Here is a 56,731-nt window from a genome sequence, read left to right as displayed (position 1 = left end):
AAGGGCCGCATCGCGATCTTCGCCGCCGGTACCGGCAACCCCTTCTTCACCACCGATTCGGGCGCCGCGCTGCGCGCGATCGAAATCGGCGCCGACCTGTTGCTCAAGGCGACCAAGGTCGACGGCGTGTACGACAAGGACCCGAAGAAGCACGCCGACGCGGTGCGCTTCGACAAGCTCAGCTACGACGAGGTGATCGCCCGCAACCTGCAGGTGATGGACACCGCCGCGTTCGCGCTGTGCCGTGACAGCGACCTGCCGCTGCGCATCTTCGACATGAGCCAGCCCGGGGTGCTGCTGCGCATCCTGCGCGGCGAGACCATCGGCACGCTCGTGCAGGGCCGCAACCCCGGCCTCTGAGCGCACAGACGCAGCCCGGGCGCAATAGTGTTGCGCCGGCGCCGCGTGACAGGATCGGCGCCATGGGCCTCCACCACCACGACCACGACGGGCACCACCATGGCCACGGCGCCACGCGCGCCTTCGCCATCGTCACCCTGATCAACCTGGCCTACACGGTGCTGGAAGCCGGGTACGGCTTCGCGACCAATTCGCTCGCGCTGCTTTCCGACGCCCTGCACAACCTTGGCGACGTTCTTGGCCTCGCCCTCGCCTGGGGCGCCGCGGTGATCGCCAAGCGGCCGCCGACGTCGCGGCACACCTACGGCTGGCGCCGCGCGACGCTGCTCTCCCCGCTCGCCAATGCGCTGCTGCTGGTGGCGTTCTCCGGCGCCCTGGGCTGGGAGGCGATACGCCGCTTCTCCGCACCGCCGGAGATTCCGGCGCTACCGGTGATCGTCGTCGCCGCAATCGGCATCGCGGTGAACCTGGGCGCGGCCTGGTTCGTGCGCGATGGCCACGCCCACGACCTCAACCGGCGCGGTGCATTCCTGCACCTGGTCGCTGACGCGGCGGTGTCGCTCGCCGCGGTGGTCGCCGGCGCCGGCATGTGGTGGCTCGGCTGGGAATGGCTGGATCCGGTCACGGCCCTGCTGATCGGCGCGGTCGTGGCGCTGGGCGCCTTCGGTTTGCTGCGCGAGAGCTTCAACGCGGCGATGGACGCGGTCCCGCGTGGCATCGACCAGGCCGAGGTTCACGGCTTCCTCGCCGGACAGGTCGGCGTGACCGCGGTGCACCACCTGCACATCTGGTCCCTGGGCGCGGGCGAGATCGCGATGACCGCGCACCTGGTGCGGCCGGACGACCACGATCACGACGCCTTCATCGACCGCATCAACCACGAACTGGACCACCGCTTCGGGATCAACCATCCCACCCTGCAGGTCGAACGCGGCGCGGGATGCGAGCACGACCGCCACGATCGCGCCCCGCACGGCCAGGTGCCGCACACCCATTGAACCGGGAACGGCACGGCGGCATTTCGGCTCGCCACCCTCCCGCCGCTATAATCCCGCGCCTATCGAAGGCGCCCCTTTGGCGCCATCACGCATACACGGAGCCGGCGATGCTCAACGAGATCAAGAAGGACGCCCAGACCCGCATGGCCAAGAGCGTCGAGGCGCTGCGCCACGACCTCGTCAAGGTCCGCACGGGCCGCGCGTCGACCGCGCTGGTCGACACCATCAAGGTGAACTATTACGGCTCGGACATGCCGCTGAGCCAGGTCGCCAGCGTTGCCGTCGCGGACGCGCGTTCGCTGACGATCACGCCGTGGGAAAAGCAGATGGTGGGCGCGGTCGAGAAGGCCATCCTCGCGTCCGACCTGGGCCTGACGCCGAATACGGCAGGCACCGTCATCCGGCTCAACCTGCCCGCCCTCACCGAGGAGCGCCGCAAGGAACTGACCAAGGTCGTGCACGGCGAGGGCGAGGACGCCAAGGTCGCCATCCGCAACATCCGCCGCGATGCCAACAGCCAGGTCAAGGAACTGCTGAAGGAAAAGAAGATCACCGAGGACGACGTCACGCGCGCCGAGGCGGACATCCAGAAGATCACCGACAGCGCGATCAAGGACGTGGACGACGTGGTCAAGGCGAAGGAACAGGAACTGCTGGCGGTGTGAGGGCCGTTGCCGGCCCGCCCGGCAACCCCGACCGTCACGTTCCCCGCCCGGCAACAACGAATGCCCCCGGACATCGCGTCAGCGCCAATTCCCCACCACCTTGCCGTGATCATGGACGGCAACGGCCGCTGGGCGCAGCGTCGCCGCCGCCCGCGCATGATCGGCCACCGCGCCGGCGCCCGCGCGGTCGACCGATGCATCGATTTCTGCCTCGACACCGGCATCCAGGCGCTGACCCTGTTCGCGTTCTCCAGCGAGAACTGGGGGCGTCCCGAGGACGAGGTGGGCGCGCTGATGAAGCTGTTCCTGGGCGCGCTCGAACGGGAAGTGGATGAACTGGATCGTCGCGGCGTCCGCATCCGTTTCATCGGTGAACGCGAGCGTTTCAGCGAATCGATCCGTGCGCGAATGAACGCCGCCGAGGCGCAGACGGCGCGCAACACCCGCCTGCAGCTGTCCATCGCGGCCAGCTACGGCGGCCGTTGGGACATCGCCCAGGCCGCGCGCTCGCTTGCGCGCGACGTGGCGGCCGGACGCCTTGATCCCGACGCGATCGACGAAGCGATGCTCGGCGCGCGCGTCGCCCTGGCCGACCTGCCGCCCCCCGACCTGTTCATTCGTACCGGCGGCGACACCCGGGTCAGCAATTTCCTGCTGTGGCAGCTCGCCTACACCGAACTGTGGTTCACCGAGACATTGTGGCCGGACCTCGATGCCGCCACACTGCGCCGCGCCCTGGACGATTACGCTAGCCGCGAGCGCCGCTTCGGCCTCACCGGCGAACAGGTCGCCGGCACGCAGCCACGAGAGAACGACGCATGACGAGAACCCGCCTGCTGGCTGCCCTGATCATGGCTCCGATCGCGATCGCCGCGATCCTGCTGTTGTCGACGCCGTGGATCGTGGCGCTCACGGCCGTGGTCTTCCTGGCCGGCCTGTGGGAGTGGTTCGAACTCGCCGAGATCGAAGACACCCTCGCGCGCACGGTGCTGCTGGTGGCGCACCTCGCGCTGATGGTCGCGATCGTCTGGGCTTCGCGTTCCGCCGCCGGCTACAGCTACGTGCTGTTCCAGCTGGCGAGCGTCGTCGGCGTGGTCTGGTGGCTCCTGGCACTGCTGTGGCTGCGCCATTACGACTTCGCCAGCAACCACGAGACCTGGGCGCGCTTCTTCAAACTCGGCGCGGGCGCCCTGGCCGTCATCCCCGCCTGGTGCGCGCTGGCATGGCTCCACGCAGCCGAGCCCAACGGCCACATCTGGTTGTTTACCGCGCTCGCCGTCGTATGGGCGGCGGACAGTGCGGCCTATTTCGCCGGCCGCCACTTCGGCGGCAAATTGTTCAAGGGCCGCAAGCTCGCGCCGCGCGTGAGCCCGAACAAGACCTTCGAGGGCCTCGCCGGTGGCGTACTGGCCGGCGTGCTGATCGGTGTCTGCGGATCATTGCTGGCCGGGGCCGCGGGCGCGCAGGTGCCGCTGGTCGCGCTGGTAGCGCTCGCCGCCACGCTCGCCTCGGTGATCGGCGACCTTTACGAAAGCCTGCTCAAGCGCCATGCCGGCGTGAAGGATTCGGGCCACCTCATTCCCGGCCACGGCGGCATCCTCGACCGCATCGATGGCGTGCTCGCCGCCCTGCCTGTCTTTGCCATCGGCAAGGCGATGTTCGGCTTCTGACAGCCGGCCGGACCAGCGTCCGGCACGACGAGATGATGTGACCCGATGTCCCAGCTTCCTACCCGCAACATCGCTGTCCTTGGCGCGACCGGATCCATAGGCGCGTCGGCGCTGGATGTGATCGCGCGCCATCCGGGACGCCTGCGCGCGACCGTGCTCGCCGCCGGCAGCAAGGTCGAGGCGTTGCTGTCGCTGTGCCGCACGCATCGGCCCAGGCATGCGGTCATTGCCGACGCGGGGCAGTTCGCAGCGCTGCGCGACGGGCTTCGCGATGCGGGACTGGATACCCAGGCGCATGCGGGCGACGCCGCGCTCGATGCGCTCGCCGCCGGGGACGAATGCGACACCGTGGTTGCGGCGATCGTCGGTGCAGCGGGTTTGACTTCGACCCTGGCCGCGGCGGCGGCAGGCAAGCGCCTGCTGCTGGCGAACAAGGAATCCCTGGTGCTCGCCGGCGAACTGCTGATGCAGGCCGCACGCGACAGCGGCGCGGTGATCGTGCCGATCGACAGCGAACACAACGCGATCTTCCAGTGCCTGCCCGACGCCGATGCGCGAGCGGGACTGCGGCGCATCGTGCTGACCGCCTCCGGGGGACCGTTCCGCGGCCGGCGTCGCGACGAGTTGCTCGCGGTCACGCCCGAGCAGGCCGTAGCCCACCCCAAGTGGTCGATGGGGCCGAAGATCTCCGTCGATTCGGCGACCCTGATGAACAAGGGCCTCGAGGTCATCGAGGCACACCATCTGTTCGGCGTGCCGCGCGAGCGCATCGACGTGCTCGTGCACCCGCAGAGCCTCGTGCATTCGCTGGTCGAGTTCATCGACGGCTCGACCCTTGCCCAGTTGGGGCTGCCCGACATGCGCACCGCCCTGGCCGTCGGCTTCGGCTGGCCGCAGCGTATCGCCTCGGGTGTCGCTGGGCTGGACCTGCTGCAGCACGGACGCCTCGACTTCGAGGCGCCCGACCTCCAGGCCTTTCCATGCCTGCGCCTTGCCTTCCAGGCGCTGCAGGCGGGCGGCACCGCACCGGCGATGCTCAACGCGGCAAACGAAGTGGCGGTTTCAGCCTTTCTTCAGCGGCGGATCGCTTTCCTGTCGATTCCCGCGCTGGTGGAAGCCACCCTGGATGCACTGCCCGCCACGGCCGCAGGCTCACTGGACGAATTGTGCGAGGCCGATGCGGCTGCGCGCCGCCATGCCCTCGCGGCGGTGGGATGATGGCGCGGACGATGGTCCCCGGGGGGCGGCGCGATGAGTGAGGTGTTCGGCTCGATCTGGTGGCTGCTGGTCAGCCTGGGCGTGCTCGTCACCTTCCACGAGTTCGGCCACTACTGGGTGGCGCGCCGCTGCGGAGTGAAGGTCCTGCGCTTTTCCGTCGGTTTCGGCAGGCCGCTGTGGTTGCGCCGCGGCAAGGACGGGACCGAATACGCGATCGGCGCCATCCCGCTCGGGGGCTACGTCAAGATGCTCGGCGAGCATTCGCTCGAAGGCCAAGATCTGGAACGGCCGCTATCGCCCGAGGAGTTGGCGCAGTCGCACGACCGCCAGCCGGTGTGGAAGCGCATGGCGATTTCGTTTGCCGGTCCGGCCGCCAACCTGATCCTGTGCGTCGTGCTGCTGTGGGGCATGTTCGTGATCGGCCGCCCCGACTTCGCACCCGTGATCGGCAAGGCCCAGGGAGTGTCGGCGACGGCCGGATTGCAGGCAGGCGACGAAGTCCTCTCGGTGGCCGGCCGTCCCACGCCGACCTGGAGCGAGGTGAGCATGGGCCTGCTCGCCGCCGCGCTCGACCGCACCGACGTCGTCGTGCGGGTGCGCACGCCCGAAGGGGTGCAAGCGGAACGCACGCTGCCGCTGTCGCGCCTGCCCGCGCGCTTCGATGAAACCCGCGCCATGCAGCAGCTCGGTTTGCGCGGGCGCCACGAAGTGGGGGCGTTGGCGATAGGCGAGGTGAGCCCGGGCAAGCCCGCCTGGGGCGTGCTGGCGGAAGGCGACCGCATCACCGCCATCGATGGCGAGCCCACGCTGTCTTACGAGGACATCGTCAGGCAGGCCCGGCGCCTGGGCGAAGAGAACCGCGAGGCAATGGTCGAAGTCCAGCGGGGCCCCGACCGGCTTGCGCTCCTCCTCAAGCCCACCAGGATGGAGACCGCGCCCGGCAAGCAGGACTGGGGGTTTGGTATCCGGCTGGTGTCCACTGATCCCAAGCGCGACGCCGTGCTGCGGTACGGTCCGGTCGCGGCCATTCCGGCGGCCTTCTCCGAGGCCACGCACCAGGCCCGCGAGCTCCTCGCCACGTTCACGCGCGCCTTCAAGGGCACCGTGTCGGCCCGCAACACCGTGGCCGGCCCGATCACGATCGCGCGCGCCAGCAACTATTTCGCCCAGCAGGGGCCGGCGCACTTCCTCATGCTCCTCGCCCTGCTTTCCCTCAGCCTGGGCATCCTGAACCTGCTACCCATCCCAATCTTGGACGGCGGTCACCTGCTGTATTACCTTATCGAGCTGGTCAAAGGCAGCCCGGTCAGCGAACGGGTGATGGCCGCCGGCAATGTTGTCGGCCTGGCCTTGATCGTCGGGCTGATGGGTCTGGCGTTCTACAACGACATCGTGAACAACCTGGTGCGGTGATGGAAACCGCAACGACTTCGCCGCACCCGGGAACCAGTTCAGGAAGGACTTGTCCGACCACCGATTCGACGACCACCGAAACGTCCGCGGAGCCCGTGCACGGCACCCGCATCCCCAACCGGATTTGATGATGACGCGACTTCCCAATCGCCGCCTGCTTGCCCTTGCCCTCACTGCAGCGATGGCGCCGGCGTTCCCCGCACTGGCACAGTCGACCGATCCATTCGCCCCTGCCACCGACAGCGCCCCGCTCGCGCCGGCCGGGACCTTCACCGTCAGCGACATCCGCGTCGACGGCCTGCAGCGTATTTCCGCTGGCGCCGTCTTCACCTACCTGCCCATCGAACGCGGCGACACGGTTGACTCGAGCAAGGCCGCCGCTGCGATCCGCGCGCTGTACAAGACCGGCTTCTTCGAGGACGTCCGCCTCGACCGGCAGGGCGACATCCTCGTGGTCACCGTGCAGGAACGCCCCGCGATCAACAAGCTGACCATCACCGGTAACAAGGACATCAAGAGCGAAGACCTGCTCAAGGGCCTGAAGGAAAACGGGATGGCCGAAGGCGATACGTTCAATCGCCTCGTGCTCGACAAGATGAGCCAGGAGCTCACCCGCCAATACCAGAACCGGGGCAAGTACAACGTCGAGATCACGCCGACCGTGTCGCGGCTCGACCGCAACCGTGTCGACGTGACCATCGCCATCAAGGAAGGCAAGGCCGCGCGCATCCAGCACATCAACCTGGTCGGCAACGAGAAGTTCAGCGACAAGGACATCGTCGACACCTGGGAGTCCGCGGAGCACAACTGGCTCAGCTGGTACCGCCGCGACGACCAGTACTCGCGCGAGAAGCTGTCCGGCGACCTCGAGAAGCTCAACAACTATTACCTGGACCGCGGCTATGTCGACTTCAACGTCGACTCGACGCAGGTCTCCATCAGCCCCGACCGCCGCGACATGTTCATCAGCGCCGGCGTAAGCGAGGGCGACCAGTACAAGATCTCCTCGGTGCAGCTCACGGGCGACACCGTGTTGCCGAAGGAAGAACTGCAGAAGTTCGTGCTCGTCAAGGAAGGCCAGATCTTCTCCCGCCGCCTGCTCGAACTGACGTCCGATTCGATCGTCGCCACCCTCGGCAACATCGGCTACGCCTTCGCGCAGGTCAATCCGGTCCCCGACATCGATCGCGAGGCGAAGACCGTCGGCATCAGCCTCCAGGTCGTTCCCGGCCCGCGCGTCAACGTGCGCAACATCGTCTTCAGGGGCAACACCCGCACCAGCGACGAGGTGATGCGCCGCGAGATGCGCCAGTTCGAAGGCAGCTGGTATTCGCAGGCCGCGGTCGACCGCTCCAAGATCCGCCTGCAGGGCCTGGGCTACTTCGAGAGCGTGGATGTCGAAAGCAAGCCGGTCGAAGGCAGCAACGACCAGGTGGACGTGGTCGTCAACGTCAAGGAAACCTCGTCAGGCAGCTTCGTGTTCGGCCTGGGCTATTCGCAGCTGAGCGGCCTGAGCACGCAGATCCAGCTGTCGCAGGAAAACTTCCTCGGCACCGGCAACCGCGTTTCCGTGCAGGCGCAGCGCAGCCGCTACCAGTCGCGCTACGACTTCTCGTTCCTCAACCCCTACTTCCTCGATAACGGGCTGTCGCTGGGTTACAACGTGTGGTGGCGCGAGCTGGACTACTCCGACTTCGGTACCGCCCAGTACAACAGCAACAGCGGCGCCGCGCAGGTGGTCCTGGGCTTCCCGATCACCGAGACCGACACGGTCACCGGCCTGTTCGGCATCGACACCAACAAGATCAACACCATCCCGGGCAGCACGCCCGAGCCGATCATCGATTACATCGATGCGCTCAACGCCAAGACCTTCCACGCCTTGCGCGCGGAGATCGGCTGGAGCCGCAACTCGCTGGACAACCTGCTGACGCCGTCGCGCGGCATGCAGCAGCGCATCTGGCTGGAAACCACGATTCCCGGCTCCACCGTCGAGTACTACAAGCTCAACTACAACATTTCCAAGTTCTGGCCGCTGTCGCGCCACCTGGTGCTCAACACGCGCGCCGAACTCGGCTATGGCGACAGCTACGGCGACGCTTCCACCCGCAACATCTGCTTCACCGCGGACCGCTGGGTCGATGCCGACAACGACAAGATCATCGACGACGGCGAGATCATCCTCGGCCCCGCCCCGAGCGAACCCTGCCTGACCTCGTCGCCGGACTATCGCAAGACCGTGACCGCCGATGGCCTGCCCTTCTTCGAGAACTTCTACGCGGGCGGCGTGCGCTCGGTGCGCGGTTTCCGCGACAACACCCTGGGTCCGCGCCAGGCTCCGTTCGCCAACAGCACGTACCTGCAGCCCGTCGGCGGCGCGCTCAAGACCACCGGTTCGCTGGAAATGTTCTTCCCGACCCTGCTGGATACCCCGTCGGCGCGCGCTTCGGCCTTCGTCGACTTCGGCAACGTGTTCAAGGACCTGGATGCCTTCGACGCCGGCGAACTGCGCGCCTCGACCGGCATCGCGCTGATGTGGCGTTCGCCGATGGGCCCGATTTCGATCAGCTACTCCTTCCCGCTGCGCAAGGAAGAAGGCGACGAACTCGAGCGCCTGCAGTTCACCTTCGGCGGCGCGTTCTAAACCAGGCGGCCGGACGTGGCCATGGCTTCGTACAGCGCCGCCGAACTCGCCGAACGCTTCGGGCTCGAGCTGCAGGGTGATGGCGCCGTGCGCGTACACGGCGTCGGCACGCTCGCGGGCGCCCACGACGGGCAACTGGCGTTCCTGGCAAACAGCAAGTACCGCGGCCAGCTCGCCCAGTCGCGTGCCAGCGTGGTCACCATGCGCGCCGAAGACGCCGCCGCCCATTCGGGCACGGCGCTCATCGCCCGCGACCCCTACGCCGCATTCGCCAAGATGTCGGCCCTGTTCGAACCCCTGCCGTCGCGCCCCGCGGGCATCCACGCCTCGGCCGACATCGCCACCGATGCCGAGGTCGACCCGGCCGCGCACGTGGGCGCATTCGTCGCCATCGGCGCCCGCAGCCGCATTGAAGCCGGAGCGGTGATCGGACCGGGCTGTGTCATCGGCGAGGATTGCGTCGTCGGCGCCGGCAGCCACCTCGTCGCACGCGTGACCCTGGTTACGCGCGTTCGCCTGGGACGCCGGGTCACCGTGCACCCGGGCGCCGTGCTCGGCGCGTCCGGCTTCGGTCTCGCCATGGAAGCCGGCAAGTGGTTGAACGTGCCGCAGCTGGGGGGCGTCGTCATCGGCGACGACTGCGAGATCGGCGCCAACACCACGATCGACCGTGGCGCCATCGAGGACACGGTGCTGGAGGAGGACGTCCGCCTCGACAACCAGATCCAGATCGGCCACAACGTCTTCATCGGCGCGCACACCGCGATGGCAGGGTGCGCGGCGGTCGCCGGCAGTGCCCGGATCGGCCGCTATTGCCTGATCGGCGGCGCGGCCGGCGTCCTCGGGCATCTGGAGATCTGTGACAAAGTGATGGTCACGGCCATGAGCCTGGTCACGCATTCCATCCGCGAACCCGGCGAATATTCCTCGGGCACGCCGTTGATGGACAACCGCAGCTGGCGCAAGAACGCCGCGCGCTTCAAGCAGCTCGACGCCCTCGCCCGCCGCATCCCCCGTTCGCAGGAAGACCGCGAGCCGTAATCCCGGTAAGCTTCGCGCCATACGGACGCGCATGTGGCAGTGAAGCCGGATAATTACCGATTCGCTGCACCCTTCCGTGCGCCAGGAAAAGATGATGAACCAGCCCGTGCAACTCCCGGTCGATGTCGCCGGCATCCAGAAGGTGCTGCCACACCGCTACCCGTTCCTCCTGGTCGACCGCGTGGTCGAACTGGAACCGCACAAGCGCGTCCTGGCGTACAAGAACGTCAGCGTCAACGAGCCCTTCTTCAACGGCCATTTCCCCGGCCACCCGGTGATGCCGGGCGTGCTGGTCATCGAGGCGCTGGCCCAGGCCGGCGGCCTGCTCACCCAGCTCTCGGGCCATGACGGCAAGGGCAGCCTGTTCTACCTGGTGAAGGTGGACAACGCGCGCTTCGCCAAGATGGTCGTGCCGGGCGACAAGCTCGAACTCGAAGTCACGCTCAAGCGCGTCATCCGCAACATGGCGCTGTACCTGGGCACCGCGCGCGTCGACGGCCAGGAAGTCGCCAGCGCCGAGATCCTCTGCGCCGAGGTAAAGACCGAGGCATGACCACCGCCACGCCAGAGCCCGTGATCCATTCCACCGCGGTGGTCGAAGCCGGCGCGAAACTCGGCGCCGGCGTGCGCGTCGGTCCGTTCTGCTACATCGGCGATGACGTCGAGATCGGCGACAACACCACGTTCGGTCCGCACTGCAGCGTTCTCGGACCGACGCGCATCGGCCGCGACAACCGCTTCCACGGCCACTGCGCCATCGGCGGCGAACCGCAGGACAAGAAGTACGCCGGCGAGCGCGTCGAACTGGCGATCGGCGACCGCAACGTCTTCCGCGAGTTCTGCACCGTCAATCGCGGCACCGGCGGCGGCGGCAGCAGCACGAGCATCGGCCAGGACAACTGGTTCCTCGCCTATACGCACGTTGCGCACGACTGCCACGTCGGCAACCACTGCGTGTTCTCCAACAATGCGACGCTGGCCGGCCACGTCACCGTGGGCGACCATGTGATCCTCAGCGGCTTCGCCGGCATCCACCAGTTCTGCCGCATCGGCTCGCACGCCTTCATCGGCATGGGCGCGTTCGTCAATGGCGACGTGCCGCCGTTCCTGATGGTCGCGCAGGAGGGTTACGGCAAGCCTCGCGGCATCAACAGCGAAGGCCTGAAGCGCCGCGGTTTCGACAGCGAGCGCATCGCCGCGATCAAGCGCGCGTACCGCGCGCTGTACATGGGCGGCGCCAGCCTGGACGAGGCGCGGGGCAAGCTGGCCGACATGGCGAACGACAGCGCCGACGTGCGCGCGTTCCTGGATTTCATCGAAAGCGGCGAACGGCCGCTGCTGCGCTAAGGCGCCAGGAAAGGACTGCCATGCGCATCGCCCTCGTCGCCGGCGAAGCCTCCGGCGACCAACTCGGCGCCGGCCTGATCGCCGAACTGCACAAGCGCTATCCGAATGCCCGTTTCGCGGGCATCGGCGGCGACGCCATGCGCGCAGCCGGGATGGATACCTGGTTCGATGCTTCGGAACTGGCGGTGATGGGCCTGGCCGAGGTGCTCAGGCACCTGCCCCGGCTGCTGCGCGTACGCCGGGAACTTCGCCAGCGCGTGCTGGCGTGGCGTCCGGACGTGTTCATCGGCATCGACGCGCCCGACTTCAACCTCGGCGTGGAGAAGTGGCTGAAGAAGCGCGGGATCCGCACCGTGCACTACGTCAGCCCGTCGATCTGGGCCTGGCGGCAGAAGCGCGCCGCCAAGCTCGGGCAAAGCGCGGACAACGTGCTGTGCCTGTTCCCGATGGAACCGCCGGTCTACGCCAGGTACCGCGTGAAGGCGCGGTTCGTCGGCCACCCGCTCGCCGACGAGATGCCGCTGGATCCCGACCGTCTGGCAACGCGCGAACAACTCGGCATTGATACCGATCGCCCCGTGCTGGCCCTGCTGCCGGGGTCGCGCGTCGGCGAGATCGAACGGCTGGCACCCAGCTTCCTCTCCGCCGCCACGCGCGTGCTCGAGGAAGTGCCGGACCTGCAGATCGTCATCCCGATCGCCAATTCGCCGGCCAACCTTGCGTTCCGCCGGATGCTCGGCGCGCATCCCGACCTCGAACAGCTGCGGCCCGCGCTGCGGATCCTGGTCGGCAACGCGCGCCGCCTGATGATCGCCAGCGACGTCATCCTGCTTGCGTCCGGAACGGCGACGCTCGAGGCGATGCTGGCGAAACGGCCGATGGTGGTCGCCTACAAGGTGGCGCCGCTGACCTACGCGCTGGTCAAGGGCCTGGGCATGCTCAAGACCAAGTACTTCTCGCTGCCCAACGTGCTGGCCGGCGAACGCGTCGTCCCCGAGCTGATGCAGGGCAACTGCACGCCGGCCAAGCTCGCCGATGCCACCCTCGCGCTGCTGCGCGATGGCGAGGCGATGGCACGGATCGGGCCGCGCTTCCGCGAACTGCACCTGCAGTTGCGGCAGGACGCTTCCGCGCGCGCCGCCGACGCAGTCGCGGAACTGCTTCCCGCAGCGCCGTCCGTGCTTGCGTGAACGCGCCGCGCTGCCGCACTCTGCCGGCCGCGCCCTCGAATCCTTCCTCGAATGCAGTCCGACTCCACGCCAGCCCAAGCGGAACCCGCGGAAGCGCGACCGGCCGCGCTGCCGCTGCGCATCGCGGGCATCGATGAGGCCGGACGCGGACCGCTTGCTGGGCCGGTGGTCGTGGCCGCAGTGGTGTTCACGCCCGGCCGCACGCCGGTCAACGGACTCGACGATTCCAAGCAACTCGATCCGGAGCGGCGCGAAGTCCTCTACGACCGCATCGTGCAGCGCGCGCTGGCGTGGCGGATCGAGTTCGTCGACGTCGAGGAGATCGACCGCATCAACATCCTGCAGGCCACGCTCACCGGCATGCGGCGCGCGCTGGAAGGCGTGGCGCACGCAGCCGATGCGGCGCGGATCGACGGCAACATCGTGCCGCCGGGCCTGTGCCGCCCCGGGGAAGCATGGATCGGCGGCGATGCGCGCGATCGCGCGATCATGGCGGCCTCCATCCTCGCCAAGGTCGCGCGCGACCGCTACATGCGCGCGCTGCACGAGCAGTGGCCGCACTACGGCTTCGCCGAGCACAAGGGCTATTCGACGCCCGCGCACCTGGCCGCACTGAAAGCGCATGGCCCGTGCCCGCACCACCGCCGCAGCTTCATGCCCGTGCGCCTGGCGCAGGCGGACCTGTTCGCCACCGAGCTGGCCTGAGCGTCTCGCGGGCACCGCTTACTGGTTCTGCGATCTCGGCCCGATGATCACGTCCGGGTCGACCTCGCCACCCTTGACCGCGATCCCGTACGAGTAGGTGCCGTAGACGGCGCCGGCGGTGACCTCCAGGACGTGCGAGTCGCCGGCCATCCTCGACTTGCGCGTGACCCGGTCTTCGGTCCAGAGCAGCTTGAGCACGATCTCGAACGGCTCGGCGCATTTCCAGGTGATCTTTCCGCCCGCCGCCACCCGCGCGCTCTCCGGATCGGCCTGCGGCTTGCGCGTCTGCGCATCCACCAGGATGCTGATCTCTGCATCGCCGAGTTCCTTGTTCTCGCCTTTGCCCGAACTCAGCGTCGGCACCATTCCCATCGTTGCGAACGACAACAGGTTCATCGCGTTGTACTCCTTGCTGTGCGCCCGTCCGCTGGGCCGTGGGGGTCAGCGGGCGCGTCCGATCGCCGGCTGCTGAAGCGGAGGAAGGCCCAACAGGGGGCGCAGTACCGGTGAGGCTTCCAGGCGTGGCGTATTGATGCCGCCGTCGCGCGCTAGCTGCAGGCATGCGCGCGCGCCGTCGGTATCGCCCAGCAGCGCGAGCGACTGCGCCGCCCAGAACGCCACCTCGCCCTGCTCGACGTCCAGCGCCCTGGCGCGCTGGATCAGTTCGCGCGCCTCGTGCTCCTGGCCGAGGTTGGCGCGGTACCACGCGAGCACGGCGATGGCGTGGGCGTCGCTGGGCTTGATGTCGACGTACTGCTGCGCCATGCGGGCGGCCTGCTCGTAGCTCGCGCGCGCCTGCGCGGTCTGCGCGGGCAATGCCGACAGTGCGTCGCCGAGGTTGCCCCACAGCCGGTAATCGCTGGCGTTCACCTGCGTGGCGCGGCGGTAGAGCTCGGCGGCCTCGGCGTAGCGGCGCTGTTCGTAGCGCAAGGTGCCCAGGTTGGTCAGCGCGGGGTAGTTCGCCTTGATCGCAAGCGAGCGCGTGAACGCGTCGGCCGCGCGCGCGGCATCGCCGCTGACCATGTACAGGCCGCCCAGGCTGCTCCAGACGTCCTCGTCGTCGGGCGCCAGCGTCGCCGCGGTGGCGAAGCCCTCGATGGCCTTGGGCATGTCACCGCGCAGGTAATACTCGAAGCCGAGCCCCCGATAGATGCTGGGATCGCCCGGGCGCGACTGCCGCGCGCGCTCGAAGTAATCGAGGGCCAGGTCGTTGTGTCCCTGCGCGGACTCGGCGCGAGCCAGGCCGAGATACGCATCCGCGCGCAGTGCCAGCGATTCCAGCGCCTTGCGGTAGTGCTCGATGGCCTGGGCGTTGTCGTTGCGGGCGCGGTACAGGTCGCCCAGCGCGAGGCTCACGTCGCGCAGCTGCGGATCCATCGCCGCCGCGCGCTGGCACGCCGCCTGGGCGCGATCGAAGGCAGCGGCATCGTGCGCGCCCTCGAACGTGATGATTTCCGCCCGGCAGATCCCGGCCTGCGCGCGGGCGAAGCCCGGATCGGCCGCCAGCGCCTCGCGGAAGAATCCGATCGAACGGGAGCCGCCGGTGTTGCCGCTGCCGTCGCGATCGAGCTGCTGCACGCCGTGCAGGTAGGCATCGTAGGCGGCGACGTTGTTCGTCGGCGCCAGGCGCCGCGTCAGCGACTGCAGGTCGCGCGGCAACGCGCCCAGCAGCGACTGCACCACGTCGCGCGCCAGTTCGCTCTGCAGTGCGAACACGCCGGTGAGTTCCCGGTCGTAGCTGCCCGACCAGAGCGTGTAGCCGGTGCGCGTGTCGGTGAGCCGCGCGTTCACCCGGACCTTGCTGCCTTCGCGACGGACATCGGCGTCCAGCACGGTCGCCACGCCGAGGAGCTTGCCCAGCTTGCGGGGATCGGCGCCCTGGGTGCCGCAGGCGCTGGCGGCGCGGCACGCGGCGACCTTGAGGCCCGGCACGTCGGCGAGGGCGTCATGCAGTTCCACGGCCAGGCCTTCGGCGAAATAGCTGTCGTCCTTGTCGGCGCCGAGGTTGGTGAAGGGCAGCACCGCGACCGAGGGAGCCGCCGGCGTCGGCGGCAACGATTGCATGCCGCGGTACCACAGCCAGATGCCCACTGCCGCCGCCAGCACGATCGGCAGCGGCCACCAGCGGCGCAGCAAGGCCGGGCGGGCCGCCGCGGCTGCTGGTCGGGTCGGCGCGGCGATCGCGGGGTGATGGGTGTCACCCGCCGCAGCCACGGCGGCGGCCCCGGTTTCGGCGGGTTCTGCTGCAGGTGCAACCAGCGCGCGCGCGGGCGGAGCCTCCCCTTCCGGCCATGACTTCAGCTCGCCGATGAACCGGTAGCCCAGCCCGTGCTGGGTCTGGATGTACTGCGGCCGGTGCGAGTCGTCCTCGAGCACGTGCCGCAGTTGCGCGATGGCGCGGGTCAGCACGCCCGCCGTCACGTGGCGGTGCCCCCATACCGCGTCCAGCAGGTCTTCGTGGCGCACGAGTTCACCGGCATGGCGCAGCAGGTGCAGGAGGACGGCGAAGGCCTTCGGTTCGAGCGGCTGCGGTTCGCCTTCGCGGGTCAGCGTGTATGCCGCGGCATCGACCAGGAAGGGGCCGAAACGGTAGCCGTCACCCCCGTTTTTCCCCATTCCGGTATGGCCTCCTGCGTCCATCAGGAAAACCTCATGAACGACACGACATCCTCGTGCAAGGCTGCGCGAGAGGTCATTCCCCCGTCATGACCGGGCCGTGCCACGGACGGAAGCTGGCCCCACGCCGGAACGCCGGCGTGCCCACACCCCCACGGAGCCTTTGCCATGAACGCCATGCTCACTGCCACGATTCCGTTGCCTGCCATTCTCGACCGGCCGTCGCCGATCGGACCGGGCCGACGCCATTGCATCGACGACTTCCACCTGACCGCGGCCTCTGTCGACCGCTTCAACGCGCTTCTGGCCCGATTGGGCCGCCGGGCCGCGCCGCTGGATTGCGACCGGCTCGCCACGGCGGCGCGCGAACTGCGCGACGGGGTTGCCGGTTCGGGCGAACCAGCCTGCATCCTGCAACGCATGAAACGCCTCGAAGCGGCCGCCCGCATGCTCGACGACGGCCAGTGGGAGCCCGACGACGACGCCGGCAACGTGGCCTCGCTGATGGTGCATTACGCCAACGGCCGCTACCAGTTGCTGCCCAACTCCCTGCCCACGGTCGGCCACCTGGACGACGCCATCGCCGTCGAGGCCGCCTGGCCGTCGCTGCAGGACGAAGTCGCGGCCTTCCTGGACTACTGCCGCGTACGCTCGCTGGAAGCCTCGCTGCGCGGACGCGAGGTCGGCGGGTTCGGCTTCAACCGCTGCGACTGGATCCAGGCGCGCCAGGCCGAGGCCTACCTGGAAAAACAGCGACGCTGCATCCGTGAAAGCAGCTACCTGCCCCAGATGGGAGCCCGCTTCCTCGTGCACTGATCGTGGGCTGTCAGGGACGACGCCACGAGGCCGCCCAACCGGGCGGTCTCGTCGTTTCCGGCAACGTGGAGTCCCCTGAGTGCGCAGTCAGCAACGCATCGGGCGGCTGAACCGTCCGTCGGCAACGGGCGTGCGCCCGGGGCGCATGGGCGCATCATTTGCTTGCATCCCCCTGACCAGGGGGCCGTGCGAGTACCGGCCCGTCACGGCTCCGCGCAGGGAGGCGCTCCCGATGGAACTGTGGCCGGAAGCGAGGTGCCCCATGCGCTTGCCTCATCCCACTCCCACCGATCGTCCGCTGCCGTTCGAGCACTTCCGCGGCGGGCTCACCGACGCGCTCGGCGCCCCGGCGGGATTTCCCGAAATCGCGCTCTCCGGCCCGGCCGTCGCCCGATTCGACGACCTCGTGCACGAGCTCTATCCCGATGCCGCGCGCGTCGACCAGCCGCGGCTGCAGCAACTGGCGGCCTGGCTGTTGTCGCTTCCCGAAGAGGAGGCGCGCGAGGAGCTCGATGCCCGCCTGCAGCGCACTGACGAACTGCGCGCGCTGCTCGACGACGACGCCTGGGATTGCCATGACGCGACCCGGATGCGCATCAACAAGCTGCTGGCCTACATCGATCGCGAAGACGACCTGATCCCGGACAGCCTGCCGCTGCTCGGTCGCCTGGACGACGTGCTGCTGATCGAACTGGCCTGGCCGGCGTTCGCGGAGGAAGCGAACGAATACAACGACTTCTGCCTGTACCGGCGCACCGAGCACCCCGCCGGCACGCCGGAGGAACAGCGCGACGCCTGGCTGCGCGACCGCCTGGCCGAGATCGAACTGCTGCGCCAGAGCACGCGCATCGAAGACGTGCATTTCGCCAACGGGCGCACTCCGGAAGGCCCGATGCGCGTCACCGGATCGCCGCTCTGACGCGGGAGCCGGCGCGGCGACAGGCCGGCCGCCGCGGTGGCCGGCCCTCGCATCGCAGCGAGGTAAGGCCGGCGTCCAAAGTCAATCTCGTCCGGCCGCGCCCCGGCTGCTAACCTGCGGGACCAGCACGTTCCGGTCCGCATGTCCCGCTTCGTCCATCTCCACCTGCACAGCGAATACTCGCTCGCCGACTCCACCATCCGGATCGGCGAGCTGGTCAAGCGCTGCGCGAAGCTGGGCCAGCCCGCGGTGGCGGTCACCGACCTCGACAACCTGTTCGCGGCGGTGAAGTTCTACAAGGCCGCGGAAGGCGCGGGGATCAAGCCGATCATCGGCGCCGACATCGGCCTGGCCGACGGCAACGAGACGCCGGCGCGCATGACCCTGCTGTGCCGCGACCGCACCGGCTACCTCACCCTGTCGCGCCTGCTGAGCCGGGCGTGGATGGAAGGCCACCGCATCGACGGCGTGGCGCTCCGCCCGGAATGGCTGCGCGAGGACAACGCCGGCCTGTTTGCATTGGCCGGCCGCAAGAGCCTGGCCGGGCAGCTGGTGGCGAGCCATCGCCATGAACTCGCCGAGGCCTCGCTTGCCGACTGGCGCGAGGTGTTCGGCGATCGCCTGCACCTGGAGCTGACCCGTACCGGCCGCGACGGCGAGGACGCGTTCAACGCGTTCGCCCTGCATGCCGCCTCCCGCCGCGGACTTCCGGTGGTGGCCAGCAACGACGTGCGCTTCCTCGACGCCGAAGGCTTCGAGGCGCACGAAGCGCGCGTGTGCATCGCGTCCGGCCGCGTGCTCGACGATCCCAAGCGCCCGCGCGAGTACAGCGCCGAACAGTTCCTGCGCTCGTCGGAGGAGATGGCGAAGCTGTTCGCCGACATCCCCGACGCGATCGACAACGCGGTGGCGCTCGCCACGCGCTGCAACGTCACGATGAAGCTGGGCGAGTACGCCCTGCCCGCGTTCCCGGTGCCGAGCGACCACACGATCGAGTCGTGGCTGCGCAGCTCGGCGCGCGAGGGCCTGGCCGCGCGCCTGGAAAAAAACCCGATCGCCCCGGGCAAGACCCGCGAGATCTACGAAGCGCGCCTGGAAACCGAGCTGGACGTCATCATCAAGATGGGGTTCCCCGGCTACTTCCTGATCGTCGCCGACTTCATCAACTGGGGTAAGGCGCAGGGCATCCCGGTGGGCCCGGGCCGTGGTTCGGGCGCGGGCTCGCTCGTGGCCTGGGCATTGGGCATCACCGACCTGGATCCGTTGCCGTACGACCTGCTGTTCGAGCGCTTCCTCAATCCCGAACGCGTGTCGATGCCCGACTTCGACATCGACTTCTGCATGGACCGCCGCGACGAGGTGATCGACTACGTCGCGCGCAAGTACGGCCGCGACCGCGTCTCCCAGATCATCACCTACGGCACCATGGCGGCGAAGGCCGTGGTGCGCGACTCCGGGCGCGTGCTCGGCCATCCCTACGGCATGGTCGACGGCATCGCCAAGCTGATCCCGAACACCCTGGGCATCTCGCTCGACGACGCACTGGGCGAATCGGAAGCAGCGAAGAAGGACAGCAACCTCGCCTCGGCCGAGCTGATCCAGCGCTATCACGCCGAGGACGACGTCCGCGACCTGCTCGACCTCGCGCGCAGCCTCGAGGACCTGACCCGCAACGCCGGCAAACATGCGGGCGGCGTGGTGATCGCGCCCTCGCCGCTCAGCGACTTCTGCCCGCTGTTCGCCGAACACGACGGCGAGGGCCGCGGCAAGAGCCCGGTGACCCAATTCGACAAGGACGACGTCGAAGCCGTCGGCCTGGTGAAGTTCGACTTCCTCGGCCTGCGCACGCTAACGATCATCGACTGGGCGGTGAAGGCGATCAACGTGCGTCGCGCGCGCGAGGGCATCGAGCCGCTCGACATCACCGCGCTGCCGCTCGACGACAAGCCGACCTACGAGCTGTTCGCACGCGGCGATTCGGTCGCGGTGTTCCAGTTCGAATCGCGCGGCATGCGCGAACTGCTCAAGCGCGCCAGGCCGGATACGTTCGAAGACATCATCGCGCTCGCCGCGCTGTTCCGCCCCGGTCCGCTGGGTTCGGGGATGGACCGCGACTGGGTCGACCGCAAGCACGGCAACGCCGAAGTCACCTACCCGCACGAATCGCTGGAACCGGTGCTGGCACCGACCTATGGCGTCATCGTGTACCAGGAACAGGTGATGCAGATCGCGCAGGTGCTGGCCGGCTACACGCTCGGCGGCGCCGACATGCTGCGCCGCGCGATGGGCAAGAAGAAGCCCGAGGAGATGGCGAAGGAGCGCGCCAAGTTCGAAGCCGGTTGCCTCGAGCGCGGCATTCCGGCGCGACAGGCAAGCCCGATCTTCGACCTGATGGAGAAGTTCGCCGAGTACGGCTTCAACAAGTCGCACTCGGCCGCGTACGCGCTCGTCGCCTACCAGACCGCGTGGCTCAAGGTGCACTACCCGGCCGAATTCATGGCCGCGGTGCTGTCCTCGGACATGGACAACACAGACAAGGTCGTTGGCTTCCTCGACGAGGCGCGGGTCATGGGCCTGACCGTGCTGCCGCCGGACGTGAATGCCTCCGCTTACATGTTCGAGGCCACCACGCCGGACACGATCCGATACGGCATCGGCGCGGTGAAGGGCGTCGGCCGCGGCGCCTGCGAGGCGATCGTCGAGGCGCGCCGCGCCGGCGAGTTCACCGACCTGTTGGACTTCTGCAAGCGCGTCGACAGCAGCAAGCTCAACAAGCGCGCGCTGGAAGCGCTGGTCCAGGCCGGCGCGCTCGATGCGTTGGGGAAGAACCGCGCCAGCCTCGCCCTGCAGCTGCCGGAAGTGCTCAAGGCCACCGAGCAGCTCGCGCGCGAACGCGAGGCCGGCCAGAACTCCCTGTTCGGCGGCAGCGAGACCGCCGCGCCCGCGCTGCACATCCAGTTGAAGGAAACCGACGAGTGGCCGCTGGTGCAGCTGCTCACCGGGGAGCGCGACACGCTCGGCCATTACCTCAGCGGCCATCCGTTCGACCCCTACCGCGAGGAACTGCGCGCGTTGGTCGGCCACGACCTGGGCGACCTGGAGAAGATCTGGGAATCGCGCCCGGAGAGCGCGCGAAGCGGCTGGCGCCCGGAGCTGGAAACCGTCGTCGCCGGCCAGGTGGTCGGCCTGCGCAAAAAGGGCGACAGCCAGATGTTCGTGCAGATCGAGGACGGCCGCGGCCGCCTGGAGTGCGCGTTCTTCGCCGAGACCTACAACGAGTTCGCCCAGCTGATCGCGCGCGACCGCCTGCTGATCGTGCAGGGTGGCCTGCGCGAGGATGCGTTCAGTGGCGGCTTCGCGCTCAAGGCGCAGCGCTGCTGGGATTACTCGCAGTTGTGCGCCAAGCACGCGCAGCGCCTGTCGCTGCGCCTGGACCTGCGCGTCCCCGGCACCTGGGCGCGGGTCGATTCGCTGCTGGCCAGGCACCGCCCGGGCGCGACGCCGCTGCGCCTGGACCTGCTGCGCGAAGGCGCCGCCGGCATGCTCGACCTCAACGGCGGCCACGCGATCCGCGTCGACGCCGACCTGCCCGGGGCGCTGCGTTCGCAGCCGGGCGTGCGGACGGTGAAGCTGGCCTTCTCGCGGCCCTGGTAGGGCCGGCGGTCACAATTCGGGCGTCGGCATCGCCGGCGAACGCGCCAACAAACACCCCCGTACGGCCCCTTTCCCTCACCTCGGCTACACTTCCGCCCCTCACCGGCCCCGGCCAGCGCATGAACCCGAACTACCTCGACTTCGAACAACCCATCGCCGACCTGGAAGCCCGCATCCAGGAAGTGCTGCATGCCAGCCATGGCCCGGCGGTCAATGTCGATGCCGAAGTGCACGCGCTGCGCGAGAAGCTGCGCCTGCGCACCGCCCATATCTTCCGCGACCTGACCCCATGGCAGGTCTCGCAGCTCTCGCGTCATCCGTCGCGTCCGTACACGCTGGATTACCTGCGCATCATCTGCGACGAGTTCCAGGAACTCGCCGGCGACCGCGCCTTCGCCAACGACAACGCCATCGTCGGCGGCCTGGCCCGGATCGACGGCCGCAGCGTGGTCGTGATCGGCCACGAAAAGGGCCGCGACACCAAGGCCAAGGTCCGCCGCAACTTCGGCATGCCCAAGCCCGAGGGCTACCGCAAGGCCCTGCGCCTGATGAAGCTGGCCGAGCGCTTCTCCCTGCCGGTCCTCACCTTCATCGACACCGCCGGCGCATGGCCGGGCATCGATGCCGAGGAACGCGGCCAGTCCGAGGCGATCGCCCGCAACCTGCTGGAAATGTCCGAACTGAAGGTGCCGATCATCTGCACCGTGATCGGCGAAGGCGGTTCCGGCGGCGCGCTCGCCATCGGCGTCGGCGACCGCACGCTGATGCTCGAATACAGCACGTATTCGGTGATCACCCCGGAAGGCTGCGCCTCGATCCTGTGGAAGACCGCGGAGAAGGCCAAGGACGCGGCCGAACAGCTGGGCATGACCGCCAAGCGCCTGAAGGAACTCGGCCTGATCGACAAGATCGTGCGCGAGCCGATCGGCGGCGCGCACCGCAACCCGACCCAGATGGCCAAGCGCCTGAAGGCCGTGCTGATGAACGAACTGGACGCGCTGGAGCAGGTCCCGGTGCCGGAACTGCTCGATCGCCGCTACAAGCGCCTGCGCAGCTACGGTGCGTACGAAGCCGCCTGATCCGCTCGCGCAGCGCAATGCAGGAAAGCCGCCGGCTCGTCACCGGCGGCTTTTTTCTTGTCACTTCCTCACCACCTCGGCGGGCGGCGCATCGCCGGCGCGCACCGCCAGCGGCCGCACGTCGTTGACCAGGTGCATCAGGAACAGGCCGCGCTGCTCCTGCATCATCATGTGCGCCGAATCCTCGAACCAGAACATCTTCTTCAGTGGCGCGCGCAGGCCCTCGAACCAGCGCGCCGCCACTTCGGACGACGTCGTGTAGTCGTGGCGGCCATTGAAGATGAAGACCGGGCAGCCCAATCGCGTATTGCCGGTGAAGTCGACTCGCTCCATCGCCGGCAACAGGTAGCCCAGCGAGTACAGTCCGCCCTGGTCGATCGCCTTGAGTTCCTCGTCGCGGTAATCCGGCGAGAGCTTGCGCGCATCGTCGAATGGCTTGAACTCGGTGCGTCCCCAGGCTAGGCCGCCGTAGTACATGGTCCATTTGCGCTGCGCGCCGATGCGCTCGATGGTGAGTTGGCCTACCGGACCCGGATAGGGCGCCAAAGCCTGCAGTTCGCGGATGGCCTGCTGGTTGCCTTCCGCGCGTGCGCGCCCGAGCGCCCACTCGTAGCCGATCGCCTCGCTGCGCGCCATGTCCGCGATCTGGCCGGCGCCCAGGTAGGCATGCAGCCACTCGGGATGGCGGCGTGCGACTTCCTCGCCGACGATGCTGCCCCACGAATGGCCGAGCACGAAGATCTTCTGCTTGCCGTAGGTGGCCCTCAGGTAGCGGATCATCTCCTCCGCGTCGGCGACCATGCCCTCGATGCTCATGCGCGGCGCCATCGCTTCCGGCGCATTCGACGCGAAGGTCTTGCCCGCGCCGCGCTGGTCCCACTGCACCACGGTGAAGAAATCCTCCCACGGCCGCTGGTAGCCGTAGGACTCCACCATCTCCACCGAACCGGGACCGCCGTGCAGGTAGAGCAGGATGGGATTGCGACGGTCGTTGCCGCGCACGGAGATCCATTGCCGGATGCCGCCGATCTCGACCGCCTCGAGCTCCTCCACGCCGTGCGGCGACAGGATCCTGCGACTCTGGGCGATGATCTCGCGCGCATCGTCCTGGCCGAACGGCTTGCCGGCCCCCGGCGCGCCCGCCGCGCAGGCCAACGGGATCACTTCCAAGGCCACCAGCAGCACGATCGAAGCAAGGCGTCCACTCAAGCGCATGTGCATTCCTCCATGGGGGTTGGACGCATTGTGTCGGGGACGGCGCGCGCGATTGCGTGTCATCGGTCACTGCAACCTTTCGCGCCCAGCCGGCAACACGCCGCAACGCTGGTGCCGCGCTACGATGCGGCGATGACCGCTCCGCTGCTCATCCCGGCTTCCGCGCTGCCCGCTGGCGGCGCGCTCGTCGTCGGGCTCAGCGGCGGCCTGGACTCGATGGCCTTGCTGCATGCGCTGTGCGCATTGCCGCAGGCGCGAGAGCGTGGCCTGCGCGCCCTGCACGTCCACCACGGACTGCATGCCGACGCCGATGCCTGGCAACGCCATTGCGAAATCGCGTGCGCCGGGCTGCAGGTCCCGCTGCGCAGCGTGCGTGTCGACGTCGCGCGCGATGGCGCGGGGCTGGAAGCCGCGGCGCGGCACGCCCGGCACGCGGCGTTCGCCGACGAACTCGGTGCCGATGAAGTCCTCGCGCTGGCCCACCACCGCGACGACCAGGCGGAAACCTTCCTGCTGCGGGCCCTGCGCGGGTCCGGCGTCGGCGGACTGGGCGGCATCCGCCCCTGGCGCCGCTTCGCCGCCGGCTGGCTGTGGCGCCCACTGCTCGAACGCACGCGCGAGCAATTGCACGGGTATGCGCAGACGCACGGCTTGCCCTGGGTCGAGGATCCGAGCAACGCCGACACCCGCTTCGACCGCAACTTCCTCCGCCGCGAAGTGCTGCCGCTGCTGCGCGCACGCTGGCCGCATGCCGACGCGGCGCTGGCCGGCGCGGCGACGTTGTGCGCGCAAGCCGACGGGCTGCTGGCCGACGAAGATGCGTGCTGCCTCGCACGGGTGCGTACCGCCGATCCGCAGGTGCTGTCGCTGAGCGCGCTCCGAGCGTTGCCGGCCGCGCGCCGCGCGCGCGTGCTGCGCCTGTGGATCGAGGAACTCGGCCTGCCGCCGCTGCCGGCCGAGGGTGTCGCGCGCTTCGAGGCCGAGATCCTGCCCGCCCGCGCCGATGCGGAGCCGCAATTCGTTTGGCACGAAGCCAGCATGCGTGCATGGCGCGACCTGTTGCATGCGGCGCGGACGCATCCGCCATTGCCGGACACGTGGCGGCAAGAATGGGATGGCGCCACGGCCTTGGGGCTTCCTGACGGTTCGGAACTCGCGCTTGCAGGGGCCGCCGGTTTCGATGGCCCCCTCGTGGCCCATACACGCCAGGGCGGCGAGCGCATCCGCCTGCCCGGACGCGCGCATACCCACGCGCTCAAGCACGTCCTGCAGGACCTGGGCATTCCGCCCTGGCTGCGCGAGCGGCTGCCGCTGCTCTCCAATGCGTCCGGCGAGCTGCTCGCCGCCGGCGATATCGCGTATTCCGCAGGCTTCGACGCGTGGTTGCGGGAGCGCGGGGCCCGTTTGCACTGGCGCCGCGATTGACCCGTCCGCACCCGGCCCTCAAACTTTCGCCATGGCCGCCCGCAAACCCGACACCGACACGCCCGCCGCCTCGCCGGTCGCCGACTTCGAGCAGTCGCTGGATGCGCTCGAGCAGCTCGTGGAGCAGATGGAGCGCGGCGACATGAGCCTGGAAGAGTCGCTGGCCGCGTACGAGCGGGGCGTCGGCCTGTATCGCAAGTGCCAGACCGCGCTGGAACAGGCGGAGTTGCGCGTGCGCCTGCTCAGCGACCCGCAGGACCCGGCGAGCGCCGAACCCTTCGCGTCGCCCGATGCCTGATTCGCCATTCCAGCATTGGCGCATCCGCGTCGATGCCGCGCTGACCCGCGTCCTTCCCGACCCGAACGCCTCGCCGCAGCGGCTGCACGCCGCCATGCAGCACGCGGTGCTGCTGGGCGGCAAGCGCATGCGTCCGCTGCTCGTATACGCCAGCGGCACCTTGTTCGGCGCCGGCGAAACCGCATTGGACGCTCCGGCCGCGGCGGTCGAACTCATCCATGCCTACTCGCTCGTGCACGACGACCTGCCGGCCATGGACGACGACGCATTGCGCCGCGGCCAACCCACCGTGCACGTCGCCTTCGACGAAGCCACCGCGATCCTTGCCGGCGATGCGCTGCAGTCGCTGGCCTTCGAAGTGGCGTTGCAGGCGCCTGTCGCAGACGGCGTGCGCGTGGAACTGCTGCGCACGCTGGCGCAGGCGTCCGGCGTGGCAGGCATGTGCGGTGGACAGGCGCTCGATATCGATGCGACGGCGCCGCGAACGCAATCGGCTTCCGCAGCCCCCACCGCGCCGCCACGCGCCGCGGAATCCGGCATGCATGCCGTCGGCCGGCACCGCATGGACATCCAGCAGCTCGAACGCCTGCACGCGCTCAAGACCGGCGCCCTGATCCGCGCCTCGGTGCGGATGGGCGCGCTGTGCGGCGGCGCGCAGGCGCAGGAGCTCGACGCGCTCGATCGTTACGCTTCCGCGCTCGGCCTGGCCTTCCAGGTCCGCGACGACATCCTCGACGTCGAGGGCGACAGCGCGACGCTCGGCAAGACTGCAGGCAAGGACATGGCCCAGGACAAGGCGACGTTCCCGGCCCTCATCGGCCTGGACGCATCACGCACGCGGCTCGCCGAACTGGCGGCGGCCATGGATGAATCGCTGGCCCCGTTCGGTGCGCGCGCCAACGCACTCGCCGCACTGGGACGGCTGGCGATCGAACGCGACCGCTGATCGCCCCCAACAAAAACGCCGGCACGTGGCCGGCGTCTTGCGTTGGACCTGGGCGCGATCAGTTGATCAGGCGCAGGGTGAAGGGGTAACGGTACGCCACGCCCTTGTTCGCTTCGATGCAGGCCAGGATGGTCAGAACCAGCCAGCCCACGGCGACGACGGCGAGCAGCAGGAAGCCGATCACCACGAAGATCAGGATGCAGCTGATGATCGCGGCGATCGCGACGGTGATGTTGAAGTTCAGCGCTTCCTTGCCCTGGTCTGCGGCGAACGGCATCGTGTCCTTCTTGATCAGCCACACCACCAGCGGACCGAGCACGTTCCCGAAGGGAATGATGAAGCCGGCCAGCGACGACAGGTGGGCGAGCATGCCCCAGGTCTTCTCTTCCGCAGAGATATCGTTCATTGCTTTCCCCTAGCAGGGCGGCCGCAGCCGCCGGACGAATGGTGCCGGCACTGTCCCGCGCCCGCCGGACCCCTGTCAAGCGAACGGTTCCTCAGCTTTCCCCGGCCACCGTCATGCGTCCGACCAGGATCGAACCGGTGCGGATGTGCGAGCGCGGATCGATGTCGCCGCCCACCGCTTCGATCGCGCCGAACATGCCGCGCAGGTTGCCGGCGATGGTGATGCCGTCGACCGGATACGAAATCGCGCCGTCCTCGATCCAGAAGCCGGCCGCGCCGCGCGAATAGTCGCCGGTCACGGTGTTGACGCCCTGCCCCATCAACTCGGTCACCAGCAGGCCGCGTCCCATGCCGCGCAGCATCGACGCCAGGTCGCCGGCGTTGGCCATCACCTGCAGGTTGTGCACGCCGCCGGCATTGCCGGTGCTGGTCAGGCCGAGCTTGCGCGCCGAGTAGCTGCCCAGCACGTAACGCTGCAGGATGCCGTCGCGCACCAGCGGCGCCTCGCGCGTGGCCACCCCTTCGGCATCGAACGCGGACGAACGCAGGCCGCGAGGCAGGAAAGGCAGCTCGTCGATGCCGAACCACTCCGGAAACAGCCGGGTTCCCGCGCTGTCGACGAGGAAGCTCGCCTTGCGGTACAGCGCGCCGCCGGACACGGCACCGACCAGGTGCCCGATCAGCGAACGCGCGACTTCGGCGGCGAACAGCACCGGATACTCGCCGGTGGCGACCTGCCGCGGCGCCAGCCGCGATACCGCGCGCTCGGCGGCGCGCCGGCCGATCGCGGCGGGCGATTCGAGGTCCTCGTCCGCCAGGGCGTAGCTGTACCAGCCGTCGCGCTGCATCGCATCGCCGCGGCCGGCGATCAGCGCGCAGCCGATGCTGTGGTTGGTGCTCCTCTCCCGCCCGAGGAAGCCGTGGGAATTGGCATACACGCTCAGGCTGCCGCCGCTGCCCAGCGAGGCGCCATCGGAGTTCTCGATACGCGCATCCATCTCGCGGCCCGCGGCCTCGCAGGCCAGCGCGAGGTCGATGGCGCGGTCGGCTTCGATCGCCCAGGGGTGCCAGCCGTCGAATTCGCGCAGGTCGGTCGCCATCAGCTCGCGATCGCCCAGGCCGGCGGCATCGTCGTCCTCGGTGTGGCGCGCGATCGCGCAGGCCTGCTCAACCGTGGCATCGAGGCTTTCCTCGCGCAGGTCCGCGGTGCTGGCGCTGCCCTTGCGCTTGCCGAAATACACGGTCACGGCGATCCCGCGGTCACGGGTGGCCTCGACCGTCTCGACTTCGCCCATGCGCACGTTGACGGTGAGCCCGTTCTCCTCCGAGCACGAGACCTCCGACTGGCTGGCGCCGCGCTGGCGGCAGCGGTCGAGCAGCCGTTGGGCGATGTCGGCGAGGCGGTCCAGCCGGGCCTGGCTGTCGTCGGTGACGGGGGCTATGGCGTTCAATGATTTATCCTCTTCCTTGGTGCCGGGCTGCCGGCATGCAGTATTTCAGGACGTGCCGGCTTTCAGGCACTACAACACGAGTGGTGTGCGATGCGTGGTCGTGACGACGAAACCGGCGAATTCTTCAGCCCCAGCCGCAGCCGGCAGCGGCGCGACGCGCTGGAGGTGTTCTCGCTGGGCGAGAAACTGGTCTCGCTGACCGAGGCCCAGCTGGCCAAGCTGCCCGTGCCCGAGTCGCTGCTGCCGCACATCCGCGAATGCAAGCGCATCACCGCGCAGATCGCGCACAAGCGCCAGCTGCAGTTCCTGGCCAAGCAGATGCGCCGCGAGGACGACGAGGTGCTGGACGCGATCCGCGATGCGCTGGACGAAAAGGGCGAAGCCGCCCGGCGCGAAGTGGCGGCGATGCACCGCGTGGAAAGCTGGCGCGAGCGCCTGATCGCCGACGGCGATGCCGCGCTTGCGCAGCTGCTGGACGAATACCCGACCGCCGACCGCCAGTTGCTGCGCCAGCTCGCCCGCAACGCCCTGGAAGAGCGCAAGCGCAACAAGCCGCCGCGCGCGTTCCGCGAGCTGTATCGCGTGCTGCGCGAGCTGCTGCTGCACGGGGAGGACGCGAACCATGGCGACGACGCGACCGGCCGCGAGGCCGGCGACGAAGCCTGGGACGACGAAGACGAGCATCATCAGGACCGCGACTGACCGGTGATCAGGCGGCCTGGGTGCCGCCCACCGTCAGCGCCTCGATCAGCAGCGACGGCTGGCCCACGCCCACCGGCACGCTCTGACCATCCTTTCCGCACACGCCCACGCCCTCGTCGAGGGCGAGATCGTGGCCGATCATCTTCACCCGCTGCATGGTTTCCGGGCCGTTGCCGATCAGCGTCGCGCCCTTCACCGGCGCGGTGATCCTTCCATCCTCGATCAGGTACGCCTCGGTCGCCGAAAACACGTACTTGCCCGAAGTGATGTCGACCTGGCCGCCGCCGAAATTCACCGCGTACAGGCCCTTCTTCACCGAGCGGATCATCTCCTCCGGATCGTGCGTGCCGGCGAGCATGTAGGTATTGGTCATGCGCGGCATCGGCAGGTGCGCGAACGATTCGCGCCGGCCGTTGCCGGTGGGTTGCATGCCCATCAGGCGGGCGTTGAGCGTGTCCTGCATGTAGCCGACCAGCACGCCGTCCTCGATCAGGGTCGTGCAGTTGGTCGGCGTGCCCTCGTCGTCGATGTTGAGCGAGCCGCGCCGGCCCGGCAGCGTGCCGTCGTCGACGATGGTGACGCCCGGCGAGGCCACGCGCTGGCCGATCCGGCCGGCGTAGGTGGACGTGCCCTTGCGGTTGAAGTCGCCCTCCAGGCCGTGGCCCACGGCTTCATGCAACAGCACACCGGGCCAGCCGGAACCCAGCACCACCGGCATCACGCCCGCGGGCGCGTCGATGGCCTCCAAGTTCACCAGCGCCTGGCGCAGGGCCTCCTTCGCCAGCGCCTCGGGCCGGCCGCCACCGAGCAGTTCGGCGTACGAGTAGCGGCCGCCGCCGCCGGCATAGCCGCTTTCGCGGCGGCCGTTCTGCTCGACGATGATCTGCACGTTGAAGCGCACCAGCGGACGCACGTCGGCGGCGAGTACGCCGTCGCTGCGCGCCACCAGCACGGTGTCGACGCCGCCCGACAGGCTGACCACGACCTGTTGCACGCGCGGGTCGGCCGCGCGCACGTAGCGGTCGATGCGGCGCAGCGCCTCGACCTTTTCCTCGTTGCCGAGCGAATCGATCGGGTCCTCGCTGGAATACAGCGCGCGACCGTTGCCTCGCGCCAGCGCGCGCATGTCCTGGGTCGAACCATCGCGCGCGGCCGTTCCCTTTGAAATGGCGCGCGCCGATTTGGACGCTTCCAGCAACGCCGCGGTGTTGATCTCGTCCGAATAAGCGAAGCCGGTCTTCTCGCCGCTGATCGCGCGCACGCCCACGCCCTGCTCGATCGAGTGCGCGCCTTCCTTGACGATGCCGTCCTCGACGGTCCAGCTCTCGCGGCGTGCGTGCTGGAAATACAGGTCACCGAAGTCGATGCCCGGCCCCAGCAACGTGCCGAAGGCCCGTTCGAGGCCGCCGGTGTCGAGGCCGGCAGGCAGCAGGAGGCGGGATTCGGCGAGCTGGATCGGCAGGGTCATCGGGCAACCATGTTCGGGAGGGGATTCGAGCGGCGTGAACGCGCCAGTGCGCGCTACCGGAACTGCGGCAGCCATCATGGACCAACATGGAGGTGGGCGGATGCGAACCCAACCCGAGAGTCAGCCCGGCGGCACCGCCATCGCCGTTTCCGCGCGGCTCTGCTCGCGGGAAATCACCTCGACCTTCGGTTCCTTCCACGGCCCGGTCACGCGGTAGGTCTTGGCGGCCATCGATCCGATCGGCTTGCTGAGCACGACATTGGCGGCCGCGCCGATCGCCGCGCCCACCGGGCCGCCGGCCACGGCGCCGATCGCAGTCAGCAGGTTGCCGGCCTTGGGCCGCACTTCGATGGTCTGGTCGTAGCTCTGCGCCTGCAGGTTGGCGGCGCCGCGGATGTCGATCGTCGCCGCGGGCCCATCGATCACCAGCTTGTCGCTGTGCGCCCGCCCATTGCCGAAGCGCACGGTGCCCTTCATTTCGTTGAACGCGAAGCCCTTGGAGAAGAAGTCGCGGAAATCCAGGGTCAGGCGCCGCGGCAACTGGGCGAGGCTCAGCAGGCCGAGGACGCGGCCCGCACCCGGTTCGATCTCGAGCAGGCGGCCTTCGCGCGCGTCCAGGTGCAGGCTGCCTTCGAGCCCGTCGAGCTTGAACGCGACCGGGCTGCCGGGCCAGCCGGCATCGAATTTCACCGTGCCCTCGCCGCCGCCCAGGCGATTGCCCATGCCGAAACCGGCCAACAGCGCGCCGAAATCGTCGCTGCCGATGTCGAGCTTGAGATGCGTGTTCGCCGATGCGCCGCGGCCGGTCCAGTCGCCGCTGAGGTCGATGCGCTGCTTCGGCGCGCGCGTCTGCAACTGCTCGATGCGCATGCCCGTTGCGGTTGCGCGCGTGCGCACCTTGGCACTGCCGAGCCTGGCATCGCCCAGGCGCAGTTCGTCGATGTCGATGGTGAGGCCGGGGATCTTGGCAGGGTCGACGTCGTCCGCGGCGCTCGCCGTGCGTGCCGGCGTGGCCGGCGACGCGGCAGGCGCGGGTGTACCGCCGTTGGCGCCTGCCGCCGGAGTTGCGGGCGGACGCCAGAACACCCGCTGCATGCGCCCGGCAATCGCTTCGCTTTCGTTGGCCGGCACCAGCAGCGCACCCTGCAGCGACGCGCCTTCCGCCTGGATGGCGATCGCGCCGCGCGCGGCGGGCACGACTACGACATGCGTATCCGGGAACGTGCCACCCACCAGCTGCAGGCGGCGCGCGGTGACGTCGATGCGCTGCAGCGGCAGCTTGCTGCCGCCATCGCCACCTCGGGTGAGGGCGATCCAGTCGATCGCGTCGAGCGCATCGGTGCGGCCGGTGGCGACGAGGCCCGACACCGGCGCCGCTTCGTCCACGCGGTCGGCGCCCAGCACCACCCGCAACCCGGTCTGTCCGTTGCCGCTGCGTGCGCGCAGCGCCATCAGGTTGCCGAAGCCGACCACGATGTCGCCGCTACCGAGCGGCAGCGCCGTTTCGATCGACGTCGGCAACGCGGTCGCGGCCGCCTTGCGCATCGGCGCGGGCAACGAGAGCGCCGTTCCCACCAGGCTCGATTCGAGCTGCAGCACGGTCGGCGCGGCCTTGCCCGGGGCGGATTTGCCGATCGCGATTCCCACCGTCCAGTTCGAACGGCCGGCCAGGTAAGGCTTCAGCCAGGCCATGTCCTCGGCCCGGTCGATCAACTCTGCCGCGCCCATGCTGGCGTCGAGTCCAGCCTCGAACACGTGCCTGGCATCGCGCACGTACTCGCTGCCGGCCCGCAGCGAGAGCCGGCCTGGTTCGCCTTCATGGCGTACCGCGAGGTTCTCGGCGCGGAAACCGCCGCGCGAATAGACCGCCTTGCCATTGACCGAGTCGAACGCGAGCTTCCAGCGCGGATCGGCCAGCTTGGCGTTCTTCAGCGCGACCGTGCCGTCGATCGAGATGCCGCTGCCGTGCACGAGCGGCAAGGCGAGGCCGAAGCCGACGTCGGCCGGGCCGCTCGCGCGCACGTTGGCGAACGTGTCGGCGTGTTCCTTCTGCAACGGACTCTGCTTGAGCACGGTGAGCAGCTGGTCCGCATCGCCGCCGCCTTCGGCTTTCACCGTCAATGCGCCGCCGCGGTAGTCGTCGATGCCCGCTTCGATGTGCCGGATGGCCACCTCGCCCAGGCGCCCGGTGCCGGTCACGTCGAAGCCGACGCCAGTGAAGCGCGTGTCCGCTTCCAGCCCCTGAGCCACGGGCCATTCCTCGTTGAAGCGGATGGTCGCGTCGCGAATGCGGCCCGTCGCCTCGAACAGACCGGTGTTGTCGCGGAACGGCCATTCGTCGAGGTCGCCCGACACCACTCCACGGCCGCCGGTGACGGTGCCGGCAACGAGCGCGGTATCGAGCCAGTGCACCGCGGTCGGGGCCATGCTCTTGCGCAGCCAGAAACTCCTGGCCACCGGAACCGCGGTATCGTCGACGTCGGCCGCCACGTCGATCCAGGGCCGCGAGCCGTCGCCCTGCCACCACAGCCCGCCTCGCGCGCTGACGCCGTAACTGCCGTATTCGGTGCGTCCGTCGATCCGCAGCGCGGTGGTGCCCACGCGCCAGCCCGCGCCTTCGCGCCAGCCGCCGGCTTCGCCGCGCAACTTGAGCTTGTGCACGGCGCCGAATCCCTCGGGCCAGTCGAATGCCACTTCCGCATTCGGATCGAACCGCAGGCTGAAGCCATTGCCGTCGCCAGCGACGTAGCCGCCAAGCCCATGCAGGCCGGGCGAGTTGCCGACAGGATCGAATCCCAGGTCGATCACCGACGCCTGCGCGCGCAACGCACCGTTGCGCCGGCCCGCCACCTCGATGTCGCGCAGTACCGCCGTCGGCCGCGAGGCCAGCAGCCAGCGGCGCAGGCCGGGCGAGATCTTGTCACTCAGCGCCAGTGCGGCGAACAACGGGCCCGCATCGACCTGTTTCGCCTGCACCGCGTAATTCTCGCCGCCGGCAAGCAGCAGGCCATCGAGCTTCTGCTCGCTGTCGCCGCCGCCGATGCGCAGGCGCGGCGCATCCACGCGCCAGCCGCCCGGGATCAGGCGATAGCCGGCACGGGCTTCGACGTGGTCGAAGCGGCTGCGCGGCGGCGCCGCGCCGGGCTCGATCGGATTGCCATGCAGCGCGACGTCGTCGAGTTCGGCATCGATGCTGATCGCGGCTACGCGGTTGCCGCGCAGCACGCCCCATGCCTCGGCCCGGCCCACGCCGCGTTCCACGGCGATGCCTTGCGCGTGCAGCAACGGCGCCCACGCCGCGAGGTCCGCGCGCTTGGCGCCCGCATAGGCGCGGCCATCGCCCTTCCTGCGATCGAAATCGATTACGGCGTCGAGCGGGGTCGCGTCCAGGTGCGGCCAGGCCCGCATGCCGGCGCGCACGCGATCGCCGTCGACGCGCAGGCGCAAATGCACCTTGGGAATGCGCGCGTCGATGCCGAGCGAAGGCGCGATGACCGCGAGCTTGCCGCCGATCACCTGCAGTTCGCCCAGGCCTTCCAAGGCGGAAAGCGGATCGCTCCCCGCCTGCTGCTGCCCGGGCAGGCCGCGCACCTGCCACCGGCCGTCGCTGGCGCGCTCCAGGGTCAGGTCGAGGCCGCGCAATCGCAATTCGGAAAAGGCGTGGCCCGGCAGCAGTCCGGCGTACACCGACACCAGCATCTCGGTGTCGCCGACGGTGAAGGCGCGCGCGCCCTCGCCGATGCGCAGGTTGTCCAGCTTGAGCAGCGGCCCGCGCCGCGTCCATGCCGTCTCGACGCGGTCGAACGCCACTGGCCGGCCCGCACGCTCGCTCAGCCATGCGGCGATGCGGTCGGGGTGGCGTTCGGCGAGCGGCAGGACCTGGCTCGCCGCGCCCAGCACCAACGCCACCAGCACGAGCGCGATCGCCACCGTGTAGCCAACGCTACGGCGGGCGATGCGCAGGCGGCGGCGCAGGGGCGTGGGCATCAGCGAATCCCGATGTCAGAGCAGCACGACATCGAACTGCTCCTGGGCGTACTGCTCGTCCGCCTGGAAGCGGATCGACTTGCCGAGGAATTCCTCCAGCTCGGCGACCGACGCGGATTCCTCGTCGGTGATGCGGGCGACGACCTTGGGCGAAGCAATCACCAGCAGCCGCGCCGCATCGAACTGGCGCACCTGGCGGACGATCTCGCGGAAGATTTCGTAGGTCACGGTCTCGGGCGTCTTCAGCGTGCCGCGGCCGCCGCATTCGTGGCAGGCCTCGCTCAGCTGGCGCTCCAGGCTTTCGGTGGTGCGCTTGCGCGTCATTTCCACCAGGCCCAGCGGCGAGAACTCGTACACGGTGGTCTTGGCGTGGTCGCGCGTGAGCGACTTCTCCAGCTGACGCAGCACCTGGCGGCGGTGCTCGGCATCGGTCATGTCGATGAAGTCGATGATGATGATGCCGCCAAGGTTACGCAGGCGCAGCTGACGCGCGACCGACTGCGCGGCTTCGAGATTCGTCCGATAAACGGTTTCCTCGAGGTTGCGCTGACCCAGGAATGAACCGGTGTTGACATCTATCGTGGTCATCGCCTCGGTCTGGTCGATGACCAGGTAGCCGCCGGACTTGAGCGGCACTTCCTTGTCCAGCGCGCGCTGGATCTCGTCCTCGACCCCGTACAGGTCGAAGATCGGCCGCGCGCCGGTGTAATGCTCGATCTTCTCGGCCAGGCCGGGCATGTACTGCGCGGCGAAGGCCTTCAGGCGCTCGCAGGTCTCGCGCGAATCGACCTTCACCTTCTCCACGTCCTTGCGCATCAGGTCGCGCACGGCGCGCAGCGGCAGGCTGAGGTCCTCGTACACGCGCTCGCCGACCCTGGCGCTGGCCGACTTCTCCTCGATCAGCTGCCAGGCGCGGTTGAGGTAGGCGACGTCCTCGGCCAGCGCTTCTTCCGGTTGGCCCTCGGCATTGGTGCGGACGATGTAGCCGTGGTGCGCGCCGGCCGGCGACAGCGCGGTGACGTGGGTCTTCAGGCGCGCGCGCTCGGCTTCGTCCTCGATGCGCGCCGACACGCCCACCACGCGGTTGCGCGGCAGCAGCACCAGGTAACGCGAAGGAATGCTCAGCTGCGTGGTCAGGCGCGCACCCTTGCTGCCGATCGGGTCCTTCACCACCTGCACGATGATGTCCTGGCCTTCGCGCAGCAGTTCGGCGATCGGGCGCGTCGGCGCCGGCGGCAGCGGTGCGGCGTCGCCCTCGCCTTCGCCTTCCACCACCACCTGGGTCGGCTTGACGATGTCGGCCGCATGCAGGAACGCCGCGCGGTCCAGGCCGATCTCGACGAAGGCCGCCTGCATGCCCGGCATCACCCGCTGCACGCGTCCCTTGTAGATGTTGCCGACCACGCCGCGGCGCCAGCCGCGTTCGATGTGCAGTTCCTGCAGCATGCCGTTCTCGACCACGGCGACGCGGGTCTCGCGCGGGGTGACGTTGACCAGGATCTCCTCGGTCATGGCGTTGCCACCGTGGATGCGGACCGTGCCGGGACGGATTCCAGGCCGAACTGGCGCAGCAGCAATGCAGTCTCGTGCACCGGCAGCCCCATCACGCCGGAGTAGCTGCCGCTCAGGTTCGCGATGAAGGACTCGGCGAAGCCCTGGATCGCATAGGCCCCGGCCTTCCCCTGCCACTGGTCGCCGTCGATGTACGTGGCGATCTGCGCCTCGCTCAGCGCGTCGAAGGTGACATCAGACACCGAGACCGTCTGCAACTCGCGCGATGGCGACACCAGCGACACCGCGGAAATGACCTGGTGGGTGCGGCCGGACAGCCGGCGCAACATCCCGGCGGCGTCTTCGGCGTCACGCGGCTTGCCGAAGACCTCGTCGTCGAGCACCACTTCGGTGTCGCTGCCGAGCACCACGGCGGCCGGATTGGCCATCACCTTGAGCAACCCGGCCCCGGCCTTCTCGCGGGCGACGCGGCGTACGTAGTCCTCGGCGGGCTCGCCGGGGGCGCGATGTTCGGGCACGTCGAGGTCGATGATGCCGAACGGCAGGCCGAGGCGGGCCAGCAGTTCGCGCCGGCGCGGGGATTGGGAGGCGAGATAGAGCATCGGGTCCTTGGGGCCAACGCGGCCCTGGGCGGGCGCAGGCAGGAAATATCGCGAGGCCGGAAGAATAACCCGGGCTGACTGGACCCCACCCCGCTGGCCATCACGTAACCCTGACCCGGCTCACGAATCGTTTACCGTACCCGCGCACAGTGCCTGCCACCTTGGCGCATCCCCCTCGTCCAACACGGAGTCAGACCCATGCCCTTGATGCTGTCCCGCACTGCCCTGCGCCCGCTCGCGCTGGCTGCCCTTCTCTCGCTCGGAGCCTGCACACCGATGTCCTCACATGCCCAGACCACTCCGTTCGTCGCCACCGACGGCACGCTGCTGAATGTTTCCGCGCAGGGCGAAGCCAAACGCGTTCCGGACATCGCCCGCATGTCCACCGGCGTGGTGACGCGGGCCGCGGACGCCAATGCCGCGATGCGCGCCAATGCCGAGCAGATGGCCAAGGTCGTTGCCGCGATCAAGGCCGCGGGCATCGCCGAGAAGGACGTGCAGACCAGCGGCATCAACCTCAACCCGACCTACCAGTACCGCGACAACCAGCCGCCCGCGATCACCGGCTACGAAGCCAGCAACACCGTGAGCATGACCGTGCGCGACATCCCCAAGCTCGGCAAGATCCTCGATTCGCTCGCGGCCGTCGGCGCCAACCAGATCAACGGCCCGAGCTTCGACGTCGACAAGAAGGACGAGGCGCTCGACGAAGCGCGTCGGAAGGCGGTGGCCAGCGCGCAGGCCCGTGCGGAGATGTATGCGAAGACGCTGGGCCTGAAGGTGCGTCGCATCGTCAGCATCAGCGAAGGCGGCAGCTTCGCTCCGCCCATTCCCATGGCGCGCGGCGTGATGGCGATGAAGGCGGAGGCCGCCGACACCTCGGTCTCCCCGGGCGAGAACACGCTGAGCGTCAACCTGGACGTGGTGTTCGAACTCGGACGCTGAGGGTCCGATCGGATGCAGGAAGAGGCCCGCTTTCGCGGGCCTTTTTCGTATCCGCGTGTTCTTCGCCTTCGGCCCAACCCCACGCGACTTGCCGGCGCGTTGTCATCCATGCCGACAACTTCTGGAGGTGGCCCATGGCACAAACCCTCGCTCCACGCATGCAGCGCTTCCCGTTCGGGAAGCTGGACTTCACCCGCATCTCGGCGGAAGCCGGTGCGATCGCGATCAATGGTGCGGCGCTGCTGCTGTTGCTGGCGCCATTGAGCATGCATGTGCCGCCGCAAGAGGAACGCTCCGAAACCCTGTACCTGCCGGTACTGCCCCGCGAGCTCCCACCCCCGCCCCCCCGGCCGCGACCGGTTGAAATCACCCCGCCGCGCTCTGTCCCGGTCACCCCCACCGTGCCGCAGAGGATCGAAGTTCCGCAGCCGCCGATCCTCGACGAGTCGCTGCCGGGTGACATGGCCGCGGATCCGGTCGAAGTGGCGAAGGTGGATCCCGGCCTGAATGACGCCATCACCCAACCGCTCGCCGGCGCCCACCTCGAATACCTGGCCGCGCCGCCGCCGCGCTACCCGATCGAAGCCATCCGCGAAGCCCTGACCGGCACGGTCACGCTGCGCGTGCTGGTGGACGTGGATGGCAGGCCGCTCGAAGTGCAGGTCGAGCACAGCAGCGGCCACCGCGTGCTCGACGCAGCGGCGAGGAAGCAGGTGCTGGGCAAGTGGCGGTTCAAGCCGGCCGTGGATAACGGTCGCGCAGTGCAGGCGATCGGCCTGGTGCCGGTGGTGTTCAGCCTCAACCAGTAGCAGCGGCAGCGAAGCGAAGGCCCGGACATTCCGGGCCTTCGTCGCATCGACTACGCGCGATGGTACGGATGGTTGGCGAGCAGCGCCGCCGCGCGATACAGCTGCTCGGCCAGCACCAGCCGCACCAGCATGTGCGGCAGCGTCAGCGGGCCCAGCGACCACTGCTCGTCGGCGCGCGCGACCACCTCGGGACCATGCCCCTCCGGGCCGCCGATTAGGAAGGCGAGATCGCGCCCCTGCCCGCGCCAGTGTTCCAACCGCTGCGCCAGTTGCTCCGATGACCAGGATTTGCCGCGTCCGTCCAGCGCGACCACCGTCGCCTGCTTGGGCAATGCCGCGAGCACGCGGGCGCCTTCGTCCTGCGTTGCGCGGGCGGCATCGCGTCCCTTGCCGCGCAGGCCGGGCTCGATCTCGACCAGTTCCAGCGGCAGCCAGTGCGAAAGACGCTTCTGGTATTCGCCGAATCCTTCGGCGACCCAGCGTGGCGCGCGTTCCCCGACGGCGATGAGCTTGGCTTTCATGGCGGCATGGTAACGGAGGCGATCGCGGTGACACGTGGCCGTTCCAGCGACGTAGTGCGCCGCGATGTCGCCGATGCCGGCATGGTGGATCTGGCGCAGGACCGCGACCGCGAGCAACTGATTGTCACGAACCGTGATCGTCTACGCCCCTGGGCGCCTGACGCCTTTGCCCGTGCGTACGGGAACCCCGATGCACAAACGCAGAACGGCGCCTGGAAGGCGCCGTTCTGCAAGAAACCAGCACGAAATCAGTATCGGCTTCCGGTGCCCGTCTCGCTTTCGTAGTCGCCGGCGTCATGGTGCGCCGGCGGCTGGTCGCCGACGGTCCACAGGCGCTCCAGCGCGTAGAACTCGCGGACGCGCGGCAGCATCACATGCACCACCACGTCGCCAAGGTCGACCAGCACCCATTCGGCCTCGCGCTCACCCTCCACGCCCAGCGGCTGGACATCGAGGTTCTTGGCGAACTTGACCACCTCGTCGGCGATCGACTTGACGTGGCGGGTGGAGGTGCCGGAGGCGATCACCATGAAGTCGGTGACGCTGCTCTTGCCGCGTACGTCGATCTCGACCACGTCCCGTGCCTTCAGTTCTTCGACCGCGGCGTGCACCGTCTTGAGCAGGACATCGGCCGGCGGCGGCGGGTTGGGAAGGCGGGTCTTGATGACTTGGGCTTGGCTGGTCAAGGGGCGGAGCTCTGTGGGTTTACCGGTGAATTATAGGGAACCTGAGTTTGGGGCGGCTGTCGAGTACAGATCGTGACGATCGATGTAACCGGCGACGGACGGCGGGACCCACTCCCGCCAGCCGCGATCTCCCGCCGCGATCCGCCGCCGCAGTTCGGTCGAGGATTCCGGGCGCGGTTCTTGCAGGGGCAGCACCGCCAGGCCGCCGCAGGGCTCGCGGAAGAGGTTCGCCAGCGCGCGCCAGCGCGGTTCGACTTCCGCGGCGACATCGGGCGCCACGCGCGCCAGCATCTCCGGATCGATGTGCGACCCCGGCCGCTGCACGGCCAGGATGTGGGCAAGGGCGAACAGTTCGCGCCACCGATTCCAGGTATGCAACTGGTTGAGCGAATCGCCGCCGACGAGCCATGCAATCGGCACGCGGTCGCCGAACTGCGCACGCAGCTCCCGCAGCGTGTCGACCGTGTACGACGGTCCTTCGCGCTGCAATTCACGGCGGTCGACCTTCAGCCCGCGCTCGCCCGCGACAGCCACCTCGAGCATGCGCGCGCGTTGCTGCGCGTCGGCATGCGTGGGGCCCTTGTGCGGCGGGTCCGCGGCCGGCAGCAGGAACACCGGCGCCTGCAGGGCATCGTGCGCGGCATGCGCCACCGCCAGGTGCCCGTTGTGCACGGGATCGAAGGTGCCGCCGAAGCAGATCATCGCCCGCACGCTGGCGTCGCCGCTTGCAGGCTCATCCACGCGTGGCGAGCAGCCGCAGCGCGCGGGGCTCGGCGACCGCGAGCAGCAGCCGCTCGAGCGCAACCCAGGCGTCTTCGGGTTCCAGCCCGCGTCGCGGCCGGCCCTTGGCGATGCTGTCGACGCGGCCCGCCTGCGCGAGGAACGCATCCCAGCGCCCGGCGTCGTGCCGCTGCAGCGCACGGCGATACATCGGCTGCTTGGATTCCCAGATGCGCTGCGCCTTGAACGCATTGGCGAGGTTGCCGGCGCGCGCGAGCGCGGAGGCGGTCTGCAGTTCCTTGATGACCATGCCCAGCAGTGCCGGCACGGCCTCGCCCTCGCCGCGCAGGCCGCGGATCATGCGCGATACCTGCGCGCCCTGCCCGTTCATCGCGGCATCGATGAGGCGGAATACGTCGAAGCGCGCGGCATCGGCTACCAGGTCGTGCATGCGCGCGGCATCGAGGACGCCTCCATCTGCAGCCGGGCCCGCGGACAACAGCTTGAGTTTCTCGATTTCCTGCGCGGCGGCGAGCAGGTTGCCCTCGACGCGGTCGGCCAGCAGCTGCACGGCGTCGCGGTCGGCCTTCAACCCACGCGAACGCAGGCGGCTTTCGATCCAGCCCGCCAGCTCATGCGGCTTCACCGGCCAGGCGATCGCGGTCAGGCCGATGCGGCCGATCGCTTCGCTCCACTTGCCGCCGTGCTGCTTGCTCCACTCCCCGGCCGTGACCAGCAGGACGATGTCACTGGGCGGATTCGCGCAGAACTCGCTGATCACCCGTGCGCCTTCCGTACCGGGCTTGCCGGTCGGCAGGCGCACTTCGAACAGGCGCCGGCTGGCGAAGAGACTTGGGGCGTGGACGCTGGATTCCATCGCCGCCCAGTCGGGTTCGCGCTGGTTGCCCTCGGCCTCGAAGACCTCGCGCTCGGAAATGCCCTGTGCACGCGCGGCGGCGCGCACGGCGTCGGCAGCTTCCAGCACGCGCAGCGGTTCAGGGCCGGCGATGAGATAGGCGGGACGCAGCGGGCCGGCCTGCACTTGCGCCGCCAGCTGTTCCGGCTTGAGTTCCATCGTTGCCTGCGGTCAGCGCGGCGCCGGCGGGTTGGCCGGTGCCTCGGGTGCCGGCTCCTGCGGGGGCGGCGGATTCGCGTCCGCTGCTTCCAGCGCAGCCTTGGCCGCGTCTTCGGCAACCGGTTCGTCCAGACGCGACTCCGGTGCCGGCGTGGTGGTGTCGGCGCGCGCCACGGCGCCAAGGCGGCGCAGGATCGAGGCGGCCATCTCGCGGCGCAGTTCCTTGACCAGCAGTTCGCGCTCGCTGTCCGTGCCGATCGAATTGACCGGGTTGGAAATGTAGTCGCGCGACAATTCGACCGCCTGGCGCGGCACCGGCTTGGTGCCGTCGGCCTTGCGCACTTCGAACACGACCGCATAGCGCAGGCTGTATTCCTGGGCGCGGCCAAGCTGGTCGACGCTGAGGGGCGTGTCGCCCCAACGCTCGGACAGCAGGTCGACCACGGTCGCCCCGGCATCGTCGGCGCCGGCGATCTGGGCACCCGCGCGCCGGACCGATTGCGTGAGCGAATCAGCCAGCGGGCTGTACTGGTCGACCGACTCGACGCGCACCGGACCGAGGTCGGCCGGCAGCACGAGCGGATTGCGGAGATGGAAGCCGCAGGCCGTGAGGGCCAGCGCGAGGACGATGGGCAGGCTGCGACGGATCATGCCGGAAGTCTGGACGACACCGGCGCGGGCGGCAAGCAGGCGTGCGATCACGCTCCCAGGCACTGCTTCACCGCCGGATCACCGCCGGGCCGCGATGGCGGGATCGGGCACAATCGCTCAATAGAGCGGTTCGTGCCCCGCGAACAGTTGCTGCGGCGTCTGGAACCCCGGCAAATCGGCCATGCGGCCGAGCCACTCGTGCACCCGCGGCCAGCGCGCCAGGTCGATCCCCGCGGCATCGGCCCAGGCGATCCCGTCGGGCGTTGCGACGTCGAAGCCTTCGCCGAGGAAGAACAGATAGCCACAGCAGGCCACATCGGCGATGGTCGGCACCCCGCACGCGAGGAACGGGCGACCCGCGAGTTCCTGTTCCATCCGGTCCAGGTCGGCCTGCGAACGACGCCGGTCGTACCAGGCCAGCACTTGCGGGTGGTATGCGCCGCAGCGCCGGCCGAATCGGGAATGTGCCAGGTTTAGGCTGATGCGGTTGGCTTCCCACGACAGCCATTCGCGCACGCGTAGGCGTTCGCCCTCGTCGCGTCCGTCCAGGCGCTGCTCGCGGCGCGCCAGATAGTCGAGGAGGGCGTTGGACTGGCACAGCACGTGGCCGTCGATCAGCAGGACCGGGACTTCACCGTGCGCGGACAACGCGCGGAACTCCGGCGAGCGTTCCGCGCGCGGTTTCCAGATCGCGACGTGGCGCTGCTCGAAGTCTAGGGCGAGCAGCGACAGCGCCAGGGCAACCTTGTAGCTGTATCCCGACTCGGGGTGGCAGTAGAGGATCGGATGCATCGAGCGATTGTCGCGGCGGTGCGACGCCCTATGCCAGGCCCGCCTTGGCGTGGCGAGATCCTGCTACCCCTGCATCGCCGCTGCGCTCGCCCACATCCGCGCGCTTCGACCCTTCCCCGCGGTGCAGGGAAAACGGAGGCCGATCAGCCGACCACGATGTTGACGATCTTGCCCGGTACGACGATCACCTTCTTCACCGCCTGCGTGCCGACGAACTGCGCCACGCTGGGTTCGGCCAGCGCGCGGCGTTCCGCGTCTTCCTTCGACACGTTGACCGGCACTTCGATGGTGCCGCGCAGCTTGCCGTTCACCTGCACCGCCAGGGTGATGCTGTCGCGGGCGAGCGCAGCCGGATCGGCGACCGGGAACGGTACGTCCTCCAGCAGCGTTTCCTTGTGCCCCAGCGCCTGCCACAGCGCGTGGCACACGTGCGGGGTGACCGGATTGAGCAGCAGGACCATCGCCTGCAGGGCCTCATGGCGCACGGCGCGTCCCTGGTCGCTCATGTCGGTGAACCTCGACACATGGTTGAGCAGTTCCATCAGCGCTGCGATGGCGGTATTGAAACTATGCCGGCGTCCATAGTCGTCGCCGACCTTCTGGATGGTCTCGTGCAGCTGCCGGCGCAGCGTCTTCTGCGCGGCATCGAGTCGGGCTGCGTCGACTTCCGGATGATCCGGCTGCGACACATGGGTAATCACTTCGCGCCAGAAGCGGCGCAGGAAGCGCGCCATGCCCTCCACGCCGGCCTCGTTCCATTCCAGCGACTGTTCCGGCGGCGCGGCGAACATCGAGAACAGGCGCACCGTGTCGGCGCCGTACTTGCCGACCATCAGCTGCGGATCGACGCCGTTGTTCTTCGACTTCGACATCTTCTCGGTGCCGCCGATATGCACCGGCTTGCCATCCGCCTTCAACCTGGCGCCCGTGATGTGCCCGCGCGCATCACGCTCCACCTCGACGTCGGCGGGGTTGATCCAGTCCTTGGAACCGTCGGGGTTCTCGCGGTAGTAGGTCTCGGCGATCACCATGCCCTGGCACAGCAGGTTGGTCGCAGGCTCATCGCTGGCGACCAAGCCCTGGTCGCGCAACAGCTTGTGGTAGAAGCGGAAGTACAGCAGGTGCAGGATGGCGTGCTCGATGCCGCCGATGTACTGGTCGACCGGCGTCCAGTACTTGGCTCGCTGGTCCACCTGCTGCGCGGCGCCCGGCGAGGTGTAACGCGCGTAGTACCAACTCGACTCCATGAAGGTGTCGAAGGTGTCGGTCTCGCGCTCGGCGGCGCCGCCGCACTGCGGACACGTGGTCTTGCGCCACTGCGGATCGGACTTGATCGGCGAGGTCACGCCGCTGAAGGCCACGTCTTCCGGCAGCACCACGGGCAATTGGTCTTCCGGCACCGGTACGTCGCCGCACTTGGCGCACAGGATCACCGGGATCGGGCAGCCCCAGTAGCGCTGGCGGCTCACGCCCCAGTCGCGCAGGCGGTAGTTGACGCGGCGCTGGCCGCGGCCGGCCTGCTCGAAACGGTCGGCCAGCGCGTCGAAGGCCTGCTGGTATTCCAGGCCGTCGAACTCGCCGGAATTCACCAGGTAGCCGCGCTCGGTGTACGCGCCTTCTTCGGCGATGCGCTGCTCGAACTCCTGCACCACCTGCACCGCGGCGCCGGTGTCGTACGCGTCGATCGCACCGCCTTCGCCCAGCGCGCTGCGCATGGGATCGCTGTGGCCGGCGACGTCGCGGCCGATCTCGGTGAGGGCGTCGCGCACGTCGGCCGGGACGATCACCATCCGGATCGGCAGCTGGTAGGCGCGGGCGAATTCCCAGTCGCGCTCGTCGTGGCCGGGCACGGCCATCACCGCTCCGGTGCCGTAGTTCATCAGCACGAAGTTGGCGACGTAAACGGGCACCTGCTCGCCGGTGATCGGATGCAGCGCGCGCAGGCCGGTGTCGCGGCCGCGCTTGACCTGGGTTTCCAGCTCGGCTTCGGACACGCCCCCCTGGCGCAACTCGGCGATGAAGGCGGCGAGTTCGGGATCGCCCTGGGCCGCATGCAGCGCGAGCGGATGTTCGGCCGCGATCGACACGAAGGTCACGCCCATCAGCGTGTCCGGGCGCGTGGTGAAGACCGTCAAGGGCTCGACCGCATTGCCGTCGCCATCGACCACGTCGAAGCGGATCTCAAGGCCCTCGCTGCGGCCGATCCAGTTGCGCTGCATGGTCTTGACCGCATCCGGCCAGCCCGGGAGCGTGTCGAGGCCGTCGAGCAACTGCTGCGCGTAGTCGGTGATCTTGAGGAACCACTGCGGGATCTCGCGCTTCTCCACCAGCGCGCCGGTGCGCCAGCCGCGGCCGTCGATCACCTGCTCGTTGGCGAGCACGGTCTGGTCGACCGGGTCCCAGTTCACGACCGAATTCTTGCGGTACGCCAGGCCCTGCTTCATCAGGCGCACGAACATGCGCTGCTCGTGCACGTAGTAGTCCGGGCGGCAGGTGGCGAACTCGCGCGACCAGTCGATGGCGTAGCCCATCTGCTGCAGCTGGGCCTTCATGTGCGCGATGTTGGCGTAGGTCCACTTCGCCGGCGCGGTGTTGTTCTTGATCGCCGCGTTCTCGGCCGGCAGGCCGAACGCGTCCCAGCCCATCGGCTGCAGCACGTTGTGGCCGGTCATGCGCTTGTAGCGGCTGATCACGTCGCCGATGGTGTAGTTGCGCACGTGGCCCATGTGCAGCGCGCCCGACGGGTACGGCAGCATCGACAGGCAGTAGTACTTGGGCTTGCTGGAAGCCTCGTCGACCTCGAAGGCGCGGTTGGCGATCCAGAACCCCTGCGCCGCGGCCTCGACGGCTTGCGGATCAAAGGCCTTGGGATCGGCGGCGGATTCGGTGTGGACGGCTTCGGTGGACACGGTGGCAAACAGTACGGGAAAGACTGGAAAGCCTACCGCAGCGCACCATTCGCCGCCATTGGCGATGCGCAGGCCACCGGGAACCCGCCTCGCCACGCCTGGATACTCCGGCGCCGGCCGGCCTCGTGCTTAGAATCGGCCCTTCATCCATCCGGACCTCGCCGATGACCCGTCTTGCCGTTGCTGTCCTCGTCGCCCTGGGCGCGCCCTCCCTCGCCATGGCCGCCGAGCCCGTGGCGCTGCAATGCGGAAAGCTGTTCGATGCGCGCAGCGGGCGACTCCTCGACGAGCGCACGGTGGTGGTTCGCGACGGCAAGGTCGCCGAGGTCCTGGCCGGCCGGCCCGCCGTGGCAGGGGCCAAGGTAGTCGATCTTTCGGGGCACACCTGCACGCCCGGCTGGACCGACCTGCATGTGCACCTGTCGTCCCAGAGCAGCCCGAAGTCGTACGAAGAGGAATTCCGCCTTGACGACGCGGACTTCGCCTTCCGGTCGGTGAGCTTCGCCAGGAAGACCCTGCTCGCCGGTTTCACCAGCGTGCGCGACCTGGGCGGTGAAGTGATCCCGCACCTGCGCGACGCGATCAACCAGGGACTGGTGGAGGGCCCGCGCATCTGGGCCGCGGGCACCGCGATCGGTACGACCGGCGGCCATGCCGATCCCACCAACGGCTACAACGCCGAACTCTCGCACCTGATCGGCCCGCCCGGCCCCACCGAAGGCGTGGTCAATTCCGTCGACGACGCGCGCCAGGCGGTGCGCCAGCGCTACAAGGAAGGCAGCGACGTCATCAAGATCACCGCCACCGGCGGCGTGCTCTCCTACGCCAAGTCGGCCGATGCCCCGCAGTTCACCGTCGACGAGATCAAGGCCGTCGTCGACACGGCCAAGGACTACGGCTACCGCGTCGCGGCGCACGCGCACGGCGCCGAGGGCATGAAGCGGGCCGTGCTGGGCGGAGTGACGTCCATCGAGCACGGCACCTACATGACCGACGAGATCATGGCGCTGATGAAGCAGAAGGGCACCTGGTACGTGCCCACCATTTCCGCGGGGCGCTTCGTCGCCGACAAGGCGAAGGTCGAGGGTTATTTCCCGGAGATCGTCCGCCCCAAGGCGGAGCGCGTCGGCGCACAGATCCAGGAAACCGCAGGCAAGGCCTACCGCAACGGCGTGAAGATCGCCTTCGGCACCGACATGGGCGTGGGCCCGCACGGCGACAACGCCCGCGAGTTCATCTACATGGTCGACGCGGGCATGCCCGCCGCTTATGCCTTGCAGGCCGCGACCATCAACGCCGCGCAGGTGCTGGGCGTGGACGACCAAGGCGTGGTCGAGGCCGGCAAGCGCGCGGACATCGTCGCGGTCCCGGGCAATCCGCTCGAGGACATCAAGGCCGTGCTCAACGTCGACTTCGTGATGAAGGACGGCGCCATCTACAAGCAGCCGGGCGCGGCGCCGTGACTGTTCCCGGCGAATGGGTCGGCTATGCGGGGGCCACGCTGACGACGCTGTCGTTCGTGCCGCAGGCGATCAAGACGATCCGCAGCAAGGAGACGCACGGGATCTCGGTCGGGATGTACGTGCTGTTCACCGTAGGCGTCGGCTTCTGGTTGGCCTACGGGTTCGTGCTGATGTCCTGGCCGATGATCCTTTCCAACATCGTCACGCTCGGGCTGTCGCTCACGATCCTCGCGCTGAAGCTGCGCTACGGCTGACGGCCGCGGCGCGCTACCAGCGCCCCCGCAAGAATGGCCCAGGCGAACCACAGCGCCACCGCCAACCGCTGCGCGATGCCGGCGGAGACCACGCCGGGCAGCACGATCGCCAGTAAGGGCGTCGCGAATGCCGCGGCCAGGGTCGTCGTCGCCATGGCCCGCCAACTCGGCGCGCGGCGCATTCCGACGCCGAACAGGACCCCGCCCGCAACGAACGCGATCAGCCAGACCATCCACGCGGCCGCGTGGCGGCTGCTGCGGACGCCCTCCAGGTCGCTGGCATCCAGCGGCAACAACCCCTGCACCGCGAACACAAGCGCGGCAATCAGCAGCAACTGCGCACCAATGCGCGCGGACCAGCGCAGCGCGCGCGGATCGCCGGAGCCGGCAAGCCGCCTGCGCAAGCGCACCGCGACCGATGCGACCAGCGCGCCCGGCAGCACGAACGCAAGCAGGTTGAACGCCAGCGCGTGCGACACGGGTGCCGCGCCAAGCAACGCCAGTGGATGCTGGGAATGCGAATAGCCGTCGACCCGCGCCCCGAAGCCGATGGCAGATACGGCGAAAAGCACGGTCGCCAACACGGCCGCGTGGCGGAGTAATGCGGAGGCCAAGGCTTTCATGCGCGCCATGCTAGCGTGGCCCGCGGCGCTTGTATCCGCGCGCCCGCGCCCCCATCTCGCCGCTAATTCCGTCCGGCCGCTTCCTGATGATGACCACCGACACCGCCAAGCCCCATGTCTTCGACGCCACTGCGGCCACCTTCGAAGCCGACGTCCTGCAGCGTTCGGTCGATACGCCCGTGCTGGTCGACTTCTGGGCCGAATGGTGCGGTCCGTGCAAGCAGCTTGGCCCCGTGCTGGAGAAGCTCGCCGGCGAGTACAACGGTGCGTTCTTGCTGGCCAAGGTCGACGTGGACAAGGAGCAGGAACTGGCAGGGGCCTTCCAGGTGCGCTCGATCCCGACCGTGTTCCTGGTCCGGGGCGGCCAGCTGGTCGACGGCTTCCCCGGCGTCATGCCCGAGGGCCAGCTGCGCGAATTCCTCAAGCACCACGGCATCGAGCCCGCTGCGGCCACGGACGATGTCGGCGGCGAGGCCGAACTGCCACCGGCCGATCCGCATGCCGAAGTCGTACGCCTGCGCGCCGAAGTCGCCGCCAGTCCCGACAATGACAACGCCAAGCTCGACCTGGCCCTGGCGCTGTTGAAGACCGGCGCCGCGCGCGAGGCCGAACAGCTGCTCGACGCGCTGCCGGCCAACCTGGCGCACGACGACCGCGCGGTCCGCGCGCGTACGCGCCTGGGCTTCGCCGCCCTGCTGGACAACGCACCGCCCGCGGATGTGCTGGAAGCCGCGATCGCCAGCAACCCCGACGACCTGCGCGCCCGCCACCTGCTCGGCGTGCAGCGCATCGTCGCCGGCGACGCGCAGGCGGGCCTGGAGCAGTTCCTCGAAATGCTGCGGCGCGACCGCAATTACGAGGAAGGATTGCCGCGCAAGTCGCTGATCGATGCATTCCGCATCATCGAAGACGAAGACCTGGTCGGCGCCTACCGGCGGAAGATGTCGTCGCTGCTGTTCTAGGGCTTCCGGGGGCTTGACTGTACGCTTGCGTATGGCGAAGCTGCCGCCGCCCTCCCCGCGGCGCCTCCCGCAATGAAGAGCAGCTTCAGTCCCGGCACGCTGCGCCGGATCCTCAACCTGTGGCCGCCGTTCCTGTTCAACGGCATCCACGTCGACGCCATCGCCGCCGACTGGCGCAGCGCCAGCGTCGAGTTGCGCGCCCGTCCCTGGAACCGCAACTACGTCGGCGTCCATTTCGGCGGCAACCTGTTCGCGATGACCGATCCGTTCTGGATGCTGCTGACCATGCACGCGCTGGGCCGCGACTACATCGTCTGGGACCAGGCCGGCGCCATCGAATTCCTCAAGCCCGGGCGCGGCGTAGTGCGCGCGAGCTTCCAGCTCGATGATGCCGTGCTCGCCCAGTTGCGCCACGCGACCGCGAACGGCGCCAAGTACCTGCACTGGTTCGAGACCGATGTCGTGGATGCCTCCGGCGAGGTGGTCGCGCGCGTGCGCAAGCAGCTCTACGTGCGGCGCAAGCGTCACGGCTCCGCGCGCGAAGCCGGGCCGCGGCTGGCGGCGTAAGGGCAGCTGGCGCGAGGCGCGAGCCTTCGTGAACAGCATGAACAGGCTCGGCCCCGCGCGCCTGCCGGCAATAGTCGATCCCGATCACAATCCCGGCCACCATCCAGACAGCCACGCCGCGTGCGCAATGCGTACACGCGGTTGCCGCAGGGTATGCTTGCCGGGCCACAGGGGGCGCGAGACATGGCTGAAGAGCCGAGACACGACGATGGAACGCCGTTGCCGGAGATCGCCGGCTATCGACTGCTGCGCGTAATCAATCACGGCGGCATGTCGACCGTGTACCTTGCACGCCAGCACTCGCTGGGCCGCGACGTCGCGATCAAGATCATGTCGCCGCAAGCGCTGGCGGACGAGACCAGCCGGCGCCGATTCGAGAACGAAGTGCGCACCATCGCCCGACTCGAGCATCCGCACGTCGTGCGCATCCACGAAGTCGGCCGCACGGTCGACGGGCTCCCCTACTACGCAATGCCCTACATGGCGCGCGGCCACCTGGGCCAGCGCGACTACACCAAGAGCGAACGCCGCACCGTCGAAATCGCCAACATCCTGCTCTCGGTCCTGGGTTATGCGCACGCGCGCAACATCGTGCATCGCGACGTCAAGGCGGAAAACGTCCTCTTCGACGACTCCGACCGCCCGCTGCTGGCCGACTTCGGCATCGCCCTGCGCAAGGACTGGGGCGGCGTGCGCATGACCGGCACCGGCCTCGCGGTCGGCAGCACGGCCTACATGGCGCCGGAACAGGCGCGCGGCGAAATCGTCGACGGCCGCGCCGACCTGTATGCGCTGGGCGTGCTGATCTGGGAAATGCTGACGGGCCACCTGCCGTTCGAAGCGCCCGATGCCCTGTCGATGGCGGTGATGCACGCGCAGGACCCGATCCCGAAGCTGCCGGCGCACCTCGCGCACTGGCAGAACTTCATGAACCGCGCCCTGGCCAAGCAACCCTCGCAGCGTTTCGAGGATGCCGCGCAGATGCGTGCCGGGATCGAATCGGTCACCCAGCGCAGTTTCATGCCGGCGCTGCGCGATCGCCTGCAGCGGCTCGCGCCCCTGCAGCAGTACGCGAAGCCGATCTGGGCCGTCTGCGTGCTGCTCGCCTTCATCGGCGTCGGCGTACTCGGCGCCGAATACCTCTCGCGCCGCCGCGTTGCGGAAAACTACCCGGGCGAAAACGCCGATGCCGCCACCATCGCGGCGCACAACGAAGTCACCACGGCGATGCTCAAGCCGCTGCAGGACTCGCCGGCACGCCAGGCGATCGACACCGCACGCAGGCGCATCGCGGCCGGGCAACTGACCTCGCCGCTGGACGCGAACGCCTACACCAGCGTGCTCGAGGCGTGGAATGCCGACGGCACCAACGCCGAAGTGATCGCCGTGGTCGAGGAGCTCACCGACGCGTTCGCCAACGCCATCGCCGCGCAGATCGGCGAGCGCAACGACGCCCGCGCACGCGAAATCCACGCCATGGCGGTCGCGCTGGCACAACAGACCGGCACGGTGAATTCGGCCGCCTACCTGCGCTTGCGCGCCCGGACCCAAGCCGCGGTGAAGACGCGCTTCGAGGCCGCGGCCAAACGCTACGATCGCGAGGAAGCGCAACGCACGGCGCAACTGGTCGCCGATTTTGGCCTGTCACCGCAACTGGGCGCGGCGTTCGCCAGTCGCGCGGCCAAGCTCCCGCAGGTGGGCGCGGTGCTGCCCGACGGCGGCGTGCTCCGCGCCAGCACTGCGGGCGCGGTGGCGGTGAACCGCCAGGCGGTGACGCGTTCGGAATACGCACGATTCGTCGAAGCCACCAGGCGCACGCCTTCGCTGTGCCGGGAGCGGGCGTCGCTGCTGCGCGTGCTGGCGCCGCGCGACTGGCGCACGCCCGGTTTCTCCCAGCGCGAAGCCGAGCCGGTGGTCTGCGTGTCGCTGCAGGATGCGGAGGCGTATGCGGGCTGGTACAGCCGCCAGACCGGGCAGCACTGGCGCCTACCGACCATGGGCGAAGCCGCCGCAACCCCGCCCCAGGCCGGCAGCCGTGCGGTATCGCTGTGGTCGCGCGACTGCTCGGCCGGGTGCGCGCACCGGATCGTCAGCGGCAAGTCCTGGCGTGCCCCAACTGCGCAGCGTCCACTGCTGGCCAATCGAGGCTACGACGACGTCGGGTTCCGGCTCGTGCGCGACCTGCAATAGTCCGGCCGCGCCGGCGCCGCAGTGGCGGCCCGGTTCCGTGGTGCCAGCGCCTACAATGCGCGCCATGACCACGCCCCGCGCCGCGCGCCCCAGCTTCCAACGTCTGTTCATCACCGGACTGCTCACCCTGCTGCCAATCTGGCTCACCTGGGTAGTGATCAAGTTCGTGTTCGTCCTGCTCTCGGACATCAGCCGGCCGGCGATCGGCCCGCTGCTGCAGGAGCTCGCCAAGCTGTCGCCGCAGGCCCTGGGCTGGGTCGCGCAGCCTTGGGTGCAGACCGCGCTGGCGCTGCTGGCGACGCTCGCGGTGATCCTGTTCTCCGGAGTGATGGCGCGGATCGTCGTCGGCCAGCGCCTGCTGCGCTGGTTCGAAGCGCTCATCCGCCGCATCCCGCTCGCCAGCACCATCTACGGCAGCGCGCGGCAATTGCTCGATATCCTGCAGACCAAGCCCGACGGCACCCAGCGCGTGGTGCTGATCGACTTCCCGCACACCGAGATGAAGACGCTCGGCTTCGTCACCAAGGTGATGCACGAGAACGGCACCGGCCGTGAGCTGGCCGCGGTGTACGTCCCGACCACGCCCAACCCGACCTCGGGCTACCTCGAGATCGTGCCGGTGGAGAAGATCACGCCCACCGACTGGACCGTCGACCAGGCAATGAGCTTCATCATCTCGGGCGGCGCGGTGTCGCCCGATACGATCCCGTTCTCGCCGCCTTCGCGCGACTGAGCCCACGCACCACCGTCCAGGCCGCGATCGCGGCGGACGGCAGCGAGTCACCACCTTCGAATACGTCTGCGCGGACTCCCCGCCCAGGAGCGCCTCTCGTGAACGACAACCTCAACGTTCCGCTCCGTATCTCTCCATCGAGCCTCCTCGACGACCGCGCGCTGCGCCTGTTCGTCATCCTGGCGGCGTTCTTCTGCGTCAACGCGGTGCTCGCCGAATTCATCGGCGTCAAGATCTTCGCCCTGGAGGACACGATCGGCATCGCGCCGCTGCAGTGGAACCTGTTCGGCCAGACCGGCTCGCTGAGCTTTACCGCCGGCACGCTGCTGTGGCCGGTGGTGTTCCTGATGACCGACGTCGTCAACGAGTTCTACGGCCGCCGCGGCGTGCGCCTGATCTCCTGGCTCGCCGCGGGCCTGATCACCTACGGCTTCCTGTTCGCCTTCGCCGCGATCTCGCTGGCCCCGGCAGGCTGGTGGGTCAAGGCGGCCGAGTCGCAGGGCGTGGCCGACTACCAGGCCGCGTTCGCCGCGGTGTTCGGCCAGGGCCTGTGGACGATCGCCGGCTCGCTCGTGGCCTTCATGCTCGGCCAACTGATCGACGTGGCGGTGTTCCACCGCATCCGCGACGTCACCGGCGAGAAGCACGTCTGGCTGCGCGCGACCGGCTCGACCGCGGTGTCGCAGCTGGTCGACAGCTTCGTGGTGCTGTACATCGCCTTCGTGCTCGGCCCGCAGCACTGGCCGATCTCACTGTTCCTGGCGGTGAGCACGGTCAACTACGCGTACAAGATGCTGGCCGCCGTGGCGATGATCCCGCTGCTGTACGTCATGCGCCAGGGCATCACCCGCTACCTGGGCGAACGACGGGCGGAGCAGTTGCGCATGGAAGCGGCGCAGTAGCCGCGCCCCTGCGTAGGCGACCGACTATCCGCAGCGGCGCGCTCGGCTTTGCCGCCGGCGACTGGCATCGTGGCGCCGCCATGACTTCCGACCGGGGCGATGACGGTGCCATTGGCTATGCTTCGGCTTCCGTCACGTGACCAGGAACCGTCATGACCCTGCGCCCGCTCGTCCTCTCCGTTGCCCTGCTGACGGCCCTCGCCGGCTGCGCAGGCACGCCCGCCACCGCCGAGGCACCGCCCGCCGCCGCGCCACAGGCGCCCGTCGCGGACAAGGCCGCGCGCCTTGAGGCGCTGTATGCGCAGTACTGGGAAGAAACGCTGAAGCTCAACCCGATCCAGGCGACGTTCCAGGGCGATCCGCGCTACAACGACCAGCTGCCGGATTTCCTCTCCGCCGAGTACCGCCGGCAGTCGCATGACTTCAACGAGCGCTGGCTGAAGGCGGTGCAGGACATCGGTCCCGACGGCCTCGATGGCCAGGCGTTGATCAGCTACGAGATCTTCGTCCGCAACGCCGAGCAGACGCGGGAGTCCGAGCAGTTCCCGGGTTGGATGCTGCCGATCGACCAGTTCAACAACATCGCTGGCTTCGCCGCCCAGTTGGGCTCGGGCAGCAGCGCGCAACCGTTCAAGACCGTCAAGGACTACGACAACTGGTTGGCCCGCGGCGCGCGCCTGCCGGTGCTGTTCGATACCGCCATCGCCAACATGCGCGAAGGCATGCAGGCTGGCGTAGTCCAACCAAAGGCACTGATGGTGAAGGTGCTGCCGCAGTTCGACGCGCTGATCAAGGACAAGCCTGAGGACACCCTGTTCTGGGCTCCGATCACGAACATGCCCAAGGACTTCTCTGCCGCCGACCGGGAGCGCCTGACCGCTGCCTACCGCGAGCAGATCGGCCAGCAGATCATGCCGGCGTACCGCAAGGTCCGCGCCTTCATCGCCGACGAGTACCTGCCGAAGACGCGGAGCACGCCCGGCATGGACGGCCTGCCCAACGGCAAGGCCTGGTATGCCTTCAACGCGCGCAACTCGACCACCACCGACAAGTCGCCCGACGAGATCCACCAGATCGGCCTGAACGAAGTCGCCCGGATCCACGGCGAGATCCGCAAGGTGATGCAGCAGGTCGGCTTCAAGGGCTCGCTGCAGGACTTCTTCAAGTTCATGCAGACCGACAAGCGCTTCAACTTCAAGAGCGAGGAAGCGCTGCTCACCTATTACCGCGGGCTGGAAGCCAAGATCAACCAGAAGATTCCCGATCAGTTCTCGCTGATCCCGAAGTCGCCGTTCGAGATCCGTCCGGTGGAACCGTTCCGCGCCAAATCCGCGGCCGGCGGCCAGTACTACCCGCCGAGCGAAGACGGTTCGCGTCCGGGCATCTTCTACGTCAATACCTACGACCTGCCCACGCGCAAGACCTGGGACGCCGAGGACCTGTACCTGCATGAAGCAATTCCGGGCCACCATTTCCAGATCGCGCTGCAGCAGGAACTGACCAACCTGCCGGCCTTCCGCCGCTTCGGCGGCGAGACCGCCTTCGCAGAAGGCTGGGGCCTGTACGCCGAATCGCTCGGCAAGGACCTGGGCGTCTACACCGATCCGTACGACTACTTCGGCTACCTGCAGAATGAGCTGTGGCGCGCCATCCGCCTGGTCGTCGATACCGGCCTGCACAGCAAGGGCTGGTCGCGCGAACAGGTGATCAAGTACATGCTCGCCAACTCCGCCGAATCGGAAACCCAGTCGACCGCGGAAGCCGAGCGCTACATGGCGATCCCGGGCCAGGCGCTGGCCTACAAGATCGGCGAACTCAAGATCCAGGAGCTGCGCCACCGTGCGGAGAAGGAACTCGGCGACAAGTTCGACATCCGTGAGTTCCACGCCGAGGTGCTGAAGGACGGCGCCGTGCCGCTGTCGGTACTGGAAGCCAAGATCGACCGCTGGATCGCGGCGAAGAAGGCGTAACCACGGCGGGACTGCCCGTAATCGCATGCGAAGGGGCCGGCCACGACCGGCCCCTTTCCTGTCTAGCGATCCAGCGGACTGACCACGCCTGCCGCACCGCGGTTCAGCACATGCGTGTAGATCTGCGTCGTCGCCACGTCCTTGTGCCCCAGCAGTTCCTGCACCGTGCGAATGTCGTAGCCCGCCTCGATCATGTGCGTGGCGAATGAATGCCGGAGCGTATGCGCCGACACCGGCTTGACGATGCCGGCGCGCCGGCAGGCCGACTTGAGCGAGCGCGACAGCGCCGCATCGTCGAAATGATGCCTGCGCTCGACATCCCCGCGTGGATCGATCGAGCGCTTCGGCGAAGGGAACACGTACTGCCAGCCGAATTCGCGTTCCGCATTCGGGTACTTGCGCGCCAGTGCATGCGGCAGGTGCACCGCGCCGTGGCCGGCCTGCAGGTCGGCCGCATGCAGCATGCGCGCGCGCTCGACTTCGCGCTGCAAGGGCTCCACCAGGGTCTTGGGCAACACGGTCCGCCGATCCTTGCCACCCTTGCCGTTGCGCACCGTGATCTCGTTGCGCGCGAAGTCCACGTCCTTCACCCGCAGCCGCAGGCACTCCATCAGCCGCAGCCCGGTGCCATACAGCAGGCTGCATAGCAGCCACGGCCGCCCGTCCAGTTGCGCGAGCAGCTCCTGCACCTCCACCCGCGACAAGACGGTAGGCAGCCGCCGCGGGCGCTTTGCCCGGGTCACGCCTTCCATCCAGGGGAGTTCGATCCCAAGCACCTCCTTGTAGAGAAACAGCAAGGCCGAAAGGGCCTGGTTCTGCGTGCTGGCAGAGACCTGCCCGTCCACCGCGAGCGACGACAGGAACTGCTCCACCTCCGCCGCGCCGAGAGCGCGGGGATGCCGCCTGCCATTGGCGAGAATGAAGCGCCGGATCCACCCCAGGTACACCACCTCGGTCCGCATGCTGTAGTGCTTCACCCGCAGCACCCGCCGGACCTCATCGAACAGTCTCGGCCCATTCCCCGACCCAGCCTCATCCGGTTCAGCGATCCGAGACCGCCACCCCATTACCGCGGATTGCAGTGCATAAAACATAGCGCCCCATCTTGTCGGATATGCGCAGCGAGGATGCCCGCTACCTTGCCGGCGGCCGGTCAGGCAAATGGTTGAGTTTGCGTAGGAATTGTTCTTGACGAAGCAATTCGCAAGACATGAATATCCCGTCCATATCCCCGCTTTTGGGGTCTACTAAGCGTTAGGCAGCAGTGAAAGATCGTCGCGACTACGAACAGGCACTTGGAATTGTCGGCACCATGATCCGCGCGTGGGACCCCTACAGCCTCATCGCCGAGGGCGCGCCCGCCGACGAGTTTGATGATCAAATTGCCAAGATCACCGCCAGGGTTCCTGACTTCTATGGCATCGACGAGATCGCTCGGGCAATCTCTGATGTGTTCTCGGCCTCATTTGGCCCGGGCAGCTTCACGCCAGTGGATTGTCTTCTTCCCGCCCAAGAGATTTTCATGGAGTTGCGTCGTGCAAAGCTGTTGCCTGCTCCCTAACAATTCATTCAAGCCGAAGCCGCTTCGCGGCTCGGCTTAATTCAGGCGTTAG

51 protein-coding genes (1 of these 51 cut by a window edge) are annotated in these 56,731 nt (G+C 68.6%); 33 read left to right on the top strand and 18 right to left on the bottom strand.

All coding sequences use genetic code 11. The features are described from left to right. The 13 genes from pyrH to rnhB all read left to right on the top strand — a co-directional run. A protein-coding gene (gene pyrH, locus BP05_RS00380; RefSeq protein ID WP_496359342.1) for a UMP kinase crosses the window boundary here: on the top strand, positions 1 to 360 show its end. The gene continues 372 nt to the left of window position 1, outside the view; 360 of the gene's 732 nt are visible here — the last part of the coding sequence; the start codon falls outside the window, past its left edge; the stop codon is at positions 358 to 360. A 62-nt stretch (positions 361 to 422) separates the two neighbouring features. Further along, the gene (locus BP05_RS00375) at positions 423 to 1,358 is read left to right on the top strand and encodes a cation diffusion facilitator family transporter (RefSeq protein ID WP_496359340.1); all 936 of its coding nucleotides are present in this window, start codon (positions 423 to 425) and stop codon (positions 1,356 to 1,358) included. A 107-nt stretch (positions 1,359 to 1,465) separates the two neighbouring features. Further along, the gene (gene frr, locus BP05_RS00370) at positions 1,466 to 2,023 is read left to right on the top strand and encodes a ribosome recycling factor (protein WP_496359338.1); all 558 of its coding nucleotides are present in this window, start codon (positions 1,466 to 1,468) and stop codon (positions 2,021 to 2,023) included. 60 nt (positions 2,024 to 2,083) lie between these two features. Next, positions 2,084 to 2,845, top strand: a complete 762-nt coding sequence (gene uppS / locus BP05_RS00365) for a polyprenyl diphosphate synthase (RefSeq protein ID WP_496359336.1) — start codon at positions 2,084 to 2,086, stop codon at positions 2,843 to 2,845. Beyond that, the gene (locus tag BP05_RS00360; protein WP_496359334.1) at positions 2,842 to 3,693 is read left to right on the top strand and encodes a phosphatidate cytidylyltransferase; all 852 of its coding nucleotides are present in this window, start codon (positions 2,842 to 2,844) and stop codon (positions 3,691 to 3,693) included. Before uppS ends, BP05_RS00360 begins: the two co-directional genes overlap by 4 nt. Positions 3,694 to 3,738: 45 nt before the next feature. After that, a complete protein-coding gene (locus BP05_RS00355; RefSeq protein ID WP_496359332.1) occupies positions 3,739 to 4,911 on the top strand; it encodes a 1-deoxy-D-xylulose-5-phosphate reductoisomerase in 1,173 nt (390 codons plus the stop codon). Positions 4,912 to 4,944: 33 nt separating this feature from the next. Then, positions 4,945 to 6,324 carry an RIP metalloprotease RseP gene (gene rseP, locus BP05_RS00350; protein WP_496359330.1) on the top strand — a complete coding sequence of 460 codons (1,380 nt, stop codon included), beginning with the start codon at positions 4,945 to 4,947 and terminating at the stop codon, positions 6,322 to 6,324. Positions 6,325 to 6,454: 130 nt separating this feature from the next. After that, the gene (gene bamA / locus BP05_RS00345; RefSeq protein WP_496359328.1) at positions 6,455 to 8,968 is read left to right on the top strand and encodes an outer membrane protein assembly factor BamA; all 2,514 of its coding nucleotides are present in this window, start codon (positions 6,455 to 6,457) and stop codon (positions 8,966 to 8,968) included. A gap of 21 nt (positions 8,969 to 8,989) precedes the next feature. Continuing rightward, positions 8,990 to 10,009, top strand: coding sequence for a UDP-3-O-(3-hydroxymyristoyl)glucosamine N-acyltransferase (gene lpxD, locus BP05_RS00340; protein WP_496359326.1), 1,020 nt, complete (start codon positions 8,990 to 8,992; stop codon positions 10,007 to 10,009). Between the two features lie 94 nt (positions 10,010 to 10,103). Beyond that, entirely contained in the window at positions 10,104 to 10,562 is a 459-nt protein-coding gene (gene fabZ / locus BP05_RS00335; protein ID WP_496359324.1) for a 3-hydroxyacyl-ACP dehydratase FabZ, read from the top strand. After that, a complete protein-coding gene (lpxA, locus tag BP05_RS00330) occupies positions 10,559 to 11,356 on the top strand; it encodes an acyl-ACP--UDP-N-acetylglucosamine O-acyltransferase (RefSeq protein WP_496359322.1) in 798 nt (265 codons plus the stop codon). The genes fabZ and lpxA overlap by 4 nt, the downstream gene beginning before the upstream one ends. A 20-nt stretch (positions 11,357 to 11,376) precedes the next feature. Next, positions 11,377 to 12,546: a lipid-A-disaccharide synthase gene (lpxB, locus tag BP05_RS00325; RefSeq protein ID WP_496359320.1), complete on the top strand. Its 1,170-nt coding sequence runs from the start codon at positions 11,377 to 11,379 to the stop codon at positions 12,544 to 12,546. Positions 12,547 to 12,597: 51 nt separating this feature from the next. After that, complete coding sequence (gene rnhB / locus BP05_RS00320; protein WP_496359318.1) at positions 12,598 to 13,251, top strand: ribonuclease HII; 654 nt, start codon at positions 12,598 to 12,600, stop codon at positions 13,249 to 13,251. Between the two features lie 18 nt (positions 13,252 to 13,269). On the opposite strand, the gene BP05_RS00315 is transcribed toward rnhB, so the two are convergent. Together BP05_RS00315 and BP05_RS00310 are read right to left on the bottom strand one after the other, a co-directional pair. Then, entirely contained in the window at positions 13,270 to 13,647 is a 378-nt protein-coding gene (locus tag BP05_RS00315; protein ID WP_496359316.1) for a hypothetical protein, read from the bottom strand. Positions 13,648 to 13,692: 45 nt separating this feature from the next. Further along, positions 13,693 to 15,867 (bottom strand): winged helix-turn-helix domain-containing protein, encoded by a 2,175-nt coding sequence (locus BP05_RS00310; RefSeq protein ID WP_496359314.1) that lies wholly within the window; start codon positions 15,865 to 15,867, stop codon positions 13,693 to 13,695. Positions 15,868 to 16,035: 168 nt separating this feature from the next. Between BP05_RS00310 and BP05_RS00305 the strand changes: the two genes are divergently transcribed. The 4 genes from BP05_RS00305 to BP05_RS00290 all read left to right on the top strand — a co-directional run bounded on the left by BP05_RS00305 (position 16,036) and on the right by BP05_RS00290 (position 22,335). Then, positions 16,036 to 16,683, top strand: a complete 648-nt coding sequence (locus BP05_RS00305; RefSeq protein WP_496359312.1) for a hypothetical protein — start codon at positions 16,036 to 16,038, stop codon at positions 16,681 to 16,683. Between the two features lie 262 nt (positions 16,684 to 16,945). Beyond that, entirely contained in the window at positions 16,946 to 17,602 is a 657-nt protein-coding gene (locus tag BP05_RS00300; RefSeq protein WP_496359310.1) for a hypothetical protein, read from the top strand. 141 nt (positions 17,603 to 17,743) lie between these two features. Continuing rightward, complete coding sequence (gene dnaE / locus BP05_RS00295) at positions 17,744 to 21,256, top strand: DNA polymerase III subunit alpha (RefSeq protein ID WP_496359308.1); 3,513 nt, start codon at positions 17,744 to 17,746, stop codon at positions 21,254 to 21,256. A 119-nt stretch (positions 21,257 to 21,375) separates the two neighbouring features. Further along, positions 21,376 to 22,335 (top strand): acetyl-CoA carboxylase carboxyltransferase subunit alpha, encoded by a 960-nt coding sequence (locus BP05_RS00290; RefSeq protein WP_496359306.1) that lies wholly within the window; start codon positions 21,376 to 21,378, stop codon positions 22,333 to 22,335. Between the two features lie 60 nt (positions 22,336 to 22,395). Here the strand turns inward: BP05_RS00290 and BP05_RS00285 are convergent, their stop codons facing one another. Continuing rightward, positions 22,396 to 23,550: an alpha/beta fold hydrolase gene (locus BP05_RS00285; RefSeq protein WP_496359304.1), complete on the bottom strand. Its 1,155-nt coding sequence runs from the start codon at positions 23,548 to 23,550 to the stop codon at positions 22,396 to 22,398. Positions 23,551 to 23,682: 132 nt separating this feature from the next. Between BP05_RS00285 and tilS the strand changes: the two genes are divergently transcribed. From tilS to BP05_RS00270, 3 genes are read left to right on the top strand one after another with little or no spacing between them, the layout of a single operon-like run. Beyond that, positions 23,683 to 24,975 carry a tRNA lysidine(34) synthetase TilS gene (gene tilS / locus BP05_RS00280; protein WP_496359302.1) on the top strand — a complete coding sequence of 431 codons (1,293 nt, stop codon included), beginning with the start codon at positions 23,683 to 23,685 and terminating at the stop codon, positions 24,973 to 24,975. Between the two features lie 31 nt (positions 24,976 to 25,006). Further along, entirely contained in the window at positions 25,007 to 25,273 is a 267-nt protein-coding gene (locus tag BP05_RS00275) for an exodeoxyribonuclease VII small subunit (RefSeq protein ID WP_496359300.1), read from the top strand. After that, complete coding sequence (locus BP05_RS00270) at positions 25,266 to 26,219, top strand: polyprenyl synthetase family protein (protein WP_496359298.1); 954 nt, start codon at positions 25,266 to 25,268, stop codon at positions 26,217 to 26,219. Before BP05_RS00275 ends, BP05_RS00270 begins: the two co-directional genes overlap by 8 nt. Before the next feature lie 58 nt (positions 26,220 to 26,277). Here the strand turns inward: BP05_RS00270 and BP05_RS00265 are convergent, their stop codons facing one another. Both BP05_RS00265 and pmbA read right to left on the bottom strand, forming a co-directional pair. After that, positions 26,278 to 26,625 carry a DUF4870 domain-containing protein gene (locus BP05_RS00265; protein ID WP_496359296.1) on the bottom strand — a complete coding sequence of 116 codons (348 nt, stop codon included), beginning with the start codon at positions 26,623 to 26,625 and terminating at the stop codon, positions 26,278 to 26,280. A 91-nt stretch (positions 26,626 to 26,716) separates the two neighbouring features. Further along, positions 26,717 to 28,075 carry a metalloprotease PmbA gene (pmbA, locus tag BP05_RS00260; protein ID WP_496359294.1) on the bottom strand — a complete coding sequence of 453 codons (1,359 nt, stop codon included), beginning with the start codon at positions 28,073 to 28,075 and terminating at the stop codon, positions 26,717 to 26,719. 90 nt (positions 28,076 to 28,165) lie between these two features. On the opposite strand from pmbA, the gene yjgA reads away from it, so the two are divergent. Further along, positions 28,166 to 28,777: a ribosome biogenesis factor YjgA gene (gene yjgA, locus BP05_RS00255; RefSeq protein ID WP_496359292.1), complete on the top strand. Its 612-nt coding sequence runs from the start codon at positions 28,166 to 28,168 to the stop codon at positions 28,775 to 28,777. A gap of 7 nt (positions 28,778 to 28,784) precedes the next feature. Here yjgA and tldD read toward each other — a convergent pair whose 3' ends face one another. The 4 genes from tldD to BP05_RS00235 all read right to left on the bottom strand — a co-directional run bounded on the left by tldD (position 28,785) and on the right by BP05_RS00235 (position 36,346). After that, complete coding sequence (gene tldD, locus BP05_RS00250; RefSeq protein WP_496359290.1) at positions 28,785 to 30,245, bottom strand: metalloprotease TldD; 1,461 nt, start codon at positions 30,243 to 30,245, stop codon at positions 28,785 to 28,787. A 120-nt stretch (positions 30,246 to 30,365) separates the two neighbouring features. Continuing rightward, positions 30,366 to 34,232: a YhdP family protein gene (locus BP05_RS00245; RefSeq protein WP_496359288.1), complete on the bottom strand. Its 3,867-nt coding sequence runs from the start codon at positions 34,230 to 34,232 to the stop codon at positions 30,366 to 30,368. Between the two features lie 15 nt (positions 34,233 to 34,247). After that, positions 34,248 to 35,744 carry a ribonuclease G gene (gene rng / locus BP05_RS00240; protein WP_496359286.1) on the bottom strand — a complete coding sequence of 499 codons (1,497 nt, stop codon included), beginning with the start codon at positions 35,742 to 35,744 and terminating at the stop codon, positions 34,248 to 34,250. After that, positions 35,741 to 36,346 (bottom strand): Maf family protein, encoded by a 606-nt coding sequence (locus BP05_RS00235; protein WP_496359284.1) that lies wholly within the window; start codon positions 36,344 to 36,346, stop codon positions 35,741 to 35,743. Before BP05_RS00235 ends, rng begins: the two co-directional genes overlap by 4 nt. 207 nt (positions 36,347 to 36,553) lie before the next feature. Between BP05_RS00235 and BP05_RS00230 the strand changes: the two genes are divergently transcribed. After that, positions 36,554 to 37,291 (top strand): SIMPL domain-containing protein, encoded by a 738-nt coding sequence (locus BP05_RS00230; protein ID WP_496360580.1) that lies wholly within the window; start codon positions 36,554 to 36,556, stop codon positions 37,289 to 37,291. 134 nt (positions 37,292 to 37,425) lie between these two features. Further along, positions 37,426 to 38,100 (top strand): energy transducer TonB, encoded by a 675-nt coding sequence (locus tag BP05_RS00225; protein ID WP_496359282.1) that lies wholly within the window; start codon positions 37,426 to 37,428, stop codon positions 38,098 to 38,100. Between the two features lie 50 nt (positions 38,101 to 38,150). Here the strand turns inward: BP05_RS00225 and rlmH are convergent, their stop codons facing one another. Further along, the gene (gene rlmH, locus BP05_RS00220; RefSeq protein ID WP_496359280.1) at positions 38,151 to 38,621 is read right to left on the bottom strand and encodes a 23S rRNA (pseudouridine(1915)-N(3))-methyltransferase RlmH; all 471 of its coding nucleotides are present in this window, start codon (positions 38,619 to 38,621) and stop codon (positions 38,151 to 38,153) included. Positions 38,622 to 38,627: 6 nt separating this feature from the next. Here rlmH and BP05_RS00215 point away from each other — a divergent pair, with 6 nt between their 5' ends. Continuing rightward, positions 38,628 to 38,906, top strand: a complete 279-nt coding sequence (locus tag BP05_RS00215) for a hypothetical protein (protein WP_496359278.1) — start codon at positions 38,628 to 38,630, stop codon at positions 38,904 to 38,906. On the opposite strand, the gene rsfS is transcribed toward BP05_RS00215, so the two are convergent. From rsfS to leuS, 6 genes are all read right to left on the bottom strand, one after another. After that, complete coding sequence (rsfS, locus tag BP05_RS00210) at positions 38,870 to 39,307, bottom strand: ribosome silencing factor (protein ID WP_496359276.1); 438 nt, start codon at positions 39,305 to 39,307, stop codon at positions 38,870 to 38,872. The genes BP05_RS00215 and rsfS overlap by 37 nt on opposite strands. A 30-nt stretch (positions 39,308 to 39,337) precedes the next feature. Continuing rightward, positions 39,338 to 40,048: a nicotinate-nucleotide adenylyltransferase gene (gene nadD / locus BP05_RS00205; protein ID WP_496359274.1), complete on the bottom strand. Its 711-nt coding sequence runs from the start codon at positions 40,046 to 40,048 to the stop codon at positions 39,338 to 39,340. Further along, positions 40,041 to 41,102, bottom strand: a complete 1,062-nt coding sequence (gene holA / locus BP05_RS00200; RefSeq protein ID WP_496359272.1) for a DNA polymerase III subunit delta — start codon at positions 41,100 to 41,102, stop codon at positions 40,041 to 40,043. The genes nadD and holA overlap by 8 nt, the downstream gene beginning before the upstream one ends. 12 nt (positions 41,103 to 41,114) lie before the next feature. After that, complete coding sequence (locus tag BP05_RS00195) at positions 41,115 to 41,753, bottom strand: LPS-assembly lipoprotein LptE (protein WP_496359270.1); 639 nt, start codon at positions 41,751 to 41,753, stop codon at positions 41,115 to 41,117. A 117-nt stretch (positions 41,754 to 41,870) separates the two neighbouring features. Next, positions 41,871 to 42,545 carry a glutathione S-transferase family protein gene (locus tag BP05_RS00190; RefSeq protein ID WP_496359268.1) on the bottom strand — a complete coding sequence of 225 codons (675 nt, stop codon included), beginning with the start codon at positions 42,543 to 42,545 and terminating at the stop codon, positions 41,871 to 41,873. Between the two features lie 143 nt (positions 42,546 to 42,688). Beyond that, on the bottom strand, positions 42,689 to 45,454 hold the full coding sequence (gene leuS / locus BP05_RS00185; protein WP_496359266.1) for a leucine--tRNA ligase: 2,766 nt from the start codon (positions 45,452 to 45,454) through the stop codon (positions 42,689 to 42,691). 164 nt (positions 45,455 to 45,618) lie between these two features. Here leuS and BP05_RS00180 point away from each other — a divergent pair, with 164 nt between their 5' ends. Next, the gene (locus tag BP05_RS00180; RefSeq protein ID WP_496359264.1) at positions 45,619 to 46,917 is read left to right on the top strand and encodes a metal-dependent hydrolase family protein; all 1,299 of its coding nucleotides are present in this window, start codon (positions 45,619 to 45,621) and stop codon (positions 46,915 to 46,917) included. Further along, entirely contained in the window at positions 46,914 to 47,171 is a 258-nt protein-coding gene (locus BP05_RS00175; protein WP_496359262.1) for a SemiSWEET transporter, read from the top strand. The genes BP05_RS00180 and BP05_RS00175 overlap by 4 nt, the downstream gene beginning before the upstream one ends. Here BP05_RS00175 and BP05_RS00170 read toward each other — a convergent pair. Continuing rightward, entirely contained in the window at positions 47,162 to 47,794 is a 633-nt protein-coding gene (locus BP05_RS00170) for a DUF998 domain-containing protein (protein ID WP_496359260.1), read from the bottom strand. The genes BP05_RS00175 and BP05_RS00170 overlap by 10 nt on opposite strands. 89 nt (positions 47,795 to 47,883) lie before the next feature. Between BP05_RS00170 and trxA the strand changes: the two genes are divergently transcribed. From trxA to BP05_RS00140, 6 genes are all read left to right on the top strand, one after another. Continuing rightward, a complete protein-coding gene (gene trxA / locus BP05_RS00165) occupies positions 47,884 to 48,756 on the top strand; it encodes a thioredoxin (RefSeq protein WP_496359258.1) in 873 nt (290 codons plus the stop codon). Positions 48,757 to 48,828: 72 nt separating this feature from the next. After that, positions 48,829 to 49,323 (top strand): DUF4442 domain-containing protein, encoded by a 495-nt coding sequence (locus BP05_RS00160; protein WP_496359256.1) that lies wholly within the window; start codon positions 48,829 to 48,831, stop codon positions 49,321 to 49,323. 183 nt (positions 49,324 to 49,506) lie between these two features. Beyond that, positions 49,507 to 51,513 (top strand): bifunctional serine/threonine-protein kinase/formylglycine-generating enzyme family protein, encoded by a 2,007-nt coding sequence (locus tag BP05_RS00155; RefSeq protein ID WP_496359254.1) that lies wholly within the window; start codon positions 49,507 to 49,509, stop codon positions 51,511 to 51,513. A 64-nt stretch (positions 51,514 to 51,577) separates the two neighbouring features. After that, a complete protein-coding gene (locus tag BP05_RS00150) occupies positions 51,578 to 52,246 on the top strand; it encodes a DUF502 domain-containing protein (RefSeq protein ID WP_496359252.1) in 669 nt (222 codons plus the stop codon). A gap of 128 nt (positions 52,247 to 52,374) precedes the next feature. Further along, entirely contained in the window at positions 52,375 to 53,148 is a 774-nt protein-coding gene (locus tag BP05_RS00145) for a queuosine precursor transporter (RefSeq protein ID WP_496360578.1), read from the top strand. A 152-nt stretch (positions 53,149 to 53,300) separates the two neighbouring features. Beyond that, entirely contained in the window at positions 53,301 to 55,118 is a 1,818-nt protein-coding gene (locus BP05_RS00140; RefSeq protein WP_496359250.1) for a DUF885 domain-containing protein, read from the top strand. A gap of 62 nt (positions 55,119 to 55,180) precedes the next feature. Here the strand turns inward: BP05_RS00140 and BP05_RS00135 are convergent, their stop codons facing one another. After that, entirely contained in the window at positions 55,181 to 56,185 is a 1,005-nt protein-coding gene (locus BP05_RS00135; protein WP_496360576.1) for an integron integrase, read from the bottom strand. 197 nt (positions 56,186 to 56,382) lie between these two features. Here BP05_RS00135 and BP05_RS00130 point away from each other — a divergent pair, with 197 nt between their 5' ends. Beyond that, positions 56,383 to 56,679 (top strand): hypothetical protein, encoded by a 297-nt coding sequence (locus BP05_RS00130; protein WP_496359248.1) that lies wholly within the window; start codon positions 56,383 to 56,385, stop codon positions 56,677 to 56,679. The last annotated feature ends 52 nt before the right edge of the window (positions 56,680 to 56,731 follow it).

Source organism: Lysobacter oryzae DSM 21044 (assembly GCF_059568595.1).
The sequence above is the reverse complement of the archived record's forward strand: the minus strand, read 5'-3'. Positions and strand labels throughout refer to the sequence as shown.

Excerpts from the sequence above, each read along its gene's own strand:
- BP05_RS00375 (WP_496359340.1), top strand. The coding sequence starts at position 423 with ATGGGCCTCCACCACCACGACCACGACGGGCACCACCATGGCCACGGC.
- frr (WP_496359338.1), top strand. The coding sequence starts at position 1,466 with ATGCTCAACGAGATCAAGAAGGACGCCCAGACCCGCATGGCCAAGAGC.
- uppS (WP_496359336.1), top strand. The coding sequence starts at position 2,084 with ATGCCCCCGGACATCGCGTCAGCGCCAATTCCCCACCACCTTGCCGTG.
- BP05_RS00360 (WP_496359334.1), top strand. The coding sequence starts at position 2,842 with ATGACGAGAACCCGCCTGCTGGCTGCCCTGATCATGGCTCCGATCGCG.
- BP05_RS00355 (WP_496359332.1), top strand. The coding sequence starts at position 3,739 with ATGTCCCAGCTTCCTACCCGCAACATCGCTGTCCTTGGCGCGACCGGA.
- rseP (WP_496359330.1), top strand. The coding sequence starts at position 4,945 with ATGAGTGAGGTGTTCGGCTCGATCTGGTGGCTGCTGGTCAGCCTGGGC.
- bamA (WP_496359328.1), top strand. The coding sequence starts at position 6,455 with ATGACGCGACTTCCCAATCGCCGCCTGCTTGCCCTTGCCCTCACTGCA.
- lpxD (WP_496359326.1), top strand. The coding sequence starts at position 8,990 with ATGGCTTCGTACAGCGCCGCCGAACTCGCCGAACGCTTCGGGCTCGAG.
- fabZ (WP_496359324.1), top strand. The coding sequence starts at position 10,104 with ATGAACCAGCCCGTGCAACTCCCGGTCGATGTCGCCGGCATCCAGAAG.
- lpxA (WP_496359322.1), top strand. The coding sequence starts at position 10,559 with ATGACCACCGCCACGCCAGAGCCCGTGATCCATTCCACCGCGGTGGTC.
- lpxB (WP_496359320.1), top strand. The coding sequence starts at position 11,377 with ATGCGCATCGCCCTCGTCGCCGGCGAAGCCTCCGGCGACCAACTCGGC.
- rnhB (WP_496359318.1), top strand. The coding sequence starts at position 12,598 with ATGCAGTCCGACTCCACGCCAGCCCAAGCGGAACCCGCGGAAGCGCGA.
- BP05_RS00315 (WP_496359316.1), bottom strand. The coding sequence starts at position 13,647 with ATGAACCTGTTGTCGTTCGCAACGATGGGAATGGTGCCGACGCTGAGT.
- BP05_RS00310 (WP_496359314.1), bottom strand. The coding sequence starts at position 15,867 with ATGGGGAAAAACGGGGGTGACGGCTACCGTTTCGGCCCCTTCCTGGTC.
- BP05_RS00305 (WP_496359312.1), top strand. The coding sequence starts at position 16,036 with ATGAACGCCATGCTCACTGCCACGATTCCGTTGCCTGCCATTCTCGAC.
- BP05_RS00300 (WP_496359310.1), top strand. The coding sequence starts at position 16,946 with ATGCGCTTGCCTCATCCCACTCCCACCGATCGTCCGCTGCCGTTCGAG.
- dnaE (WP_496359308.1), top strand. The coding sequence starts at position 17,744 with ATGTCCCGCTTCGTCCATCTCCACCTGCACAGCGAATACTCGCTCGCC.
- BP05_RS00290 (WP_496359306.1), top strand. The coding sequence starts at position 21,376 with ATGAACCCGAACTACCTCGACTTCGAACAACCCATCGCCGACCTGGAA.
- BP05_RS00285 (WP_496359304.1), bottom strand. The coding sequence starts at position 23,550 with ATGCGCTTGAGTGGACGCCTTGCTTCGATCGTGCTGCTGGTGGCCTTG.
- tilS (WP_496359302.1), top strand. The coding sequence starts at position 23,683 with ATGACCGCTCCGCTGCTCATCCCGGCTTCCGCGCTGCCCGCTGGCGGC.
- BP05_RS00275 (WP_496359300.1), top strand. The coding sequence starts at position 25,007 with ATGGCCGCCCGCAAACCCGACACCGACACGCCCGCCGCCTCGCCGGTC.
- BP05_RS00270 (WP_496359298.1), top strand. The coding sequence starts at position 25,266 with ATGCCTGATTCGCCATTCCAGCATTGGCGCATCCGCGTCGATGCCGCG.
- BP05_RS00265 (WP_496359296.1), bottom strand. The coding sequence starts at position 26,625 with ATGAACGATATCTCTGCGGAAGAGAAGACCTGGGGCATGCTCGCCCAC.
- yjgA (WP_496359292.1), top strand. The coding sequence starts at position 28,166 with ATGCGTGGTCGTGACGACGAAACCGGCGAATTCTTCAGCCCCAGCCGC.
- tldD (WP_496359290.1), bottom strand. The coding sequence starts at position 30,245 with ATGACCCTGCCGATCCAGCTCGCCGAATCCCGCCTCCTGCTGCCTGCC.
- BP05_RS00245 (WP_496359288.1), bottom strand. The coding sequence starts at position 34,232 with ATGCCCACGCCCCTGCGCCGCCGCCTGCGCATCGCCCGCCGTAGCGTT.
- rng (WP_496359286.1), bottom strand. The coding sequence starts at position 35,744 with ATGACCGAGGAGATCCTGGTCAACGTCACCCCGCGCGAGACCCGCGTC.
- BP05_RS00235 (WP_496359284.1), bottom strand. The coding sequence starts at position 36,346 with ATGCTCTATCTCGCCTCCCAATCCCCGCGCCGGCGCGAACTGCTGGCC.
- BP05_RS00230 (WP_496360580.1), top strand. The coding sequence starts at position 36,554 with ATGCTGTCCCGCACTGCCCTGCGCCCGCTCGCGCTGGCTGCCCTTCTC.
- BP05_RS00225 (WP_496359282.1), top strand. The coding sequence starts at position 37,426 with ATGGCACAAACCCTCGCTCCACGCATGCAGCGCTTCCCGTTCGGGAAG.
- rlmH (WP_496359280.1), bottom strand. The coding sequence starts at position 38,621 with ATGAAAGCCAAGCTCATCGCCGTCGGGGAACGCGCGCCACGCTGGGTC.
- BP05_RS00215 (WP_496359278.1), top strand. The coding sequence starts at position 38,628 with ATGGTAACGGAGGCGATCGCGGTGACACGTGGCCGTTCCAGCGACGTA.
- holA (WP_496359272.1), bottom strand. The coding sequence starts at position 41,102 with ATGGAACTCAAGCCGGAACAGCTGGCGGCGCAAGTGCAGGCCGGCCCG.
- BP05_RS00195 (WP_496359270.1), bottom strand. The coding sequence starts at position 41,753 with ATGATCCGTCGCAGCCTGCCCATCGTCCTCGCGCTGGCCCTCACGGCC.
- BP05_RS00190 (WP_496359268.1), bottom strand. The coding sequence starts at position 42,545 with ATGCATCCGATCCTCTACTGCCACCCCGAGTCGGGATACAGCTACAAG.
- BP05_RS00180 (WP_496359264.1), top strand. The coding sequence starts at position 45,619 with ATGACCCGTCTTGCCGTTGCTGTCCTCGTCGCCCTGGGCGCGCCCTCC.
- BP05_RS00170 (WP_496359260.1), bottom strand. The coding sequence starts at position 47,794 with ATGAAAGCCTTGGCCTCCGCATTACTCCGCCACGCGGCCGTGTTGGCG.
- trxA (WP_496359258.1), top strand. The coding sequence starts at position 47,884 with ATGACCACCGACACCGCCAAGCCCCATGTCTTCGACGCCACTGCGGCC.
- BP05_RS00160 (WP_496359256.1), top strand. The coding sequence starts at position 48,829 with ATGAAGAGCAGCTTCAGTCCCGGCACGCTGCGCCGGATCCTCAACCTG.
- BP05_RS00155 (WP_496359254.1), top strand. The coding sequence starts at position 49,507 with ATGGCTGAAGAGCCGAGACACGACGATGGAACGCCGTTGCCGGAGATC.
- BP05_RS00150 (WP_496359252.1), top strand. The coding sequence starts at position 51,578 with ATGACCACGCCCCGCGCCGCGCGCCCCAGCTTCCAACGTCTGTTCATC.
- BP05_RS00140 (WP_496359250.1), top strand. The coding sequence starts at position 53,301 with ATGACCCTGCGCCCGCTCGTCCTCTCCGTTGCCCTGCTGACGGCCCTC.
- BP05_RS00135 (WP_496360576.1), bottom strand. The coding sequence starts at position 56,185 with ATGGGGTGGCGGTCTCGGATCGCTGAACCGGATGAGGCTGGGTCGGGG.